Source organism: Nonomuraea sp. B5E05, assembly GCF_039880665.1.
GTDB lineage: Bacteria > Actinomycetota > Actinomycetes > Streptosporangiales > Streptosporangiaceae > Nonomuraea.
The window spans coordinates 54,556-111,235 of record NZ_JBDPMJ010000014.1; the positions used below are offsets into that span (position 1 = coordinate 54,556).

Sequence of the window (56,680 nt, forward strand, 5' to 3'; positions counted from 1 at the left end):
CTCCGCGCACAGGCCCGACACGCGCGCGAAGGCCTGGCGCCGCCCCAGCCGCAGGGTGCCCTGCCCGCTGATCTCCTGCGGCACCCGGCCCGCACCGAGCTCCACCGCCTCCCACACCAGCTCTTCCCGGTCGGGCAGCGGCAGCGGGAATCTCAGCGCGAAGCCGGCCAGCGATCCGGCCGGCCGCAGGTAGATCGAGCCCTGGAACGACGGCAGCGTGCGCAGGAGCCGCGGGCCGGCCGAGATCAGCCCTTCGCTGGCGTCGACGTCGATCCGCGGGAATTCCGGGTCGGCGTAGGAGGCGTCCGGAGTGGACGGCACGGGGAATCACCTCGTCCAGGAAGCTCGGCTAAGAACAGATCTACTCATAAGACGCATTACGCCGCGCAAATGTGACAAGGGTCCGTTGTGGGGCGAGGGCGCGCTCACCCGGGTCACTGTTCCTGGTCGGTGACCCAGACGGCGATCTGCGTGCGGGAGGTGAACCCGAGTTTGGTCAGGATGTGCTCGACGTGTCCCTCGGCGGTGCGCTGCGCGATCACCAGGGTGGCGGCGATCTCCTTGTTGCTCATGCCCTGGGCCACGAGGCGGGCGATCTCCATCTCGCGACGGGTCAGCGGCTGCGCCGGCGCGGCCCTGCCGGGCTGGGCCGCGCCGGCGCGGGGCGCGCTTTCCTGCGGCGCGTGTTCTTCCAGGACGTACGCGAGCGCCTCGTCGTAGGAGAGCCGAGAGCCCCGCCTGACGGCCTCCTCGAAGTCCGCTCCATCGAGCGCCTCGCGGGTGCGTGTCTCGGAGTCGTCGTAGTGGCGCAGGACGTAGACGTATTCGAGCGGCATGACGTCGATCATCCGGCGGACGGTCCGCAGCGCGCCCAGCAGCACGGCGGCCCGCTCGTGCCGTCCCTCGCAGGCGGCGATCCACGCCAGCACCTCCATGTTGAACCTGACCCCGAGCAGGTCGTCGATGGTCCGCTGGAACCGCAGGCTCTCCTTCGCGTACGCCGCCGCCCGCCGGGTGTCGCCGTGGCGGCACGTCTCCACGCCGAGCGCCATGTGCGCGTAGGACCTGACCCAGCGTTCGCCGTGGGTGTCGCAGAGCGCGATGCACTGCTCGCCCGCGGAGAGGGCGCCTGCCGAGTCGCCCCGCAAGGAGCAGGCCAGGCAGGACCAGACGAGGGAGAGCGCGAGCCCCATGGGGTCGTGCACCGCGCGGTGGAGGGCCCTGGCCCTTTCGTAGCAGGTGACGGCGGACCCGGGGTCGCCCCGGTACATGTGGATCATTCCTGAGCAGAGCATCGCGTACGCCTGGGCCGACTCGTCGCCGAGCCTCGCGCCGATCGCCCCGGCCTCGCGCAGCATCGTCTCGGCGGAGTCGACGTCGGCCTGGATGATGGCCAGCCAGGCGCGGGACCACAGGGCCCTGGCGTACACCTCATCCGGTTCGCCGGCCGCGGCCAGCCCTCGGTCCAGCCAGTCGCAGCCCTCGCCCAGGTAGGCGCCGGCCGCCCACTGGTGGAACAGGTCGGCGGCCATGGCCAGCCCGGCCGGGGCCTCCTGGGGGTCGGCGAAGCAGTATTCGAGAGCCTGGCGCAGGTTGGCGTGGTGGGCTCGCAGCTTGGCGGACCAGGCCACCAGCGAGGGCCCGAAGACGTTGGCGCGGTATCCGCCCGCGAGGCCGCGGAAGTAGTCGTGGTGCCGCCGCCGCAGCGCCGCCTCCTGGCCCAGCGCGGTGAGCCGCTCGCGGCCGTACTGCCTGATGGTCTCCAGCAGCCGGTAACGCACGGCCGGCGCCGCGGGGGAGCGGTCGTCGCGGACGAGCACCGACTTGTCGATCAGCCCCGTCACGAGATCGATGACCTCGTCGCGGTCGATGCCGTCGCCGGCGCACACCGCCTCGGCGGCCTCCAGGTCGAGACCGCCGGCGAACACGGAGGCGCGGGCCCACAGCAGTTGTTCCTTCTCGGTGCACAGGCCGTGGCTCCAGTCGATCAGCGCCCGCAGCGTCTGCTGCCGCGGCATCGCCGCCCGCCTTCCGGCGGTGAGCAGCTGGAACCGGTTGTCCAGGCGGGCCATCAGCTGCTCGACGGAGAGCGATCGCAGCCGTACGGCCGCCAGCTCGATCCCGAGCGGGATGCCGTCCAGGTGGCGGCAGATCCGCTCGATGACCTCACGGTTGGACTCGGTGATGGCGAAGCCGGGCAGCACGGCCGTGGCCCTGTCGGCGAACAGCCGCACCGCGTCCGGGTGCGTGGCCAAGGAGCCGGCGCGCGGTCCCGGGAGGTCCGGCTCGGGCAGCGACAACGTCGGCACGGCCAGCACCTGCTCTCCCTCGATGCCCAGCGCCTGCCGGCTGGTGGCGAGAATTCGCAGGCCGGCGATCGAGCGCACCATCGTCTGGGCGATCAGGGCGCATTCGTCCAGGAGGTGCTCGCAGTTGTCGAGGACCATGAGGATCTGCTGGTCCTGCAGCCGCTCGATGAGCGTGTCCATCGGCGGGCGCGAGGACTGGTCCCGGATCTCCAGGGCGCTGATCAGAGCTCTGGGGAGGAACGCCGGGCTCTCCAGCCCGGCCAGCTCGACGAGGAAGACACCGTCGCGGAAGGCCGGCCGGACCTCCGCGGCGACTCGCAGGGCCAGCCGGGACTTGCCGACGCCCCCGACGCCCGTCAGCGTCACCACCCTGGCCGCGCCGAGGACACGCCGGACCTCGGCCACTTCGTGCCGGCGCCCCACGAAACTCGTCACCTCGACCGGCAGCCGTGACACCGCACGCCGCTTGTTGAGGGTCGTCGTCACCACAGTCACCATTGCCTCGAAACCTGCGCCAGCGGATCAGGCTGCCCGAAAAGGACCAGACATAACCACGTTATGTGCCAGCCGATTCAGAGTCTGTCTCCGGCGCGGTGAGATGACGGTTGCCGCGCGCCGGCTTGTCCAGGGTCGCTGCGTTCTCTCCCCCAGCTGGGGGAGGCGGCGCGGCGGGGCCCTTCCTAGCGTGGTGCGGCGTGATGAGAGCTCTCCGGACCGGGCCACCGTGTCGCTGACGCATCCGATCCGGCTCACACGCGACACCACACGTGACACGTTCAGGGGGTCTTCCATGAGATCGAGCACGTACAGGACGCGCCGTGCGTGGCGCCTCGTCCCCGTGGCCGCGCTGGCCCTGGCACTCGTGCCGGCGGCGCAGAGCGGCGCCGCGACGGGCACGCGTGCGGATCTGCAGCGTTCACTTGACGCCATCGTCGAGGCGGGGGCGGTCGGCGCGCAGGCGGAGGTGGTCGACGCGCGGGGCCGGTGGCGCGGCGTCAGCGGCACCGCCGAGCTGGGCGAGCGGCGGCCCGTACCCGCGCGGGGCCGCTTCCGCATCGGCAGCACCACCAAGACGTTCACGGCCACCGTCCTGCTTCAGCTCGTGGCGGAGCGGCGCGTCGGCCTGGACGACCCGATCGAACGGCACCTGCCCCACCTGGTGCCCGGCGGCCGCGGCATCACCGTCCGCCAGCTGCTCAATCACACCTCCGGGCTGCGCGAATACCTGGAGGACACCGACGCGCTGCCTATGAAGGGCGAGGGATTCCTCACCAAGGTGCGCTTCGCCACGTACGAGCCTGAGCGGCTCGTACGCATGGCCGCCGGCCATCCGCCCTATTTCCCGCCCGGGACCGGCTGGCACTACTCCAACACCAACTATGTCCTGGCCGGCCTCATCATCGAGAAGGTCACCGGCCACACCTACGCGGAGGAGGTCGAGCGCCGCATCCTCCGCCCGCTGCGGCTCAGGCACACGTCCGTCCCCGGCACGCGGACGGCGATCCCCGGACCCCACGCCCACGGCTACCTCAAGGTCACCGATCCCGGCGGGGGCGTACGATCCGTCGACGTCACGCGCCTCAACCCGTCCTGGGCCGGAGCGGCCGGTGAGATCATCTCGACCACCGGTGACCTCAACCGCTTCTTCGCCGCCCTGCTCGGTGGAGAGCTGCTCCCGCCCCGGCAGCTGGCGGCCATGAAGACCACCGTCGCGACCGGGAGCCCCGACGGCGGCAGGGACGGTCTGGGCCTGGTGCGGCTGCCTCTGCGGTGCGGGGTGACGGTGTGGGGCAAGGACGGCGGCATCCAGGGCTTCTCCACCCAGTCGCTGCACTCCGAGGACGGGCGGCGGCATGTGTCCCTGTCGGTCACGCACCGCGACTTCTTTGGTGCGGACTACCAGCGGGTGATCGCCGCCCTGCAGCAGGCCGCGACCGCCGCCTTCTGCGGACGGCAGGCGTGAGAACGTCCTGGCGGTACGCGCTGCTGACCATCGCGTGGACGGCTGCGGCGGCACTCGTCCTCATAGCGCCGGGCAACCTCGTCATGCGGCTGGCGTTCGGCAAGTACGACGACCCCGCGCTCGTGCGCCAGGCACTGCTCGCCGGGGCGGGACTGCTCCTGGCCGTGGTCACCGTCCGCTTCAGCACGCGCACCGCGCCGCGCCCGCCCGAGCTCCGCCCCGACGGGACCGTCGGGCCCCCGACCTGGGCCAGGGTCGTGACCTGGGCGGCGGCGGCCGTGCCTGTGCTGGGCTTCTCGGTGCCGCATCTGCTGTGGGGGCTCGGCGTGCCGTTCGGCGTGGCGGCGCAGGCCGGTACGGAACTGGCGGCTCTCGGCGACTCCGCGGTGTTCTGGGTGATGCTCGTCATCGGGCCGCTGGCGGGCGCCCTGCTGACGCTCGGGCTGGTCAGCCGCTGGGGGCGGACCGTGCCGGGATGGGTGCCGCTCTCGGGCCGCCGGCGGGTGCCACGCGTGCTCGCCGTCGTTCCCGCGACCCTCGTCGGCCTGCTGGTCGGCCAGTACGGCGCGATGATGACGACCTGCCTGGCCTTCGGCATCACGCGGACGTGCGCCCCCGGCGGCGACACGCAGATCCTCGACGGCAGCTGGGGGTTCGCAGGGACGTATCCGGTCTTCCTGCTCTGGGGCGGGTTCCTGCTTGCCGCCGCCGTCGGCTACGTCCACACGACCAGCGCTCACGCCGGACGGTGAGCACGGCGACCGGTTCGTCCTCGCGTACGAGTGCCCGACGCGCGGGCGACCGGCCCGAGCCGGTCGCCCGCCGGGCGGCTACCCTCCGGTGCTCTCGCCGAGGGCACGGCCGTGTGTCTCGGGTGCCATGGCCAGGGAGACGACCGCGCCGGCCGAGCTGATGACCCCGACGCGGCGAACAGGGTGATCGCGGCGATGTCGACGACGTACATGACCCGCCGCCCGAACAGGTCCGCCCGGGAGCACGCTCACGGTGGACCTCGCGCCCGTAGCCGGCCTGCACACGGCACCGGTGCTGGACGTCGTCCCCGGCCCGCGCGACGACTGGTTCACCGCGGACGCGCTGCGCCTGCTCACCAGCGTTCCCTACACGGTCACCGCCGAGGCCGATCGCGTCGGCATCCGCCTCAGCGGACCCGCGCTCGGCCGCGCGAGGAACGGGGAGCTGCCGTCTGAGGGCATGGTGACAGGCGCCCTCCAGGTGCCGCCGGCGGGCCAGCCGATCCTCTTCCTGAACGATCATCCGCCCACCGGCGGCTACCCCGTGATCGCCATGGTGACGTCGGCCTGCCTGCCGCTCGCAGCGCAACTGGCCCCGGGCGGCACGGTGCGGTTCCGGAGCGTGCCGCCCCCAGAGATCACTGGAGGACGGCCAGGACACGCCCTGTCCAGCTGAGCCGTCGGTAACACGCGGAGGGGCGCACAATCCCGCCCAGAGAGCTGACACGCTGCGGAGTCTGGTGGACGATACTGGGATTGAACCAGTGACCTCTTCCGTGTCAGGGAAGCGCTCTCCCGCTGAGCTAATCGTCCTCGCGTGGTGAGGTGGTGACGGGATGCGGGTCACCGCCTCGCCTCTCGGCCGCGCCATCGAGCCGGAAGCTCCGAGCGGAAGACGGGATTCGAACCCGCGACCCTCACCTTGGCAAGGTGATGCTCTACCACTGAGCCACTTCCGCGTGTGCCCCGCTCGCGCCGGGCGACGAGAGAACTCTAGCGAATCCCGGCCTGGTCCCCAAACTGAGGAGATCCGCCCAGGTCAGGTGTGGCCGCCGTTGACGGTGAGGCATTGCCCGGTGACGAAGGCGGCACCGTCGGAAGCGAGATAGGACACCGCCGCCGCCACGTCGCCGGGCGTGCCCATCCGGCCCAGCGGCACCTCGGCGCGATAGCCGCTCTCGTCGAGGCCCGCGTGCCGCTCGACCGGGATCCAGCCGGGGGCGACGATGTTGACCGTGACGCCGTACGGGCCGAGCTCGCGGGCCCACGCCAGGGTCATCGCGTGCTGGGCGGCCTTGGCGGCGACGTAGGCGGACATGCCGGGCAGCTTGCGGTCGACGATGTCGGAGCCGATCTGGATGACGCGGCCGCCGCCGCGTTCCTTCATCCCGGGCAGCGCCGCCCGTACGAGCAGCGTGGGGCTCTTGACGAAGAACGTCAGCTGGTCGAGCTGCGACTGCCAGGTGAGGTCCTCGACGGCGACGGAGGGCTGCGGGCCGGTCGCGTTGGCCACCAGCACGTCCACCGGGCCCAGCCGTTCGGCGACGGCGGCCACCAGGCCCGTGACGCCGGCCTCGTCGGTGACGTCGGCGGCGAACGCCTCGGCGGTGCCGCCCGCCTCCCGGACGGCGGAGACGACCTCCTGGGCGCCGGCGCCGTTGGAGTGGTAGTTGACGGCGACGGCCAGGCCGTCGGCGGCGAGCCTGCGCGCGATGACGGCTCCGAGGCCGCGCGACGCGCCGGTGACGAGGGCGACTGACATGGGCCCGACTCTAGCGGCCGGGCTCCTCGTCACCTGAGCCGGAGGCCCGCGGGATGCGGCCCTTCGGTCTCCAGGCGGTACTCCATTCCGGTGATGGCCCGGTTGTCGTCGACCACCACCTCCGACGGAGGCTTCTCGCCGCCCATGATCGCCTCCTGCATCTTCGAGAACCGCTCATGGGCCTCCCGTACGTAGCCGGTGCCCAGGGTGGTGTGGTCGATCTGGGTGGCGAGGAGATCGCGGACATACTGCTTGTTCGGCTCGAACGTCACCGGCGGCGGCAGCGCGGGCGCGAGCACCTGGTCGGGGTCGCGGCCGTCGTGCCGCTTGAACAGCTCGGCCGCCAGCCGCAGGTGCTCCAGCTCCATGTTGAGGTGCAGCTCCCAGATGATCTTCACCTTGGGGTCGGACTCGGTCTCCATGAAGGAGTAGTAGAGGTAGCACTCGTTGTACTCGTGGTTGAGCAGCATCTCCCACCAGCTCTCGCCGGGGTCGACCAGCGACTCGTAGTGGGTGACGTGTTCCTCCTCGACGAGGCCGATCTCCTGGTAGAGCTGCCGGGCGATCGGCTCCATGTACATGGGGCCGACGTTCATGTAGAAGTTCATGGTCTGCTGCTCGGCCGACATGACGGTCAGCGCGTGCAGCCGCGACAGCGGCTCGGTCCTGCGCCGGTCGTAGGGCTCGCGTACGTTGTCGACGGGGTCGCGGTGGTGCAGGTAGGTCGGCCGGCCGGGCATCACCTCGGTGAGCTGGTCGACGATCTTCTCGGCCTTGCGGTGCTCGATCATCTCGTAGAGGTTGGCGTAGCGGTAGAGGTGGTCGAAGTCCTCCAGCACGCCGAACTCGTAGGCCTGCTTCAGATACGCGTCCGGCTCCATCCGGGCCACCCACGCGGTCAGGTCGACGGCCACCTGCTCGTACGCGATCGTCGTCTCCAGCACCGAGGCCGATCCCGGCAGCAACCAGTTGACCGCCTTCTGCTGCTGCGCCTCGATGGAGCGCACACGAGCGAGCTGCCGCCTGATCTCCTGATCCTGGCAGTGCCGGGCCAGGTGGTGGCTGAACATCATCGCCTCCACCTCGATGCCGTTCATGGTGATGATCCGGCACCGCGTGTACGGATCGCAGCGGTCGGCGTCGATGGGCGTGACGTGCAGCTCGCGCCAGTCACGCACCTGCTCGTCCAGCGGGACGCCCCGCTCCTGCAGTGGGTCGAAGGCCATGCCGCAGCGCGTACCCGTGGCCTGACCCGGCAACCTCCGCGTTCGGTCCCCGAACGGCCCGTGTTCGGTAAGTAAGCGCGTGCCCGCCGGGGAGCGGGGGTAGGGGCGCACTCGTGGGTGAACACGATGTCATCGATCTCCTGACGGCCCAGCACGGCCGTATCAGAGACCTGTTCGACGAGGTGGAGAAGGCGCCTCCGGACAAGGTCGAGGAGGCGTTCGACCGGCTGACGCGCATGTTGTGCGTGCACGAGACCGCCGAGGAGGAGATCGTGCACCCGTACGCGCGCAGGAAGCTCGACAACGGCCAGGGCGTGGTGGCCGACCGGCTGCAGGAGGAGAACCGCGCCAAGCGGCTCCTCGTCGAGCTGCACGAGGACGGGGTGGACCACCCGGAATTCTGGGACCGGCTGGCCGAGCTGCGCACGGCCGTGACCGCGCACGCGCGCAGCGAGGAGCGGTACGAGTTCGTCAAGCTGCGGGCGCACACCTCCATGGTCGAGCGGCGGGCCATGGCGGCGGCGGTACGGGCGGCGGAGGCCCTGGCGCCCGTGCGCCCGCACCCCGGCACGGAGTCCGTCGCCAGGAACATGCTGATGGGTACGCCCCTGGCGTTGATGGACCGGGCCCGGGACATGATCGGCAAGGCTCTCGGCAGGCGTTGACGGCACCTTTCGACAGTGGGCGAAATGTCGTCGTACTAGCGTCGCAGGCATGGAGTTCATCGCACGTGACGCCGACGTCGCGCCCGTCGCCTCGCTCATCGCGGATCCGACGAGGGCCGCCATGCTCACGGCGCTGCTCGGCGGGCGCGCGCTGGCGGCGGGGGAACTGGCCAGGGTCTCCGGGGTGAGCGCCGCCACCGCGAGCGCCCATCTGGCCAGGCTGCTCGACGGCGGGCTCGTGGACGTCGTGCGCCAGGGCCGCCACCGCTACTACCGGCTGGCCGGTCACGAGGTGGCCGAGGTGCTGGAGACGCTGGCCAGGATCAGCGGGCGCCCGCCCGTGCGCTCGCTGCGCCAGTCCCGGCAGGCCCGCCTGCTGGAGGAGGCCCGCACCTGCTACGACCACCTGGCAGGGCGGGCGGGCGTGGCCCTGCTGGACCGGCTGAGGGAAGGCGGCTACTACGCCGCGTACGACCTCACGGACGCGGGGGAGCGGCTGCTCGCGGGGCTCGGCGTGGACGTGGCCGGCGCACGCGGGTCCAGGAGGCGTTTCGCCCCTGAATGCCTCGACTGGACCGAGCGCAGGGCACATCTGGGCGGTGCGCTCGGGGCGGCGATCACGGGAGTGCTGCTGGAGCGCGGCTGGTTCCGCCGGGGCGCCGTGCTCAGAGCCGTCGTCCTCACCGAGGAGGGCAGGGAGGGGCTGTCGGCGTTGTTCGCTGGTAAGGAGCTAACATCGGGTACGCCGGTTACCTAGCAGCGAGAGAGACATCATGCGCGACAACGGAGTCGTGAACGTCGGCACCGAGCCCCTGACTTTCCGCGACGTCATCGAGGTGGCCCGCCACGGCGCCCCGGTGCGCCTCACCGACGACGCGGTCGCCGCCATGGCCGCCGCCCGCCAGCGGGTCGACGAGCTGGCCGAGAGCCCGACCCCCGCGTACGGCATCTCGACGGGGTTCGGGGCGCTGGCCACGCGGCACATCGACCCGGCGCTGCGCGCCCAGCTCCAGCGCTCCCTGGTGCGCTCGCACGCGGCCGGCAGCGGGCCCGAGGTCGAGACCGAGGTCGTGCGCGCGCTCATGCTGCTGCGCCTGCACACGCTGGCCACCGGCCACACCGGCATCAGGCCGGTCACGGCGAAGACCCTGGCCGCGCTCATCAGCGCGGGCATCACGCCGGTCGTGCACGAATACGGCAGCCTCGGCTGCTCCGGTGACCTGGCGCCGCTGGCGCACGTCGCGCTCACGCTGATGGGCGAGGGCGTCGTACGCGACGCCTCCGGCGCGCCGCTGCCGGCCGCCGAGGCGCTGAAGCAGGCGAGGATCGACCCCGTCGAGCTGGCCGCGAAGGAGGGCCTGGCGCTCATCAACGGCACCGACGGCATGCTGGGCATGCTGATCCTGGCCATCGACGACCTCACCAGGCTGGTCAGGACCGCCGACGTGAGCGCCGCGATGAGCGTGGAGGCGCTGCTGGGCACCGACCGGGTGTTCGCGCCCGAGCTGCAGGCGCTGCGGCCGCACCCGGGCCAGGCCCTGTCGGCCGCCAACATGACGAAAATTCTGCATGACTCCGGCGTCATGGCGAGCCATCGCGACCCGGAGGCCTGCACCCGCGTCCAGGACGCCTACTCCCTGCGCTGCGCACCCCAGGTCGCCGGCGCCGCCCGCGACACCATCGCGCACGCCGCCACCGTGGCAGGGCGCGAGCTGGCCAGCGCCGTCGACAACCCCGCCGTGCTGGCCGACGGCCGCGTCGAGTCCAACGGCAACTTCCACGGCGCCCCGATCGCGTACGTGCTGGACTTCCTGGCCGTCGTGGCCGCCGACCTGGCCTCCATGTCCGAACGGCGTACCGACCGGTTCCTCGACGTGGCCCGCAACCACGGGCTGCCCGCGTTCCTGGCCCACGATCCCGGCGTCGACTCCGGTCACATGATCGCCCAGTACACCCAGGCCGCCATCGTCTCCGAGCTCAAGCGGCTGGCCGTGCCGGCGAGCGTCGACTCCATCCCCAGCTCGGCCATGCAGGAGGACCACGTCTCCATGGGCTGGTCGGCCGCGCGCAAGCTGCGCAGGTCCGTGGACGGGCTGACCCGCGTGCTGGCCGTCGAGGTGCTCACCGCCGCCCGCGCGCTCGACCTGCGCGCCCCGCTGGAGCCCGCGCCCGCGACGGCGGCCGTGCTCGGCGCGTTGCGCGAGACCGTCCCCGCCCCCGGACCCGACCGGTTCCTCGCGCCGGAGATCGATTCCGCCGTGCGCCTGGTCGCCGACGGGGGCGTGGTGGCCGCCGCCGAGTCGGTGACCGGCCCCCTAGCGTGACGGGAGGGCGACGATCAGGTCCACCTCCAGCAGCAGCCCCGGCATGAACAACTTCGACACCTCGACGGTCGTGCTGGCCGGGGGCGTGCCGGTGATGTACTTCCTGCGCACCCGCCCGTACGCGACGCGGTCGTCCATGTCCGTCAGGTACGTCCTGATGAACACGACGTCGTCGAACGTCGCGCCCTGATCGGCGAGGATGCGGGCCACGACCTGGAACACGTGCTCGGCCTGGGCCGTCATGGAGCCCTCGCCGACGATGTTCCCCCGCTCGTCGAACGCGGCCTGGCCGGAGACGTAGAGCGTGTCGCCGGCGCGGACGGCGTGCGAGTACATGCCGTTCGTGGCCGGGACGGTCGCCAGGTTGAGCGGCACCGCCCGCCGCGCGCCGGATCCGGCCGCGGGGCCCGCGACGTGCTCCACGACGGCGGTCACGTCCCGCTCGCCGAGCCCGGCCGCCCGTGCCTCCTGCAGCCGCGTCCTGGCGGACGCGCTCATCGAGGCACCGTCCCACGCGGCCAGCTCCAGATCCTTGGCGGCGTGGGCCAGGGAGTAACGGGTCTCCCCGGAAGGTATCCGCAGCCGCTCGGCCGCCACGCCCAGCGGGGTGTCCGCCAGCACGTCGACGAGCGCGTCGCGGTCCACGCCGTGCGCCCCGGCGTACGCGAACGTCTCGGCGAGCAGCACCTGGACGGGCACGAGCGCGCTCATGACGGCGATCTTCATGGCCGCGCCCGCCCCCAGCGGACCGAGCTCCCTGACCCGCCCGAACGCCGACAGCACGTCGCGGCACCCCGCCACGTCGCCGCCGGCCAGCACCGTGAGGGTCCCGGACGCGGCGGGGCCCACGCTGCCCAGCACGGGCGCGTCCACCAGCCCCACCTCCGCCGGCAGCAGCGCGCGCAGTTCGCGCACCGCCTCCGGGCCGATCGTCGACATCTCCACCACGGTGGTGCCGGGCCGCAGCCCCGGCAGCGCCGCCGTCACCACCTCCCGCACCGCGGCCGGGTCGCTCAGCATCGTGATGACCAGGCCGGCGCCGTCCACCGCCGCGGCGGCCGTGACACCGTTCCCGCGCCGCCACGTCCGTACCTCGTGCCCGGCCTCGACCAGCCGCCGGGCCATCGGCGCTCCCATGCGCCCCTGTCCGAGAAAAGCAATCATGCGCTCAGTGAACTGGGAGTCGAGGCATTCCACCACCGACTAGATTGCATATCAGCCATGCTTGACACGAATGCCTTTGACGCCGCCACGCTGCGGCTCTTCGACGAGGTCGCGACGAGCGGCTCGTTCACCGCCGCCGCCGAGCTGTTCGGCTACACCCAGTCCGCGGTCTCCCGCCGCGTCGCCGCCCTCGAACGCGCCGCCGGAGGGCCGCTCTTCGAGCGCCTGGCCAGGGGCGTACGCCTGACGCCCGCCGGCGAGGCGCTGCACCGCCACGCCGTCGCCGTGCTCGACCGGCTCCAGCGGGCGGGCGAGGAACTGACCGCCATCCACGCCGGGCGAGGCGGCGTCCTGCGGGTGGGCGCGTTCGCCACGGCCAACGTCGGCCTCGTGCCCGGCACGCTCAGACGGTTCGCCGACCGGCACCCGGGCGTCGATCTGCGGCTGACGGAAGGGCTCAGCGCGCGGCTGGTCGACGGTCTGCACGCCGGGACGCTGGACGTGGCCGTGATCAGCGACTACCCCGCCGGGCTGCCCGCCGGCGTCGCCAGGACGGTGCCGCTGCTGGACGACCGGCTGCTCGTCGCGCTGCCCGGAGACCACCGGCTGGCCGCCGAGCACGACGTCGACCTGCGCGACCTGGCCGGGGAGAGCTGGATCGAGGCGGCCCCGCGCGGGCAGCCCACCCTCCTCGTGACGGCGTGCGCGGCGGCCGGGTTCACGCCGCGCACCGGGCTGCGGGTGGCCGAGTGGTCGGGCAAGTTCGGTTTCGTCGCCGCCGGGCTGGGCGTGACGCTGGTGCCCGAGCTGGCGGCCAGGGCCGTGCCGCGCGACCTGGTGCTGCGGCCGCTGCGGGGCATGGCGCCCGCGCGTAAGGTGTACGCGGCCCTGCCCGGCACCCCGCTGCCCGCCGCGCTGGAGCTCGCCGGGATGCTGGGACAATGGCAGATGTGCACGACGGATACGCCTGCTTAGGCGGCGTGCTCGCGACGGAGTTGCGCGATGTGACCACCGACCTCGCCGCCCTCGACGGCCAGGGCTGGTGGGCCGTCGTCGTCGACTACGAGGGCAAGGCGACGTGCGCCCGGTTCGACCGGGTGCGCCAAGCGCCCCTGCCCGCGCCGGCCCGCCCCTGGCGCGGGCCCCGCCCCGGCGAGTGGCGCAGCTCGCTCGACCGCGCCGCCTACGAGAGCGGCGTGCGGGCGATCCGCGCCGCCATCGAGCAGGGCGAGGTCTACCAGGCCAATCTCTGCCGGATCCTGTCGGCGCCCGCCCCGCCCGGCGCCGACCCGCTCGCGCTGGCCGCCCGCCTGGCGTCCGGCAACCCCGCGCCGCACTCCGCGGTGATCCAGGTGCCCGGGCTGAGCGTGGTGTCGGCCTCGCCCGAGCTCTACCTGTCGCGTGACGGCGACGTCGTCGAGTCCCGGCCCATCAAGGGCACCGGCGTCACCGCGGCCGACCTGCTGGAGAAGGACTACGCCGAGAACGTCATGATCGTCGACCTCGTCCGCAACGACCTCGGCAGGGTCGCCGACGTCGGATCCGTCGAGGTGCCCGCGCTGTGCGCGGTCGAGGAACACCCCGGCCTCGTCCACCTCGTCTCCACCGTCAGGGCCAGGCTGGCCCCGGGGGCGGGGTGGCCCGAGCTGTTCGCCGCGACGTTCCCGCCGGGGTCCGTCACGGGCGCGCCGAAGTCGTCGGCGGTCCGCATCATCAATGAGCTCGAACCAGCCCCCCGGGGCCCGTACTGTGGGGCCGTGGGCTGGGTCGACGCCGACCGGCGCACGGCGGCGCTGGCCGTGGGCATCAGGACGTTCTGGCTCACGGGCGGCGAGATCCGGTTCGGCACGGGCGCGGGCATCACCTGGGGCAGCGACCCCGGGCGCGAATGGTTCGAGACCGAGCTCAAGGCAGCCAGGCTCATCGCACTGGCATCCACAGGAGGAGACTGAAGTGAACATCCCTGTCTGGGTCAACGGGGAGCTGATCGACCCCGCTCAGGCCACCGTGTCGGTGTTCGACCACGGGCTGATGGTGGGCGACGGCGTCTTCGAGACCATCAAGATCGTCAAGGGTGAGTCGTTCGCGCTCACCCGGCACCTCGACCGGCTCACCCTCTCAGCCCAGCGCATGGACCTGCCCGAGCCGGACGTCGAGGCCATCGCCGACGGCATCGGCAAGCTCCTGGCCGCCGCTCCCGCCTGGCCGCTCGGCCGCATCCGCGTCACCTACACCAGCGGCCCCGGGCCGCTCGGCTCCGACCGCGGCGACCAGGGCACCACGTCCGTCGTCATCGTCGGCGAGCAGAAGCCGTTCCCGGCCGCCGCCGACGTCACCGTCGTCCCGTGGCCGCGCAACGAGCGCGGCGCCCTGGCCGGCGTCAAGAGCACGTCCTACGGCGACAACGCCAAGGCCCTGCTCTACGCCAAGCAGCGCGGCGGCGGCGAGGCCGTCTTCGGCAACCTCGCGGGCAACCTCTGCGAGGGCACCGGCTCCAACGTCTTCGTCGTGCGCGACGGCCGCCTGCTCACCCCCACCCTGGAGTCCGGCTGCCTGGCGGGCGTCACCAGGGCGCTGGTGCTCGAATGGTGCGGAGCTGAAGAGGCCGACATCCCGCTGGCGGCCCTCTACGAAGCCGACGAGGCCTTCCTCACCTCCACCACCCGCGACGTGCAGCCGATCAGGCGGGTCGACGACACCGAACTGCCCGTCGCGCCCGGTCCGATCACCACCAAGGCCATGCGGATCTTCGCCGAACGCTCTGCCGCCGACCTCGACCCATGAGCTAGGGTCATGCCTCACAACTGATCGTGTGAGGCATACGTGGCAGTCGATCCGCTCCGCCCGGGGGACCCCGAGGCGGTGGGAGAGTTCCGCATCGTGGGCCGTCTCGGCCAGGGCGGGCAGGGCATCGTCTACCTGGGCGAGTCGCCAGGCTCCGGCCAGGCGGCCGTCAAGGTGATGACCGGCGGGATCGACCGGGCCTTCGCCCGCGAGCTCGCCGCCGCGCGGATGGTCGACGAGTTCTGCACCGCGCGCGTGCTCGTGGCCGACCTCGACCACGACCCTCCCTACGTCGCCGCCGAGTACATCGACGGCACCGCCCTCGCGACCGCCGGGCCGGTGCGGGGCGCCGCGCTGACCCGGCTGGCCATCGGCACCGTCACCGCCCTGGCCGCCATCCACCGGGCCGGCGTGGTGCACAGGGACTTCAAACCCGCCAATGTGCTGCTGGGGCCCGACGGGCCGCGGGTGATCGACTTCGGCATCGCCCGGCTGGTGGACGCCACCGCGACGGCGGGCTCCACCTCGGGGACGCCCCCGTACATGTCGCCCGAGCAGTTGTCCGGTGACACCGTCGGGCCCGCGGCCGACCTGTTCGCGTGGGGCTCGACCATGACGTTCGCGGCGACGGGTGAGCCGCCGTTCGGGCGCGACACGTTCGCGGCGGTGGCGTACCGGATCCTGCACGGCGAGCCCGCCCTCGGCGGCCTGCCCGAGCCGCTGCGCGGGATCGTGGCGCGCTGCCTGGCCAAGGACCCTTCCGCCCGGCCCAGCGCCCGTACGGTGCTGCTGGAACTCCTCGGCGAGCCCCCGGACCCGCCCGGCGCGAGCGCCGCACCCGCACCGGAGAGCCACGTCCCGGACGACCGGGCTGGTGGGGCGGATGTCGCCGGTGGCCAGGCTCGTGGGGCGGGGCCTGGTGGTGATCGGGCTGGTGGTGCGGATCCTGGCGGTGGCCAGGCTCGTGAGGCGGATCCTGCCGGCGGCGAGGGAGGGGCCGGCGCAGCGGAGCGGGAACTGCGGGAGCTCAGCAGGGGAGCGCGGGCGGCTGCGGGCGGAGGGCGAGGCCGGGTGTCGCGGCGGGCGCTGCTGCTCGGGGCGGGCGCGGTCGCGGGCGCGGTGGCCGTGTCGGGAGGCGTGCTGTGGTGGCGCTCAGCTCAGGGCCCGGCATCCGGCGGGCGGGTCGCCGGGCCCGCCACCGCGGGGACCCCGGACGTGAGCGGCTCCGTGACGCCCAGCGCACCCGCGGGCTCGGCGACCCCGGCAGCGCGAAACCGCTCGCCTGGCGCCACCGCGACACCCGAGCGCACGATCGTCCCGCCGCGGCCCGAAGGGCAGGACATCGTGATCGCGATGCAGAGCGCGATCACGGTGCAGCCGATGGCGGACCTGACCTTCGACGGCGCCCTGACGCAGAGCGAGTTCGCCGCGAAGGCGCACGGCCGGATCCGGTTCCACCCCGAGGTGAGCTTCAGCCCGCAGAACTGCGCCTACGCCATGACCGTCACCCCGGCCGGCGAGCCCGCGATGGACGTGACCATGGTGTTGTCCGAGGGCTCCGCCGAGCTGTTCGTCGACGGGAAACCGCAAGGGGAGCGCGAGCCGCGTGGCCAGGACTACCTCGACATGGTCGTCACCATGTCGGGAATCGGCGTCATCCTGGACCTGGTGGGGCGCACGGAGCGGGTGGACGCGGCCGGCCTGCGCTACTCCGGCAGCCTGCCCGCGGAGAAGGCGCCCGGCGCGATCCAGGAGCAGCTCGCGGGCATGGCCGCCTGGAAGACGAGCGAGCTCAAAGGCACCAGGATCAACTGGCAGCTGGAACTGGACCGGCAGAACCGTCCCCGGCTCTTCGTGCTCTCCTGGGTGACCGAGGTGCGCGGCACCGAGCTCGCCTCCACCTACTCCACGACGTTCGGGGGCTGGCGGCAGGGGGAGATCGCCGCGCCCGGCTAGGGATCCGGACGCGCCATGGGATCGCCTCAGGCGCGTCCTGCGGCGATGATGAGGGACATGGAGACAGCCCCGGTGCCGCCGATCTCCACCATGGGTGCCATCGTCACGGTGGAGCGCGTGCTCGCCCGAACCCCCGCCCTAGCCGTCCTGCTGCCGATGATCCAGGCCTTCGACACCGGCTGCCTGCTGAACATCGACGTCGTGGCCCGCAACACCGCGGCGCCGCGCGGCCTGGCGCTGCAGCTCGATTCCGCGTTCTCCGGCGAGGAGAGCACGTCGCTGCACATCACGCTGCGCTATCCGGACGGCGTCGAAGTCGCCTCGGACGCCGACCACCACTGCGCGCCGCCGAGCCTTTCCTGGTTTCCCGGCGGCGTGCGCGGCGACGCGACGTTCACCCTCTACCAGACGCCCCTGTGGCTGCACCCACTGCCGCCGCCGGAGGACTTCGTCCTCACCATGGAGTGGCCGTGGGCCGGCATCGGCCTCGAGACCGTGCGGCTCGACGGCGCCGCCATCGCGGGCGCGGCGGCGCGGTCGAAGCAATGCTGGCCGTCCTGGAGGACCACCGAGCTTCAGTAGGACTTCTGCGTCTGTACGTTGAAGTCGTCCATCTTGACCTGCCTGGCCGGGTCGGTGAGCGGATGGTCGATCCGCAGCACGTCGAGGCCCTGGCGCATGTCGCTGGAGTAGATGTAGCCGTTGTAGTAGTACGCGGACCAGGAGCCCACGGTGCCGCCGGTCTCGTCGGGCCCGCGCTCGAAGAAGCCGATCTCCTTCGGGTTGGCGGAGTCGGTGAAGTCCCAGATCGACACGCCGCCCTGGTACCACGACTGGACCATGACGTCCTTGCCCGGCACCGGGATCAGGGAGCCGTTGTGGGCGACGCAGTTCTCGTCCGGCTGCTGCTCCCTCGGGATCTTGAAGTAGCTGCGCCGCTCCAACTGGCCGTTGATCAGGTCGTAGACGGCGTCCGCGCCCTTCGTGGGAGGGGTGTTCCTGTCGCAGGTGGCCATGGCGCCGCCGCCGAGCTCGTCACCGAACACGATCTTGGTGCCGTCGTTGTTGAACGTCGCCGAGTGCCAGATCTGGAAGTTCTCGGGATCGTTGAGCCGCTGGACGACCTTCGGCTCGACCGGGTTGGAGATGTCGAGGATCACACCGTCGCCGAAGCAGGCGGCCGCGGCCACGTTCTTCTCCGGGTAGGCGGTGATGTCATGGCAGCCGGAGCCGCCCTCGCTGTTGGAGCGCTCCGGGAAGAGGTCCGGCTTCGCCGCCATCTTCGCCGACTGCGGGTCCTGTACCGGGATCTCCACGATCTGGATGAGCTCGTGGGGCGGCTGGCAGGTCTCCGACTCGGGCTCCGGGCCGGGGGAGGAGACGTACACGTACACGGTCTCCCCGGCGGGGACCATCGTGTGCGTGTGGGAGCCGCAGTCGGTCTGGACCGCGCTGACGTATCTAGGGCTCTTCTTGTCGCTGATGTCGAAGATGCGCAGACCTTCCCAGCTGCGGCGGTCATCGCGAGAGTCGCACTCGGGGCCGCTGCGCGGCTCGTCGATCGACAGGATGAGCAGGTCGCCGTAGACGGTGACGTCGTTCTGCTGCGCCGGGCAGGACACCTGGCTGACGATCTGCGGCTTCGTCGGGTCGCTGATGTCGTAGATCGTGAACCCGCCGAAGTTGCCCATGTACGCGTAGTCGCCCTGGAAGGCGAGGTCCGTGTTGAGGTCTTCCGAACCGTCTAACGGGGCGGTCCTCGGAATGTTGGCGACGTGTTCCACGTTGTCGCTCTTCATCACGCCGTCCGCGGTGGTCTTTGCCGGAGCGCCGGTCTCCTGCGACGACCCGGCGGGCGTTTCGGGCATGCCCCCCAGCGGGACTCCGGAGCACGCGGAGACCAGCAGCAGGACCGTACACAGCAACGCTCCGCGCAGCTTGGCAGAGATCAACGCGCATTCCCCTTCAGGTTGTGGCTCAGTATGGAAGCTATGTCAGCAGGTTCGACGCCGCGCACGGTCTTTTTCACGGTTCTGACCATATTGGGCCTCAGTGCCTGCTCGCAGCCGCCTGCCCAACCCTCTGCCGTGGGTACGCAGGCGCCGGTCATCGTGCCGGGCAGCCCAGGAGGCCAGGGACGCACGGCGACACCGGGGGAGCGGCTCGGGCAGACGCCCGCCCCGACCGTGGCCTCCGACGTACGTTTCGCCGAGGCCATGATCCCGCACCATCGCCAGGCTCTGGAAATGACGGCGCTGGTGGACGACCGCACGACCACGCCCACCATCCGCTCGATCGCCCGCGCGATCGACGCCGCCCAGCTGCCGGAGATCAAGGGCATGACCAGCTGGCTCTCCGAGCTGGGCCGCTCCGCGCCGTCGGGACACGACCACGGGGAGGCCGAGGGCTACGGGATGGCGACCGAGCAGCAGCTGAACGCGCTGGGCGCGGCCAAGGGGACCGCCTTCGACCGGTTGTTCCTCCAGTTGATGATCAGACATCACCAGGGGGCGGTGAAGATGGCGGGAGAGCAGCTCGCGACCGGCCGGGATCGGCGCATGCGGCTGCTCGCCAAGGATGTGTACTCGGGTCAGAGCATCGAGATCACCCGCATGAAGCGGGTGCTGGAATCGCTGCCGGCCTAGCTCCGGGTCGGGGGGTGCTCCGGGTCAGGGGAGGCCGGGGGCCGCGTGGTCGCTCCCGGTCGCGAAGCCGCTCTCGGTCACGAGGGCGCTTGCGGTCACGAGGGCCAGAGCATGTTGGTCAGCTCGCTGTCGAGATCCATGAAGTCGGTCTCGCGGCCCGCGGGCACCTTCTCGTACGTGCGGTGGAGGAACTCCGTGAGCGGGGCCAGCGGTACTTCGAAGAGCGCCTGCCCGAACGGTGACGTGAGACTGATGTGCAGCGTGCGCTCGCCGTCGGCACGGGCAGGCCACACCTGCACGTCGCCGTCGCCGACACGTCGCACGATGCCCACGGTCAGCAGTTCGCGAGCAAAGATCCACTCGACCGGCTCGTCGTTCCCTACGTGGAAGGCCATGCGGATGGCGTATGGGTCGTCAGCTGTGTAACTCAACCCGGCGAGCAGGGGGACGGTTGTACGGTCGGGGACCACAAGCCGAAGGCCAAGCTCGGCGGAGACGGTGGTGCTGTTCATCGTCAGCCAAACCTTTTCGTCGTAGGTCCCCTCTACGGGGCTTTCACTGCTCTGACGGACTTCGTCCTGAGCATGACGCAGGGAACGAAGAAACCCGTAGGAAAGATTCCGCTCCTAGGGCCTTCTGTAACGCACATCACAGCTGGACATTTAGGCATCTACCTGGCCAAACGGCATCAATCGGGTCGTATTTGCAAGGGTTTTGCGTGCGGTGGACCGTGTTCCGGAGGCGTCGGTCATGAACGTTTCTTGCGAAATGATCGCGACCGGCGTCTTCCGGAACACGACTGATGGTATGCCACCGACCCGCCATGCCGATGGGCAACCGCCGCGTTTCACCCGAATCCCTACTGCTGCGCCGATCCCGTCCCCCGCCGCCCCCTCCCGCCGCCTGGCCCACCCGCTTCTGATCACATCGCTTCGCCAGCAGGCGCCAGAGTGCGGTATGGTTTTCCCCGTCGGCACCAAGCGGAGCCGGCAGGGCGGGCGATTAGCTCAGCGGGAGAGCGCTTCGTTCACACCGAAGAGGTCACTGGTTCGATCCCAGTATCGCCCACCGAGGTCAAAGGCCACCTCCCAACGCGGGAAGTGGCCTTTTTGATCTTTGCGCAGCAGCAAAGTGCAGCAGTCACTACCGGTCGAGACTGTCCCCCAGGCGCCTGAGAGCGTGGCCGCCTGGGTTGGAGAGCCGGGGGAGGGTTTCTACGCCGCCTCCAAGGCGGCACTGGCCCGTTACTCCGAAGCCCTGCGCCACGAGGTGTGGCATCTGGGCATCCACGTGGCCCTGGTCGAGCGATAACCACGCCTCGGAGGGTGCCCCGTTCTCGCCCGGCAGGCCCAGCCCCGATCTTCAACGTGGACGGACCGGCAGCAGCAGGGGCACGCCACGGACATAGACGACCATGCCTACCACCTCCACCAGGGTCTGGGTGACCACGACCGCAGCGGCGACGGCCAGCGAGTCCGGCAGGGCCAGCGCGAGCGGCAGCACGACCAGGGAGTTGCGGGTGGCGCCGGTGAACACGATCGCCCGCCCGGCCGGCACGTCCAGGCGGAACAGACGGGCGACGGCCAGCCCGGCAGCGGCCATCACGGCCAGAAACAGCACGTAGAACGGCACCACGGCGGCCACCGCTGCCAGGTTGCCATCAAGCTTGGGTAGCTGAGAGGCGACCACCGTGATCAGCGTGGCCGCCATGAGCGGCACCATCGCCGCACCGGCCCCGCCGGCGACCGCGCGCCCGGCCGGGCGGCGGGCCGCCCACGCCTGGGTGAGCCAGGCCAGGGCCAGCGGGATGACGATCAGGACCACGAACGCCTCGACGAACGGCCCCGGCTTGACGATGTGGGTCAGCTCGGCGCCCATGAACGCCACCAGCAGCACCGGCACCGCGACCATCTGAGCGAGCAGCAGCAGCGGGGTAGCGGCCAGCAGCCGCCGGCTGTCGCCCCCCGCCAGCCCGGAGAAGACGATCACGTAGTCGACGCACGGGGTCAGCAGCACCAGCAGCACGCCCAGCCGCACGGACTGCTCGGCCGGCAGAAAGGCGAACATCGCCGCGACCACCAACGGCACCACGGCGAAGTTCACCACCAAAGCGGCCGCCAGGAACCGCCCCGCCCGCAGCGAGCGCACCAGTTCCGCCGCCGGCACCTGCAGGAACGTCACATACAGCAAGGCCGCCAGCACGGGGTTGATCGCATGCTCCAGCACCGGCCCCAGCTCCGGGGCGGCCCATCCCGCCACGGCCCCGGCGGGGATCGCTCCCACGTAGATGGGGACCTGGTGCCGCTCCATCCCCGTCACCGGGCCCGGCACCTGCTGTGCCTGCTGCGTCACCGCTCATCTCCCGCTGTTGTGGTCACATCGCCCGAGGCGACCGGATCGGCAGCACCTGGCCGGTCAGGACCAGGGGTGAGAGCGCTGCCGAGCAGGTCAGCATCCGCAGCCTCTTGCGCCGGCGGCATGGCTGGTGGCCGGGCGTGAGGTGCGGCGGCGGTGCAGCCACCACATGCCCGCGGCGGCGGCGATTTGACCCCGGCCTGCTCGGCCACCTGCCCGCTGCGCAGATACGGCCCGCCCTGCAGCACGATGTCCTGCCTCACGACGGCCGTCCCGCCACAGTGGCCGCGCCGCTGGCGGTATCCGGAGCCTCCCCCGAGCGCCTCACGCGGGCGCCGCCGCGCCGGCGCGTTCGCTCAGCGCGTCCAGCACCTCGACGTGCTCGGCAGGGACCGCCACCTCCAGCACCAGGCTGCCGTCGGCGATGGTCAAGGTGAAGGTGAAAAAGGAGCAGCAGCCGTTCTCCCGCGCAGCCAGCTCGGCGGCCTGGGCGGCGTGGTCCGGGCCGAAGACGAGCTCCAGCCGCAGCAGCGTCGGCTCGGGCCGCGCGACCGCTCGTACCGCGTCAGCGAAAAAGGCGTCGAACTCGGCCACCCGCAGCGGCTGCTCGGCGGTGGGCAGGGTGCACGCTGACGGAGCCCATCCCAGGTCAGGGGCGACGTTCTGGATCATACCTCGACGGTAAACCTGTACCTAGGTACCGAATGCAAGTCCTACGGCAGAAGTTCGTACACCGGCGGCAACAGGGCCGTCGCCGGCCGGCTCAGAGGACAAGAGCCCACCGCGGTGCCCGTCGAGGTGCCCGTCGAGGAGAGCACCAGCCCGGCGGCCGCCACCACCATCGGCACCCGTGCGGCAGCCACCCGACACCGTAATCACTCGCCGCATATCCGCAACTCCGAACTGTAGGCGGCAATGGCATCGCGGAGTCCTAGCGGAAGGGCCCGTCGTACTCTCCCGAGCGACAGGCCCTTCGCCATCTTCGGAGACTTCACTTGCGACCCAGGATCTTCGCCCCGAACCTCACCGAATGACCGACGCCGTTACACGCTCGGCACTTGCCGAACGCCCCCTTGAACGTGGTCGAATGCGATTCTTTCGAGCGGTTGCAGCGCTTACACCGCATGTACGGGTGAAACGCGCATGACGTCATGTAGACGGCAGCAACGATGATGCCTAACGCCAGTAGTGGATGCATGTCGCCAGCGTGCACACACAGTGAAGCCCCTGTCACAGGAATCTCAAGACGAACGCCTCACTTTGGGTATCAGAATTGTCACAGTGCGCTTACCTGGCCCGCGCCGAGGTGCCAAGACAGCGGGAGCGACCGGGTAAGGGGCGTCCAGGCCATCGCGGTCCCAGGCGCATCGACGACCGTCCCGCCGGACTTTCCGCGCGTCACGAGACGCGTACGAGTCGCCCGTACCGGTACAGGCCACTCGTAGCGGTACGGGCGACTCGGCGGTGACCGCCCAGTACGGGATCCCGGTGACGCCCGCGAGCATGCCCTCTGACGACGCCGTCACCAATGCCTGGTCGGCCAGGGAGAAGCGGTCGGAGAGGACATGCTAGAAGCCACGGGGCGAATGAGGGGTTCAGCGTACGCGGAAGGCGCGCTCCACGGTCTGCCTGACCGTGTTACCCGCCGTGTCGCGCGCCGTAAGGCGGAGCGACGCGACCTCTCCCTGTCGCGCAAGGATCGGAACGATCGCCTTCCAGCTGTCCTTGCCGGTGGGCACGACTATGGCCTTGATCCACGACGAGCCGTCGCGCGACACCTCGACATCGATGCGGGACAGTGGCCGGGTCGCCCCGGTCATGCGCTCCAGCCGCAGGGGCAGCACGAGGGCCCCGGGCCTGGTCGCGTTGTCCAGGTCGAGCTCGGGGTAGGCACGCAGCACGAACAGCGGCACGGGACCGGCACCCGACGAGGTGAACGACCACTCCGTCCTGACCTTGGTGGACAGCTCGCTGGCCTCGGGGTGAACCGTGCCGTCCAGGACGAGCTGGAAACGCCCGGGACCGGACTCGACGGGGAAGGTCACCGTACCGGGCAGCTTGTCGGCCGTTCCCACGACCTGGCCGTCACGCAGGAGCGTCGTGGTGCCGCCGCCGTAGTCGCTGCTCACGGTGGAGCGGCCGGGACGGGGCGGGTGCCACAGCGGTATGCGCGTGAGCGTGAACGCCTTGTCGTTCCTGGTCACGGTGGCGTTGCTCGGCAGGGCCGGGCCCACGACGCCCGTGTTCCACCACTCCTTCTCGGTACGGCCGGCCCGGTAGGAGTCGGGCTCGGCGTGCTCGTCGGTCTGGTGGAGACGCCCGGCCGGCATGGTCTCGATGGAGCGCGCCCACGGCACGCCTGGCGTGAAGTACCAGGTCGGCGTGGCCGGCAACGACACGACCGCCTGGCTCCACGAGGGGTAGGACCCGCCGGGGCCGTCGGTGACGGGTCCCGCGCCGAACGCGCCCGTGGCGTCGGCCCGGAGGGTGGCCAGGTGCGCTCGTACGGTGCCCAACTCGCGATCACGTACCCGCAACGCGCCAGGCACGGATCCCTCCCTGCGCAGCAGCAGGTTGTACTGGTAGGGCGTGTCGGTGAACGTGCCGTCCGCGCGCAGGGCCGCCAGCTGGGTGAACGTCTCGAAGCGGAACCCGCGCGCCTTCCCCTCGGTGGGCGACACGCGGAACCGCAGCGGATCGGGGGAGACGTTCCGCGGCAGCGAGAAGCGGTCGAGGGAGAACCGCGCACTCCACTGCCGGCCGTCCTGGCGGTCCTGGATGAAGGTGAAGGTCTCTCCGGCGGTCCTGGCATCGGCGTGGTCGGTCGCCACGTTCAGCAGCCGCGCGTCGCGGGCGTCGAAGACGAGCTCCCGGTCCTCCTTGACCTCCAGGCCGGGGACCGGCACCACGCTCAGCTCGTCATGATGGTCGGGGAACGCGGTCCGCAGCACGGCATAGGCCAGATAGCGGCCCGCGGGCACGCGGACGGGTCCCTCGCTGTCGCCGTGGTTGACGCCGATGCGGATAGGGGCGCCGCCGCTTTCCGGCATGAGCGTCATCGGCATGTAGTCGTCCGGGCGGTCGGGGACCGTACCGAGCTGGTCGATCATCTTCACATGCAGGTCGTAGCTCTCCACCTCGGTGGAGAGGTTGACCAGGGTGGAGATGGTGACGCCGCCGCCCGTCGCGGTGACGCGCCCGGGGAAGGCGCCGGGGCGGGACGACTTCACCTGCGCGGTGACGGTGACCGCCGCGGTGCCGTTCGCGGGGACGGTCACCTGCGTGGCGCCCAGCCTGTACACGCCCTCGGGCGCGTCCAGGGCGAGGTCGAGCGTGACCGGCGCGGTGCCGGAGTTGCGGTAGGTGAGGGTTCGCTCGATGGGTTCGTCCTCGTACGGCCAGCGCAGGTGCCCGAAGGACAGCGTGCCCGCATCGGCGGCGACGTTCTGCTTGACGGCCTTGGCGACGTCCACCCGCCCGGCGCCGTTGTCGGTGAGCGGCCCGCCTGGTTTGACCGAGCCGACCAGGCCCGCCTTGAGCTGCTGCCACGTCCAGTCGGGGTGCTGCTGGGCCAGGATGGCGGCGGCGCCGGCGACGTGCGGGGCGGCCATCGACGTGCCGGAGTACGCGATGTGGCCGGTCGTGCCGGCCCGGGCGGCGGTGATGTCCACGCCGGGGGCGGTCAGGTCGGGCTTGATGGCGAAGTCCGCCACGCGGGGGCCTCGGCTGGAGAAGCTCGCGAGCTCGTCCTCGGAGTCCACCGCGCCCACCGTGAGCGCCGAGTCCGCGCTGCCCGGGCTGCCGAGGGTGCTCGCGCCCGGCCCGTCGTTGCCCGCGGCGATCACGAAGAGCACGCCGCTGTCGGCGGAGATGTGCTCGACGGCCTGCTCCAGCGGGTCGAGTCCGGGCTCGTCCGGGTGGCCGAGGCTCAGGTTGACGATCTTGGCGCCCTGCTGGGCGGCCCATTCCATGCCGGCGATGATGCCGGAGGCGTTGCCGCTGCCGCGGTCGTTCAGCACCTTGCCGCTGATCAGCCGGGCTCCGGGCGCGACCCCCCTGCGCGCGGGCGTCCCCGCGACACCCTGACCGGCGATCGTGGCGGCGACATGGGTGCCGTGGCCGTGCCGGTCCACGGCGTCTGGGCTGTCGGTGAAGTTCTGGGCGGCCTCCACCCGGCCGGCGAGGTCGGGGTGTTCGTCGTCGACGCCGGTGTCCAGAACGGCCACCTTGACGCCCTCGCCGGTGAACCCGGTCTGCCAGGCCTCGGGCGCGCCGATCTGCGGAACGCTGCGGTCGAGCGAGGCCTTGACGGGCGCGTCCAGCCACACCTTCGCCACCGCGCTGTCCTGGTCGAGCTGCGCCCACACGGCTCGCTCGCGCGGAGCGGTGGCCGCCACGGCGTTGATCGAGGCCAGCGTACGGGCGCCGGCCAAGGAGGTCATGGGCGCGGCCCCGTCCCGATACTGCACGATCAGCGGCAGCCCCTTGACCGAGGCGTCATCCAGCCCGGCCGCGATCAGCCGGGGAACCTGGAACAGGCTGCGATCCAGCACACCCCTGGCCACGTCGCCGGCGACGTCCAGCGGGATGAGCGTCCAGTCGTCCTTGGTGCCCTCCGTGACGTACCGGACGTCCTTCCTGCCGGGACCCGCCTCGAAGTCGACACGATCACCGTCCACGGTCACGCGGTCTCCGGTGATCAGCGTCACGCTCTTGGCGGCGGCCGAGTCGGGCGGTGGGGTGTCCGCAGCGGCCGGGGGGACTGCGACCAAGGGGATCGCCAGCGCGACCACCGCGACGAGCGTTCTGGCTAACATCGTCGTTTCCTCCTCATAGGGCATGAGGAGTCAAGCAGGGGAGTAGTTGCACGATCAAGCAAGCTGGGTGGCGCCATCGGTCATGGCGCATGTACGACACGGCGCCCGAGCCCTCGCAGCCGGTCGAATGTCAGCCCAGCCTGACAGGGGACGGGACCCGGCCCTGGCGGGCCGGCGTGCCCTCCTTCTAGCCCAGGACCTCGTACCAGTAGGTGGTGCTGAGGCGGTAGGGGTAGGAGCCGCGGCACATGACCAAGGACGATTGGCGCGGGCCCTGTGCCACACCTCCATAAATGCGGCTGCGGTCGGAGTCGATGTCGCTCTCCTTGTAGCACCAGGTGCTGACCTGGAACTTCCAGGTTGTCGTGCACTTGAGAGCGACCGTGCCGTATTTGCCGGTCTTGTTGGTGGTGGTGGAGCAGGACGCGGCGCCGCTGCTCCGTGCGGTGGCGCCGGCCGGTGCGGCGGTCACGCTGCCGGCCAGGGCGACGGATACGGCGAGGAGTCCAAGGGCGCGGAAACGAGTCATCTGATCTCCAGACGGTGAGGTACCTGATCGGTGTAGTCACCGCCATCGAATCCCAAAGCGCTATAAAAGAGCTATGAGCTCGCTATTCCCCCCACCGGACCTCTGACGGGGGATGCGGGCCCACCAGGCCCGAGTCCGGCCTCGCCTGCGTGGGAGCGCTTCCGCAAGGGCGGATCCCGTCAGCCGGAACAGGAAGCCGCCGCTCGACCGGCGCCCATCAGGAAGTGCCACGGCATTTCCCCTCCGCCGCCTTCGCGCGCCCCAAAGATGCGCAGCCGGAGGGGGACGGCGGGAGTGATCAGCGGGCGGCGAGCGCCGGTTCTCCGCGGACGGATCCGCCATGCGTCACCAGGCAACCCGGGACGCCAGGTGCCTCATGGCCGTGGTTTCGCGGGACACATCCGGTCCGGGCCGAATACGGTGACTTGTTGACGATCGGCCAAGCCCGTAAGCCTTCCGGAGTCACTTCATGCGCACCGCAGCCGCAGTCCTCTCCTTCGTGCTCGCCATCACCCTCCTGCCCGCCCCGCCCGCCACCGCCGCGGTTTCCGCCTCGCCGCTGCCGGGCGGCAAGACCACCTATGTCGTGTCACAAGGTCATCTGAAGGCCGCCTCCCGGCAGAACTGGGTCCGCCTGGGCAGCTACCGCTTCGCCGCCGACGGGACGGTGAGCGCCGCCCTGTACCTGTGGTGGCAACGCCATCCCAAGGCCAGGCAGCGCACCGGCACCGTCCCCGACCCGAGCTGCACCACCAAGGCGGGCGGTGCCGCGTCGCGGCCCCGAGCCTGCGAGGTGCTCACCGCCGGGGGCTTCACCGGCGGCCCGAGCGAGAAGCGCACGGGGACGTACACCGTGGCGGGCGACGTGCTCACGATCCGGTGGAAGATCGCCCAGACGTGGACGGAGCAGTGGTACGTGCGGCGCTCGCCTGACGGCAGGCTGGCCCGCCTGGACCTCAAGCGGAGCACGCTGGCCACGCACGGGTACGCCTACGGCAGCAACGCCGCGCTCGGCACCCGTCGCGCGATGAGCTCGGTCAAGGCGTTCCCCGGCTCGCTCAGGCAGGACCTGACGAGCTGGGCGAGCGGCACGCTCGTGAACTCCGCCGACCAGCCGTTCGGCCACTCCGCCTTCCGCGCCTGCACCGGCACCACCTCGTGCCTGACCTACCTGCAGCCGTCCTCGCGCGGCGCGTGCCAGAAGTCCGGCGGCTGCCCCAAGTACGGAGGCGGAACGCGCCCCGACATCAGCTCCATCCAGTACTACCTGACGATGATCTCCAAGTCCGACCGTCGTGACACCTTGTGGCACTGGTGCACCTGCCTGGCGATGGAGCGCCGTGAGTTCTGCTACACCGGCAACTCCCACGTCAAACCGCTCATGCAGATCATCGACGACAGGGGAGCCTTTCGCGGCTGGGTCGGCGCGGAGGCCTCCTTCTCGACCGGCTCCCGGGCCACGGACATGCTGGCGGTGCTGCGCATCTCCGACTTCCGCTGACCGGTCCGCACCTGAACGCCCGCGTCCGCCGGCGCCTTCATGAAGGAGGTCAGGGTCATCAAGAGGGCGCCCGCCGACTGGCGTGACGTGGCCCTCGACACGGGTCAAGAAGGAGATCGGCTCCTGAGCGTCATCGGGTGCCGCGGACAGGACCGCAGGCGGGGCGCGCCGGTGGCGTGCTGCTAAGGTGCGGCGGATGAGCGGACGTGGAGTTCTTGTCACCGGCGCGTCGCGAGGCATCGGACGCGCGATCGCGGCGGCCTTCGCCGCCCAGGGAGATCGGGTCGCGATCCACCACCGCGACTCCGCGAAGGAGGCGCAGAGCCTGCTCGACGAGGTGCCGGGCCGGGGTCATGTGATCGTCCAGGCCGACCTGGCCGACCCCGACGGCGTGCGGCGCATGACCGACGAGGCGGCGCGCGCCCTCGGCGGCATCGACATCCTGGTCAACAACGCCGGGCTCTTCCTCCACCACCCCATCACCGAGATGTCCTACGAGCAGTGGCAGGACGCCTGGCGGCGGACGCTCGACGTCAACCTGACGGGCGCGGCCAACGCCACCTGGTGCGCGATCCAGCACATGCCCGCCGGAGGCCGGATCGTCAACGTCTCCTCGCGCGGCGCCTTCCGCGGCGAGCCCGACAGCCCGGCCTACGGCGCGAGCAAGGCGGGGCTGAACGCCTTCGGCCAGTCACTGGCCGTCGCGCTCGCCCCGCGGGGCATCGCGGTGGCCTCGGTGGCGCCCGGGTTCGTCGAGACGGACATGACGAACGAGCACCTCAAGGCGCCGCGCGGCGACGCGATCAGGTCGCAGAGCCCGTTCGGGCGGGTGGCGCGGCCGGAGGAGATCGCGACGGCCGTGCTGTACCTCGCGTCGCCGTCCGCCGAGTGGGCCAGCGGCACGGTGCTCGATCTGAACGGCGCCTCATACCTCCGCTGACAAGCCACCCCAAATCCCATGATCTCCGTGAATTAGGCGGTTATTGTGAATTTCTAGGGACACTTCGGAAACTCGCTTCGAGGGGGACGGCGTGGCCAAGGGGTGCTTGTACGCGCTGGCATCCGGCGCGGGATGCGCGACGCTCGTCGTGCTCGGCTTCGTCGCCTACGTCCACCTCGGATCAGGCGTCCTGCTCCTCGCCCTGCTGATGGCGCCCATCGGCCTGTGCGGACTGGTCGTCGCGCACGACGTCATGAACCACCGGGCCGTCAACGCCAACGAGAGGCTGCGGCTCGCCCGCGAGCGTGACCGGGTCCGGCGTACCGTCGACCTCGTCACCGACCCCTCCCTCACCGATGTCGAGCGCCTGGCCGTGATCGACTGCTTCATCCCCAGGCTGGGACGGAACCCGGCGCGGTCGCCGTACCGTGACAGGTTCGTGGCGGTGGACGAGCTGTCCCCGCCGTCACACGCCCTGCTGGAGCGCGCCAGAGCAGCCGTCATGTCCGTCTACACCTCCCAGGTCATGAGGCGGCGGCTGCTGGACGACCTGGCCAACGAGACCCTGTTACCGAGGCAGCTCTGGGAGATCGCCATGCTCCTGCGGGTGCAGACGCGCCTGCAGGAGGAGCAGGACGAGGCCCGCCAGGGACGCGTCACCCCCGAACTGCTGGCCGTGCTCGAACCCCAGCAGGAGGCCCTGCGCCGCTCCGTCGCGTCGGTGACGGCCAGGGTGGAGAGCCTGGAGCGGTACGCCGGGCGGGTCCAGGAGGCCGACGCCGCACTGCGGGCCATGGACGCCCTGGGCAACAACCACAAGTACCGGGCCCTGCTGGCCCACACCGACGACACCGAGGGCCTGCGCGAGCTCGAAGCCCAGGGAGACACGCTGCAGGAGACCCTGAGCAGGAGCGTCCGCGACGCCATCGAAGCGGGCCAGACCCTCCAGATCACGTGAGCCGGCGTTCCAGCAGGTGCGCTCCCCGGCCCGCCAGCAGCGAGCCGCACCACTCGCGCAGATCCGCCGGGTCGGGCCCGCGTACCTCGCCCTCGGCCAGCAGGCCGGCCCAGTCGAGCAGGGACTCGGCCAGCATGAGCGGCACCCCGCGCCGCTCGTGCACCTCGGCCGCCGCCTCGAAATGCTCGGAGGCCCGCCGCGGATCCCCCATGGCGACGCGCAGGTGCGCCAGGTAGTGGTGGCCGCAGTGGTGCGCCACCGTGCCGTGCCCGAAGGTCTCGCCGTCGGCGGCCAGCGCGTCGTACAGCTGCCCTGCGAGCTCGGCCCGCCGCAGCCGGGACGCGGCCACGGCCAGGTTGTCGAGGGCGGGCCGGTAGGCCATGTTCCGTGGCGGCTCGGCGCCCTGGTCGGCCAGGATGCGGTCGAGCAGGGGAGCGGCCTCCTCGTCGCCCAGCTCGCACAGGAAGCGCAGCACCGCGTGCACCGGGTCGACGCGCGGCGCCCGGGCGGCCCGCCGCAGCCGGTCGCCCAGCTCCCACAGCCGCCCCTGCAACCGCCGGATCTCGCCGATCTGCTCGGCGTAGATGGCCACGGCCTCCAGGCGGCGGCCGATCTCCGAGCCGAGCCGCATGGCGGCCTCCGCCTCGGCCTCGGCCAGCGCCAGGTCGCCCTGCATGAGGGTCAGCCCGGCCCTGGAATAGCCGATCACCCAGTTGAGCTGGGGTTGCGCCAGCCGCCGCGCCAGCTCGTCGGCCTGGTCGAGCAGCGTCGCCGCCCTGGCCGCGTCGCCGCTGTCGAGCACCGGGGGTGTGCGCTGCACGTACGCGTGGAACAGCGCGAGGTCGTCGCCCGTCATGCGGGCGGCTTCCAGCATCTCGTCGCCGTCGCGGTGCCGCTGGTGCAGCGGATCGGCGGGGATGATCGTCAGGCTGCGCAGCCCCAGCACGCCGGCCAGCGTGCGCGGGTCGCCGGACTTGCGGGCCAGCGCCACCGCCTCGTCGCTCAGCGCGAAGCGCCGCTCGCCGTCGGGCGCCCAGATCAGCTCCGAGGCGAGCTGGGCCGCCAGCAGCGCCCTGGTGCTGACGTCGGTGGAGTCGACCAGCCGGCGTGCCTCGGTCAGCAGGGCGATGCGCTGCGTGTCGGGCGCCGCCGAGATGGTGGAGAAGCCGCGGTCGCCGCCGAGCGCGGCCATGACGATCAGGTCGTGGCGCTCGCACTCCCTGGCCAGGTCGGCCGCCCGCACCAGGGTCTGCCTGGCCTCCGGGTGGCCCGCCAGCCACATCGCCCTGCCGCACTCCATGAGCAGCTCCGCGCGCCGCTCCCGCGTGGTGCCGGGGAAGTCGCCGAGCAGGTCGAGCACCCGCTGGTACCAGGTGACGGCCTCGCGGTGGGCCAGCCCGGCCAGCGCGTGTTGCGCCGCGCGCACCGCCGCCTCCGCCGCGGCGCGCACCCGGGCGGGGTCGCGGCCGTGCTCGGCGGCGGCCAGCAGATGGGCGGCCACGACGTACGGCCGGGCCTCCATGGCGTCCGGGTCGGTCCGCGACAGCGCGTCGGCCACCCGGCCGTGCAGCAGCCCGGCGCGCGGCGCGGACAGGTTGGCGTAGAGGGCGTTCCTGGTCAGCTCGTGCGTGAAGTGGCAGGAGCCGCCGTCGGACATGCTCACCAGGCCCGCGCCCATCGCCTCCTCGACGGCGGCCACGAACCGCGCCTCGTCGAGGTCGAGCCCGGCCCGCAGCTCGGCCGGTTCCATGCGCTCGCCGACGGCCAGCAGGTTGACCAGGTCACGCGCGTCGGGAGGGAGCTGCGCCATGCGGGCCACGGCCATCCTGGACACCGAGTCGGGCACGGCCAGCGCGTCGAGGTCCTTGCCCGCGGCCAGCTCCCTCACCACCTCGCTGACCAGGAACGCGTTGCCGCCCGTGATCCGGTGCAACTGCTCGGCGTCGCCGCGGGTGCGCAGCCGCGCCAGCGCGTGACCGACCTCGTCGAGGCCGAAGGCGGGGACCGGGATGACGTGGCCTTCCGCGGTCACCTTGTGCAGCTCCGGCATGGCCGACTCGACGGGCAACGGCCGCGACATGGCGAGGACGAGCATGGGCAGGGCGTCGGCGTCCCACATGAGGGCGTTGAGCATCTGCAGCGACTCCAGCGTCGCCCACTGCAGGTCGTCGATCACCAGCAGCACCGGCCGCACGGTGGCCAGGCGTTCGATCAGCGTGCGGGCCGCGGCCATCAGGTGGTAGCGCTCCGAGACGGGCTCGGTGGCGGGCGGCACCTCCAGCGACAGCGGCGGCGCGGCCAGCGACGGCGCGAGCCGGACGAGCTGGCCGCACTGCTGGTCGATCCCGGCCCGCAGCAGCAGCGCGGGTGAGGTGCGGGCCAGCCGTTCGACCGCGCCCGCGATCGGTTCGTACGCCTGCCGCGCCGGATCCGTGCACCGCCCCGCGAGCACCGTGAACTGCCGCTTGAGCGCCCGCCTGGCGACCTCGGAGGCCAGCCGGGTCTTGCCCACCCCCGGCTCGCCCTGCAGGATCACCAGCCCGCTGCCGAACTCGGCAGCCGCCAGCTCGCCGTCCAGCGCCCGCAGTTCCTCCTCCCTGCCGACGAAGGGCAGCACGTGGTTCTCGTCCAGCCAGGGCGCCGGCCCGCCGCTCTGGTGGTGCTCGGCGCTCTGCCAGTGCAGCTCGTACGTGTGCAGCGGCTCCCGCAGCCCCTTGCCGGGCAGCCGGCCCAGGTCCTTGAACTCGTGCCTGGCCCGCCCCTGCGCCAGCCGGCGTACCAGGTCGGTGCAGAGGACCTGGCCGCCCTCGGCCAGCGCGACCAGGCGTGCCGCCTCCACCGTGGGCAGCCCGCTGACGTCGTCGCGCCCCCAGCACACGTCGCCGGCGGCGAGCGCTGCCCGGATGGAGATCTTCTCCGGGGCGCGCTCGTTCTCGTCGGCGACCGCCTGCTCGACCGCGATGATCGCGTCGAGCCCGGCCGTGGCCGAGTCGAACACCGCCATCAGCCCGTCGCCCAGGCTCTTGGTGAACGTCGAGCCGTTGGCGGTCACGACGGACCGCAGCAGCTGGTAGAGCCGGCGGAAGACGACGTTGGCCCGCTCCTCGCCCACCCTGACGCGCAGGGCGGTGGAGCTCACGACGTCGGTGAACAGGATGGTCGCCGTGGTGAGCGCGCCGGGCGCGTGCGGGGGAGTCACGCGCGCGGCCCTTGCGGCGTCCGCCCTTTCAGGGCCCGCACGGGCGCGCGCAACCTGCCCCGGACGTCACGGCGGACCGCCCGGGTCGCCACCGCGGCGCGCGACTGCCCGATCCGCCAGGCGCGGGCCAGCTCTTCGGGGATCCGGAACGCCGCGGTCCCGTCGGAGTGGCGGTCGATCAGCGCGATGACGATGTGCCTGCCGGCCTTGCGCGTCAGCCGGCGGGCCACGCCGTCGACAGGGCCGGCCAGCCAGGAGTGCCGGTGCGCCGACCGCGCCGCCGCGAACACGGCGGTGAACCACCATGCGGGCTTCGGCACCTGGAGCAGCTCGGGCACCCGGTCGGCACGGTGGGCGGCGTCGCGGAAGACCCAGTGCACCAGGCTGCGCGGCAGCTTGCGCCACCCCAGGGGCATGAACTCCTCCATCTCCGCCAGCAGCGTGGCCATCAGCCGGCGGCCCTCCTCGCTGGATTCGTAGAGGCGGCCGAGACGCTCGCTGACCGGCTCGACGTCGGCGAGCGTGAGAGGCCTGTCACGGCAGGCCTCGACGCCCATCAGATGGCCGAAGACGCTCCACGTGTAGAGGTGGGCGGCGCGCTCTTCCTCGGTCAGCACGACGCCCATGCGCTCCAGAGCCTCCCACGTCACCACCGAGAAGTCGAAGATGGTGGCCAGCAGAAGTTCCTGGTTGACCGGGGGCCCGTATCTCGCGGTGTCCCAGTGGTCGGCGTAGCGCTCGTCGACCACGGCGCGCACGAACGAGTGCAGGATGCGCAGCCCGATCGCCGTGGTGTGCCCGGGGCCGCCAGGACGCAGGCTGCCGGTCGCCCTCAGCCCCATCACGTCGATCAGCATCTGCCCCGTCTCGGCCACCCGCCGGGTGAGGCTGTGCGTGGCCAGGTCGGAGACGCCGGCCAGCACCTTGGCGCTCGACACCTCCACGTACGCCATCGGCAGGCACTTGCAGAACAGCGCGGCCGACTGGTAGAGCCCGTAGTCGGCGAACACGGCCTGCCCCCTGGCCAGCAACGCGGCGTCGTCGCCCCAGCCGGGCAGTTCCTTGGCGAAGTCGATGGCGTCGAAGATCTCGGAGGCGGGCGGCTCTCCCGAGGGCGCCCTCGCCTCCCGCTTGGCCTGTCCCAGCTCGGCGACCACGGCCTTGAGCAGCTCCAGCGGGCCGCTCCCCTCGGGCTGGGCCTCGAGATAGTCGGCGACCACCTTGTCGATGTCGGGATCCGCCTGCTGCCTCAGCTGCCGGAACCGTTCCTCCGGCCAGCGCTCGTCCTGTTCCGTCATATGCCCCGTACTCCAGATTCGGTCAGAGGCCGCCCCGTTTGCGCAGGGCGGCGACATCCAGCAGCGTGATGGTCCGGCCTTGGACGGCGATGAGATTGCGCGACACGAGCGACTGCAGCGCCCGGTTGACCGCCGGTCGCGACGCGCCGATCAGCGCTGCCAGGTCGGACTGGGTCAGCCCCGGCATCTCCACCACGCCGTCGGCGTGGCCGTGCTTGTCGGCCAGTTGCAGCAGCAGCTTCGCCAGCCGCCCGCCGAGGTCGAGAAAGGCCAGGTCGGCCGCCTGGTCGGTGAGCCTGCGCACCATGTGGCCGAGCATGCGCAGGAACTCGTCGGCCAGCCCGGGGTGCTCCCGCATGAGTTCCAGCAGCCGCGCCCTGGGCAGCGCGAACACCCACGCCGCCCGCGCGGTCACGATCGACGCCGAGCGCGGCGAGCCGTCCAGCAGCGCCATCTCGCCGAAGGTGTCGCCCCTGCCCAGCATGTTGAGCACGATCTCGTCGCCGTGCTCGGTGGTGAACACCACCTTCACCAGGCCGTCCAGCAGGACGTAGAGGGACTCTCCCGGGTCGCCCTGGTGGAAGATGATCTGCCCCGAGCGGTATCTCCGCGCCAGCCCCGTCTGAGCCGTGCTCCGGATGCCGCTCTCTCCGAGCACGCGGAACAAGGGGATCTCCGCCAGCACGGCGGCGATCGCCTCGGCGTCGTGGGGGAGATGCCCTTTCATGCAAGAACTTTAGGCCGCATTCCGCGCTTGGACAGGGAGCCGCCGCCGGTGCCTGGAATGTGACGAGGAACACAGTCGTACTGTGTCGTCCGGAACAGACCGGACAGATCGCTCGACGCACGGTGGACCTGCCGGACGGGGTTGGCCCCCCGAGTACCCGGACCGGCAGGGAGAAGACAGACATGCACGTGGAGACCATCGAGCGTCCCGGCACGGCCACGGCCGCGCTGGTGTCGGCCGCGCAGGACGGCGACGCGGCGGCGTGGGAGCGGCTGGTCGAGGAGTTCAGCCCCATGCTCAGGGCGCGCATCCGCAGGTTCAGGCTCAGCCACGAGGACGCCCAGGACGTGCTCCAGACCACCTGGCTGCTGGCCTGGCAGAACCTGAAGAGCGTGACCGACGGCCAGCGGATGGCGGGCTGGCTGGCGACCATCGCCTTCCGCGAGTGTCTCAAGCTCACGAGGCGGACGAAGGAGATCTGCACGCCCGACCTCGATTCGCTGGGCAGCACGGACGACGTCGACAGGGAACTGGCCAGGATCTGGCTGGCGGGCACGCTGGCCGAGCTGGTCGAGGAGCTGCCGGCGGCGCAGCGGGTCCTGTTCAGAGCGCTCACGGAAACCTCCGAGCCCCACTACGTGGACGTGGCACGCAGGCTGGGCAGGCCGGTCGGGAGCATCGGGCCCACCCGAGCCCGCTGTTTCGCGAAGCTGCGCGGGCTGCTCCAGGCTCGGGAGATCACCCGCGACTTCCTTGACTGACTCACTTCGTGTCCGGGCCGAGCGGGATCGCCTCCAGGAACGGCTCGAAGTCGAAGTGCTCCATCTCGTACGCGTCGGGATCGGTCTCCGACGGATAGCGGTAGACCTTGCGCGGGCGGCCGAGCCCCGGGTCGCCGGCGAACATGTCGCTGACCGCCTGGGGGACCAGGCCGCGCTTCATCTCCGCCGCCAGGCCCTCGGAGATCTCCTTGGCGAACGGGACGTCGTAGAGCGCGGAGACGTTCTGGTAGACGCGGAAATAGCTGACGATGAAGCGCATCCGGTCGCGGTAGGACACCCAGTCGGTGACGCCCGCCATGGACGCCTCCTGGTCCTCGGTGATGAACTCCTCGGCCAGCTTGCGCACCTTCTCGTTCCGGATCGGCGCCCACACCTCGGCCAGGTCGACGCCGGCGGGCGCGGTGAGCGGCCTGCCGACCTTGACGTCGCTGAGCGGCGTGCGCACCGCGAACATGTGGCGCGTGTAGAGGGAGGACCACGCCGACTCCAGCAGGCGCGTCAGCCACGGCTGGTCCTCGTGCCGCGCGCTGTAGAGGCGGAACCTGGGGAAGGGCCGCCGGGTCACCAGCGAGCGCAACGACCGCCACGACACCCGCGTCAGCCACCTGACGGGCCGGTAGAGCACGAGTTCCAGGGCCTTCTGCGCGCGTGCCTGCTCGTAGGCGGACAACGCGATGTTGGCGCCCAGCACCAGCTCGGCCCGGGCCGCCGGGTCGGTGGACTCCCGGGCCTCCACCAGCAGTTGCGCGGCGTCCTTCAGGTAGCGCTCGTCGGCGTCGGCCAGCAGGTCGGTCAGGAACCGCGGCGGCGTCGGCGTCAGGCCGGACTCGGGGCTCACCCTGAGGTAGCGGTCGGGCGTCTCGTTCCACAGGTTGACCGCGAGGCTGGCGGTCTCCAGGAAGATGGCCCGGTTGGCCAGCGACAGCCCGAGCCGGTAGCTGGGGCCGAGCAGGGTGAGCAGCGCGGCCCTGAACACCCGCATGAACCGCTGCGGCACTCCGAGCCGGCGGCCGACGTCCTCGATGAACGGCGAGCCGGGGCTGAGGTCGAGGCTCTCCCCGACCGCCTTGGACGTCCAGGTGGCGTAGCAGTACCAGTTGGTGGCGTCCCTGCCGAGGTGCGCGGCCAGGTCACCGGCGACGCGGTGGTAGCTGTGGGCGATGACCATCGCTTCGAGCGCCGGGCTCCGGTCCTTGTAGGCCGCGATGCGCAGCACGTCGTCCGCTGTCATCGGAGTGTCGGACATGGGGTCTCCCGTGTTGCTGGTCCCGTCGCCTCGAAGAGCGTGCTCCAGCGGCGTCGGATACGGTCGGCGGCCGGCTCTGCCCCGTGGCCGCCAGCCAGGAGCGTAGGAGCCGCCGCTTGCGACGGGCTTGCAGACGAATCGTCGATCCGCCGCCCCGGACGGCGCTCCCGGGGCGGCGCTCTCAGTCCAGCACCACGATCTTGCTGAGCACGACGTACCCGCCGAGCGCCCCCGCGCTGCCGGCGGCGGTCGCCGTGGTGAGGTTGACCACGAGGTCATAAGTGCCGGCGCTGAGCCGGCCGCGCATCGGGACGGAAGCGGTGTACCGGCCCGAACCAGGGGTGAAGGTCAACTCCATGGGCGGAGAGGGGTGCCGTGACTCACCACCTCCCGGCCGGTCGGTGATGATCTCCAGCTTCCAGCAGCCCGTCAGCCAGTCGACCAGCTCACCGGTGACCTCCCAGCTCACGTCCACGGTCCAGCCCTCGCCCCGCCGCACGACCTTCGTGGGTTGAGCACCCGGATCGACCACCTGACCGTGCAGAGTCCCGGTCAGCTGCTCGGCCGGCACCTTCATCACGTGGAATTCCCCGGTCGCCATGTCGCTCTCCTCTCCGCGGGGCGGTGCCCCGTGCGAAGGTGCAGAGCGCCGGTGATGGCGGGGAAATACGCACCCTTCTGGTGACGAATGACGGGCTTCCGGCCGTCCGTCTAGCGCAGGCGGACCGCGTCGGGGCCCAGCTCGGTGACGTCGCCGACGCCCAGCAGCTGCAGGGTGCGTACGAGCTCGGCGTGCAGCAGGTCGAGCACCCGGCGCACGCCCGGTTCGCCGCCCGCCATCAGCCCGTAGAGGTAGGCGCGGCCGATGAAGCAGGCCTTCGCGCCCAGCCCGACCGCGGCGGCCACATCGGCGCCCGTGCGGACGCCCCCGTCGAGGAAGACCTCGGTGCGGTCGCCGACGGCGGCCACCACCTCGGGCAGCAGCTCCAGCGGCGTGGGGGCGCGGTCGAGCTGCCGCCCGCCGTGGTTGGACACGACGATCCCGTCCACCCCCACCGCGGCCAGCTCCTTGGCGTCGTCGACCCGCTGCACACCCTTGACCAGCAGCTTGCCCCGCCACGCCGACCGGATCCAGCCGAGGTCCCTGATCGTCACCGAGGGGTCGAACATCAGGTTCGTGATCCCCGCAAGGTCGTCGGGCGCGCCGTCCACGGTGGCGAACCTGAGCGGCTCGCTGGTCAGGAAGTCGAACCACCACGCCGGGTGCCGCACCGCCTGGAGCGCGCTCCGCCAGCGCAGGGACGGCGGGACGGTCAGGCCGTGCCGCACATCGCGCAGCCGGGCCCCCGCCACGGGCACGTCCACGGTCACCACCAGCACGTCCATGCCCGCCTCCCGCGCCAGGGACAGGACGTCCAGGTTGCGGGCGCGGTCGCGGACGACGTACAGCTGGAACCAGTTCCACCCGCCGGGGGCCGCGGCGGCCACGTCGCCGGCGCTGGTGGTGCCCATGGTGGACAGCGTGTACGGGACGCCCGCGCGTTCGGCGGCCCGCGCCACCGCCGGCTCGCCCTCGCGGTGCATCATGCGGGTGAAGCCGGTGGGGCCGAGCACGACCGGCATCGCGATCCGCCGCCCCAGGATCTCGACCGCGGTCGGGGCCTCGGCGACGTCGCGCAGCACGCGGGGACTGAACTCCACCCGCTCGAACGCCTCCAGCGCCCTGGCCATCGACCGCTCGCCCTCGGCCGCGCCGTCGACGTAGTCGAACACCATCCGCGGAGCCCGCCGCCTGGCCAGCAGCCGCAGGCCGGCCACGTCGGCGGCGCCCGCGATGCGCTGCGCCGCGGACCAGGGGGGCCGGCCGGGCATGACGGCGCGCAGCTCCCGCCAGCGGGGCAGGCGCCGCGGCTGCTTCGGTGTGGCGTCGATGACCAGGACGTTACCAAACGATCCTGGACGAACCGCGTACGGTGGGATGGTGATCGACGACTGGACCGCGCTCGCGGGCGGCTCGCCCGCGAGCCTCGCCACCGGGGCGGAACTGGTCGCCCGCTGGTCGGAGCCGCACCGCCGCTACCACACCCTCGGCCATCTGGCCGCCGTGCTCGCGGCCGCCCGCCGGCTGGCCGGAGACGCGGACGATCCCGCGGCGGTGCTGCTGGCCGCCTGGTTCCACGACGCCGTCTACGACGGCAGGCCGTTCTGGGACGAGGAGCGCAGCGCCCAGCTCGCGCAGTCGAGGCTGCCCAGGTGCGGCGTGCCCGCCGGCCGCGTCGCCGAGGTGGCCAGGCTGGTACGCCTGACGGCCGCCCACGACACGCTGGCCGACGGCGACCGCGACGGCGCCGTCCTGTGCGACGCCGACCTCGCAGTCCTCGGCGGCCCGGATTACGCCGGCTACGCCGCGGCCGTCCGCGAGGAGTACGCCCACGTGCCCGGCGACCTGTTCGCCGAGGGGCGCTCCGAGGTGCTGCGCCGGCTGCTGGCCGGGCCGTCCCTCTACCGCACGGCGCGGGCGCGCGAGTGGTGGGAGGAGGCCGCCCGTGCCAACCTGGCCGCCGAGCTATCGGCGCTTGCGGCGGCGCAGGCCGGCGGCGACGAGCCGCTGTAGCAGCTCGCGGGAGCTGACAGCCTGGGCGCCCAGCGACACCGCGCGGGCGTGCACGGTCTCCGGCACGTCGTAGTGATCACGGTCGAACGCCCGCTCCGGCACCCCGAGCCGCAGCGCGAAGTCGTGCAGCTCCCGCAGCGAGCTGTCGCTGACCAGGTGCGACCACATGAGGCCGCGCGGCCCCGGCCAGTTGGGCGGGTCGATGAGGACGGTCACGACCCTCAAGAATAGAAGGACGCCGCGGCCCCAGGCCGGGCGGGATCGGACGCGGAGGAGATGGGCCGCCGGGTCAGCGCCGGACGGGCAGGACCAGGGGCCACCATGGGCCGCCGGGTCGGGCCCGCCGCCTCAGCGCCGGACGGGCAGGACCCGGCCGCGCACGGCCAGTTCGCCCAGGTCGGACAGCACGATCTCGGCGCCGTGCACGTGCAGCTCGGCCGCGCCGCCGCCGTCCCTGGCGACCGCGATCACCAGCCCGAAGCCGCCCTTCCTGCCCGCCTCGACGCCGGGAAGCGCCGCCTCGACCACCGCGGCCTTGGCGGCGGGCAGGTCGAGGCGGCGTACGGCCTCGAGGAACAGGGCGGGGTCGGGCTTGCCCGGCAGGTTCATCAGGGCCGCGTCGTTGCCGTCGACCAGCAGGTCGAACAGGTGCGTGACGCCCGCCGCGGCCACCAGCCTGCGGCCGTGCAGGCTGGCCGACACGGCCGCCGTACGCGCTCCCCGCCGCCGCAGCTCGTGCAGCAGCGCGACCGTGGACGGGAAGGCGGCCACGCCGTATTTGTCCACCTGGGCCATGAAGATCTGGTCCTTGGCCAGGCCGAGCCCGTGCACGGTCGGCGCGCCGGGCTCGTCGTCGGGCGCGCCCTCGGGCACCGTGATGCCGCGCGCGGTCAGGAAGGTGCGGATGCCGTCGAGCCGGGGACGCCCGTCGACGTGGCGGAGGTAGTCGTCGCGGACGTCGAAGGGCGCCGAGCGGCCGCGCAGGAAGGCGTCGAACACGTGCTTCCAGGCGGCCGCGTGCCCCCGGGCGGTGTCGGTCACCACGCCGTCGGTGTCGAACACGACGGCGCCGATCATGCCCAGGTCGATGACGGGCTCGTTCGCGCTGCGCTCGTTCACAGTGCGAACGTAACCGCTCTACCAGGCGACGGGTAGCTCTTTCACGCCGTACACGATGGCGAGTTCCCTGAACGGCACCTCGCCCGCCACGCGCAGGCCGGGGAAGCGGCGCAGCAGCGCCGGGAAGGCGATGCGCATCTCCATCTGCGCCAGCGGCGCTCCGATGCAGCGGTGGATGCCGTGGCCGAACGCCATGTGCGAACCCGCGACGTCGCGGCCGGGCCGGACGGCGTCGATGTCGTCGCCCAGGCCGGGGTCGCGGTTGGCGCCGGTCAGCGAGCAGAGCACCATCTCGCCCTTCTTGATCGGCACGCCGTGCAGCTCCATGTCGTCGCGGGCGAAGCGCGGGAAGGCGACCTGCACGACCGTCATGTAGCGCAGCAGCTCCTCGACGACGTCGTTGACGTAGCCGTCGACCTCGCGCACCTTGGCGGCCTGCTCGGGGTTGCGCAGCAGCCAGAGGGTGCCGAGCGCGAGCATGCTCGTGCTGGTGTCGTGGCCACCGGTCAGCAGGCCGTCGGCCATGCTGGCGAGAGTGCGGTCGTCGAGCTCGTCGCCGTGGTCGCGCAGCAACTGCCCGAGCAGCCCCTCGCCCGGCTGCCGGCGCTCCCTGGCCACGAGGTCCGTGAGGTACGCCATCGCGTCGTTGATCGCCTGAAGGGACGCCTCGGGACCGGCGGTGAAGTCGAAGCGGTCCTTGCTGAGCTTCACGAAGTCGGCGCGCTCGTCGTACGGGACGCCGAGCAGCTCGCACACGACGAGGGACGGGATCGGCAGCGCGAACTCCTCGACCAGGTCGACCGGCATGCTCTCGGCGCCCTTGGCCTCGATGCGGTCGAGGGCCTCCTCGACCATGGCCTCGATCCGCGGCTCCAGCCTGCGCAGCCGCCGCACGGTGAACTCGGGCGTCAGGAACTTGCGCAGCCGGGTGTGCTCGGGCGGGTCGCGGAAGCCCAGGCCGCCCGGGTCCTCCTGGTTGGATCCGAGCCCGATGACCCCGGCGAAGTCGTTGCTGAAGCGTTCGTGGTCGCCGAGGACGCCGCGCACGTCCTCCCAGCGGGTGACCAGGTAAACGGTCTGACCGCCGGGGATCTCCATCGGGAAGACGGGGTGCTCGGCCCGGATGCGGCCGAGCTCACCCACGGGATCGAACCCGTCACGCATGAACTGGACGAGAGGGAACTCGTTGTCTGCCATCAATATCCGTCCTGCTGGGATGCATCACACCATGTCGGGATAAACCCCTCCATAGATGGTCCCATCCGGAAAGGCGACTGTTGCCCTACCAAAGGAGGAATTTGTTCTCGACCCGGTGGAGTTCGTCCCCTACCCTACGGCTCCGCCCGCGGACGGGCCCGCTGCTCCCGGCGCTCACCTTATGTGACAGCCGGGTTACCCGATCGTGGGCTGGACGGACCGTCCGGACGATGGCAGGCAGAGGGCCGCCGGGGGTGTCCCCGGTCGCCTCGTACGGGTTTTCCGGAGTCGATCAAGCGTCGGAACTGGGGTGAAAGCTGGGCAAAATGGGGCGGCAGATGCCGTTTGGCGTACAAGATGGCGACATTCTGCGATGATCTCGTCGCATAGAGCCGGAGTTAGAGCCCCCACGGATAGTGACTGATGCCGACATTCGAGGAAATAGCAGCCTTCGTCACAGAGAAGCCGCTCGCCACCGCTGTCATCGCGCTGCTCAGCCTGGCCGGGCTCGCGCTGGCGTTCCTGGTCATCAGGGTCGTCTGGCGTGCGGTCGCCTGGTTGTTCGCCCGATACGTGGCCCGGCGTCCCGTCGAGGACGTGCTGACCATCGTGGCCGCGTCCATCGCCACAGGCGTGTCGGCGCAGGGCATGTGGCGCTTCTCCGGCGACGTGCTGGGGCTCGACGGGCCGCTGCGGCTGCTGCTGTTCGCGTTCATCGAGGTCGCGATCATCACCTCCGCCGTGCGCGCCCGCCGCAACATGCGCGAGAACTTCTCCGCCGGGATCGACGGCATCGCCGTGTGGGCGCTGACCTGCCTGACCGCCGTCCTGTCCAGCATGGACGCGCGCAGCGCGCCCGAGGCGCTGTTCAGGCTGGCCGCCCCGCTGGTGGCCGCCTGGCTGTGGGAGCGCGGCATGGCCATCGAACGCCACCGCATCCGCGGCACCGGCCGCATCAACTGGCGGCTGACGCCCGAGCGGCTGATGGTCAGGATGGGCCTGGCCGAGGTCAGCGACCGTACGGCCAGCGAGGTCGACGCCCACCGCAGGCTGACCCGCGTCGCGCTGGCCGCCAAGCGGGCCAAGGCGTTGCGCGAGGGAGGGGCGTCCGAGCGGAAGATACGCGGCGCGCTGAGCAAGCTCGACAAGGCCATGGACCAGGCCGTCGAGCACACCGGGCTGGCCGTGGACCAGAGCCGCCAGGAGGCCCTGCTGGCCCAGATCGCCGCCCTCTACAACACCTCCGCCCTCATCGACGCCGACCCCCGCGTCCCCTGGGAGCCGCAGGCCGACCACCAGCCAGTGCCCGCCCGCCCCGCCCTGCCGCCCGCGCTGGCCGAACTCGTCGAGGACGAGGACGAGGACGTCGAGGTGCTCGACGCCACCCCGCAGGTGGTCAGCACCGCCGAGCGGGCCGCCCTGATGCGGGCCGCGCGCGGCTTCTGGGATCGGCAGATCGCCAAGGGCATCGTGCCGCGCACCGTCGACATCGCCCAGGAGATCGGCATCTCGCTGGCCACGGCGCGCGAGTATCGTGCTCTCTGGAAGCTGGAGCCGCAGGCACACGCCCTCATCGAGGCTCTGTACCACCAGCACGGCATCGTCGACACGGGCGCCTTCCCCGCGCTGGGGGCCGACGGGAGGGTGCTGACGAAGTCCTGAGGCGTCGTTGGAGGAGCACCGTTGCGGGAGCGCACGCTGGAACGTGTCAGGAAACTCCTGGCCAAGGCCGAACGCACCGACAACGAGCACGAGCGGGCGACCTTCATGGCGGCCGCGTCGGCGCTCATGGCCAGGCACGGCATCGACGCGCTTCCTCCCGCGGGCACCCGCCAGACGCCCGGCGACCGCATCGTCTCCCTGCCCCACCCGTGGGCCAGGGAGAAGGCCCGCCTCGTCAGCCTGGTCGCCCAGGCGGTGCGGTGCCGGCCCCTGCTCATCGGGCGGGGTGAGGGCGGGCAGCGGGTGCACGTGTTCGGGTTCGCCGCCGACCTCGAACGCGCCGACCTGCTGGCCACCTCGCTGCTGCTGCAGATGGCCTCGGGGCTCGCGCGCGTACGGCTCCCCGAGGGGATCACGGCCGTGCGGGCCTACCGGCGGTCGTGGTTGCTCGGGTTCACCGACGAGGTCTACCGGCTGCTGTGTGAGGCCGAGTCCCGCGCCGAGGCCGAGTCCGCCGGCACCGGGACGGCGGTGGTGCTGGCCGACCGCAGGGCCGAGGTGGAGCGGGTGGTGGCGGCCCGCTACCCGGACATCCGGATGAGCGTGCCCAGGACGAGCGGCACCGGCTACCGCGACGGGGTCGCCGCGGGTCGCCACGCGGACATCGGCCGCGCGGCGGTGGCCGGGTTCTCGCCGCGGAGGTGACCTGACCGCGGCCGTTTCAGCGGGTGGGCCTGACCAGGCCGCTGTCGTAGGTCAGCGCGACCGCCTGGGCCCGGCTGGTCAGGCCCAGTTTGGCCATCACGCGGTTGAGATGGGTCTTGATTGTGCCCTCGCTCACCGACAGCCGTTCGGCGATCTCCTTGTTGGACAGGGCGTGCCCCACCAGGCGCAGCACCTCGGTCTCGCGGGCGGTCAGGGCGTGGAGCGGCGCGGCGGGTGCGGCCGGGACGATGAACGCTTCGATCAAACGCCTGGTGACGTTGGGAGCCAGGAGCACGTCGCCCGCGGCGACGGCGTGGATGGCGGAGATGATCCGCTCTGGAGGGGTGTCCTTCAGGAGGAAGCCGCTGGCGCCCAGGCGCAACGCGTTGTAGATGTACTCGTCCAGGTTGAATGTGGTCAGGATGAGTACTTTAGGCGGCGGTCCTTCAGCCGCCACGATGTGTTCCAGGGCGGTGATGCCGTCCATGCCGGGCATGCGGATGTCCATGAGGATCACCTCGGGCCTGAGCTCGGCGGCCATGCGTATGGCTTGTTCACCGTCGGCGGCCTCGCCCACCACGTTCAGCCCTGCGGCCCGCAGCAGTGAGGCTAGGCCGGCTCGGATCAGCACTTGATCGTCCACCACCATGACGTCGACCATCGCCCTGCCTCAGGTCAGTCGGCCCTCCTCAGACGGGAAGAGCGGGAAAGTCGCCAGTACGTCGAACCCTCCCCCCGGAGGCGATCCCGCATGGATCATTCCCCCGTAGAGGGTGACACGTTCCGTCATACCGATCAACCCATGTCCACCGGGTCGAGCGCCGGGCACCGCCCCCGGGCCGTCGTCGGTAACACGCAGGTTCAGCGCGTCGGGCTCGTACGTCAGGCGGATGTCCACGTGCGCGGGCCCGGCGTGTTTGAGGACATTTGTCAGTGACTCCTGGACGATGCGGTAGGCGCACAGATCCAGTCCAGGAGGGAGCGTCCTCGGCTCCCCGTCGACGGTCAAGCGTATGGTGAGCCCGGCCGCGCGCATACGCTGGACCAGAGCGTCGAGGCTGCGCAGTCCGGGCATTGTCGTGTACGGCGTTTCGTCATCATGGTCGGGGGCCTCCGGGCGCAGGATCGACAGCAGACGCCGCACTTCGGCCAGCGCTTCGTGGCTGGCGTCGGCGATGACGCCCAGCGTGGTGTGCGCGGTGGCGGGGTCCGACAGGGCGACGTAACGGCCGAGCCCGGCCTGCACGGAAATGACTGACATGTGGTGGGCGACGACGTCGTGTAATTCGCGGGCTATGCGTACGCGCTCGTAGACGACCGCTCTTCGAGCGGCGGCGTCATGTTCCTCGGCAAGTTGCCTGCCGCGCTCGACCAGTAGTTGCACGACGATTCCCGTGCTGACCGCCCAGACCGCCACGATGATCGACTGGCCTAACGCCGACCACAGCGCCACACCGGGCTGGTTGGCCGAACTGTGCGTCCACTCGGCGATCACCAGCACTGCCCCGACCCCGGTGGCCTTCCGGGAGGCATGCGCGGCCACGGAGTAAAGCGCCACCAGCGGGCCGATGCTGTTGAGCCCCATGTGGTAGCCCAGGAAGTGATACGTCAGCGACGCTCCCACCGAGACGACCAGGACCGTGAACGGGGCTCGCCTGCGCCATGTCAGCGGTGCGTTCACCAGCACGGTCAGTGTCATGGACAGGGGCGTGGGCGGGTGCCCCTTGCCCTGCTCGAGGGTCTCCCATGCCCAGCTGCCGACGACGAGCGCGGTCGCGAGCGTGCCGTCGATCAGCCGGGAGTCCAGCGCGGACAACTGCCGGGCGAGGAGCGCGAGGCTTATGCGCAAGGCTCACCCCGGTGCCGCGACCGAGCAAGGGTCATGGGCCTGGCCTCCGGCGAAGAGATCCTCGTGACGCCACGATGCACTGTTGGGGCAACCGTTGCAACGGTCCCCTTCACAGGGGTCCCGCTCGTGGCCCGGGGGCGCAGGAGCGTGGCCGACGGGAGATCGGCGTGCTCCTTCACCGCGCCACTGGGGTCAAGACAGATTCCAGACGTGCCAGGCGTCGATCTCGACCCGGGCGCTCACCCGCGGTCGCTCGCGGTCGCCGTAGGGCACGCCCATGTAATGACGTGAGATACGGTCGATGTCCTCCAGCCCTTGATCATCTGTCAGGGACACCATGCGCCCTCGAAGACTGATGTGTCGGTACCAGCTGTCGGCATCGAGGACTGTCAGTGAGACCCGGGGGTCGGCACGCAGATAGTCCAGCCGCTTGCGCTGGGCATCCATATTGACCAGGAGCTTTCCGCTCTCCCACAGATACCAGGTGGCCACGGAGACGGGCGCGCCGTCCGGGCGGATCGTGCTGATCACGCAGGGGTTCGGCCGGGTGAGGGCTGAGACGAGGTGCTCGGGCAGAGCCGTGCGAGGCATGAGCGAGGAAGACCTTTCATCGGTGTCGGCGCGGGCGAAGGGCGGTCCACGTCACGGTGTGTACGCCTCGGCTTGGAGCTTGAACAGCGACGCGTAGAGGCCGCCGAGATCCATGAGCTCCGGGTGCGTCCCGCTCTCGGCCAGGCGTCCTCCGGCCAAGACGTAGATCCTGTCCGCCATGAGGACGCTGGTGAGCCGGTGCGTGATCAGGACAATGGCCTGCGGGGCCGCGGGATCGGTCTCGGCGAAGTGGCGGATGGAGTCGAAGAACGCGTGCTCGGCTCGCGGGTCGAGGGCGGAGGTGGGCTCGTCGCAGAGGAGGAGAGGGGCGCGGCGACAGAACCCGCGGGCTGCGGCCACTCGTTGCCACTGTCCCCCGCTGAGCTCGTGGCCCGTCTTGAACCGTGGATCGAGCAGGGTGTCGTACCCTTCAGGCAGTTCCTCGATGGTGCGGTGGATTCCGGCGAGTTCGGCTGCGCCGATGACTGCATCGTCGTCGGTGTCCACCCCGGCGGTGATGTTCTGCCGGGCGGTGAGCGGCCATGGAGTGTGATCTTGAGGGATCATCGCGATCTTCTGCTGTACCGCATCGCGGTCGAGCAAGGCCAGAGGGGCCCCATCCCACAGGACGGTGCCGGAGTCGGGTTCGTACAGACCAGCGATGATCTTCGCCAGCGTGGTCTTGCCCGAGCCGTTCTCGCCGACCAGGGCTATGACCTCGCCCTTTCCGATCTTGAGCGAGATGTCCCTCAGCGCGGCCCTCTCCGCACCGGGGTAGGTGAAGGAAACCTCGTGCAGTTCGACACCGGCGAATTCCGGTGCCGGCAGGCCGAGGCGGTGTTGCGACGTACGGTGTTCGGCTTCCTTGCAGAAATCCAGGTAGTCGGAGAAGTAGAGGCCTTCGTCGTAGACGTCGTTCGCCGCGCCGACCAGCGCGGACAGCGACGACCTGCCCATGCGGATGGCCAGGATCGTTCCCCCTGCGATCGCCAGTGGAACGGCTCCTGCCATGAGGAGCACACCCAGGGCGGCATAGACGAGCGCGGCCACGACGCCGTTCGTCGCCTCTCCCGCGAACCGGGCGAGTGCCTGGCGACGGGCCAGATCGACGTGCGCGTTCTCGGACAGACGGGCGACGTCGTCGTACTGCTCGAGCAGGAAGTCCCGCATGCCGAAGGCGCGGATCTCCGGGGCCGGACGGCGGTCGGCCATGAGATCCGAGAGGATCCATTGCCGTCGCATGCTGGTCGACAGCTTGTAGATGACCTGGTACTGCATGCGAGCTGAGTGGGCTGTCGCCCAGCCGGCCGGCAGCACGCTGACCAGGAGCAGGGGGAGGAGAACCGGGTGAAGGACGGCCAGCGTGCCCGCTGCCGCGGCGATGCCCGCGGCTGACGTGATCAGCCCGACGCCTGCGTCCACCACCAGCGCAGCTCCCCGTGCGCCGCGGCTGCGGGCTCGTTGCATGGCGTCGTAGAAGTCGGCGTCGTCCATCGCGCGGAGGGCGACGGCCGTGGTGAGTTCGAACAGGCGGCGCTCTGCCAGCCGGTCCACTCTCGGCTTGAGCCTGGACTGCGTCCACGCGGCAGTCGATTGCAGGAGCGAACGCGCGGTCAGGGCAGCGGCCACTCCGATCAATGCGGGCATGGCCGCGCGGAGCCTGTCCGGTGCGGGGCCGCCGGTGAGAAGGGCGTCAAGGACACCTGTGGTGGCGAGCAGCCCAACCGCGCCGAGGAGGCCCACGATCACATTGAGCCCGATGGTCGCGGCGATGTCGGCGGGGGAGGCCTTCCACGCCAGCTTGAGGGCCGTCCTCACGAGGGCGGGCAGTCGCCTGACGATCGTGCGGAGCCTTGTCCGGGGCAGGGCCTCCTCGTGGTACCACAGAGAGTGGGGTGCGAGTTCGATCGCGCCGGCGCTCTCCGGTGCTTCATGGTCCTGCGCGTCGTCGACTTCTTCTTCCTGTGGCGTGGCCGCAGCCTGCGAGGGTTCATGTGGCACGTTCGCTGCCTTCCTCTCTCCTCCGCACAAGCCGCTCGCAGTGCTAATCCGACACGCCGGACAGGTAGTCGGCCATGGCCGAGGCCAGATTCAGGCCGGGTGTCTCATCGTCGAGCCAGGCGAACTGGCCGGCGGGGTTCACCTCCAGGAAGTAGTGTTCGCCGGTGCGATCGACCGCGACGTCGATCGCACCGTAGACGAGCTCGAAGGTGTCCATCAGCCGTCTGAGCCGCTTTTCGATCTCGTCGGGGAGCGTGACCTGCGTGTATCGGCTGGTGCCTCGGAAGTTCCGGGAGTCGACGTGCGGCTCGCCATCGTCGTTCCTGTTGTCGACCCGGACGGCGAAGATCTTCTTGCCTATGACGGTGATCCGCAGTTCGTACGCCTTGTCGATCAGCTCCTGGAAAATGCACGGAGAATAGCGCACCCGGGGCAGGATGTCCGGCGGAATGTCGGGCAGGGCAGTGGTGAGCAGCCCTCGTGGCCAGCCGCCGGGCTGATGGAGGAGACCGCTGTTGAGCGCCTTGTAGACGATGGCCCCGCCACATTCGCGGTGAAAAGGGGGGACCTCTTCCGGGTTGTTGGTGATGAGTGTCTTGGGGATTCGCAGCCCTACCTCGCGCGCGATCTTCAGCTGCAGCGGCTTGTAGTGCGCCCGCAGCTCGAATGCCGGAAGATTCATCCATCGTGCGGGAAGCGCGGTGAACACGCCGCCCATGGCATGGGCGCTTTCTTTTACCGCGAATTCCTGGTGAGCCTTCCCCAAGGAAGGGTCGGCGGTGAAGGGCGTCGGCCGGCGATACCAGACAGAGGTGACCTCTTCGAGGCGGAGTGATCGATGACCGTGCGTTGTGTCCACTAGTGTCGAGTGCCAGCCGGAGTCGGTGGACTTGTAGGTCAACGTCGAATTCTGCGGGAAGTAGCTGGTGTCGTAGCGGAAAACCGCCACGTCGCGCTCGCTGAGAATTTTGACCACGCTGTCGGCGGTGACATCGAATTCTTGGGTCAGGACGAGCACGATCGGGTCTGGCATTACTACTGCCACCCATCGTCGACGTTGTTGTCGAATCCCCAGAAGTAGCCACACGTTCCCCTGAAGCAGAACGTCAAGGCGGAACGGATCTGCGTGGAGTCGTGCGAGCTCGACCAGACCTGGGCCTCGGGGTCGTAGTTGTGCCCCGTGATCTCGTCCTCCATCGAGTGGAACTGCGTGATCATGTCCACGTCGATGGTTCCGTCGAGTTCGAAGGCGTAGCCGAAGGGCTTCGAGTCGTCGGACACTCTGGATCTCAGCTCGTCGGCCTCCCGGGTGTCCTTGAGCTCCTCCTCCAGATCGAGGAATGAGCGGGACGCCCCGAAGTTCTCCTTGATCAGCTCGCGGTCGAAGAAGTCGCCGATGGTCGTGGTCGCTGACATGGTGTATTTCCTCTCTGTTGTCCCGCTCATTGTGGGCGGGGAGCGTCGAAGGTGACAGGGAGCGAGGTCAGTCCTCTGGTGGCCCCGTTGTTCGCGTAGACGAGTTCCTCGGCGGGAACGGCCAGGCGCAATGTCGGTACGCGTCCGGCGAACTGCTGGACCATGACCTGCAATTGCATTCTGGCCAGACTTGCGCCCAGACAATGGTGATGGCCGTAACCGAAGGCCATGTGTGGATTGGGTGAGCGGTGAATGTCAAATGCGTCCGGATCGAGAAAGCGACTCTCGTCGCGATTGGCGGAGGCGATGGACGGGACGACCGTCGCCCCCTTGGGGATGGTGCCGGAAGGCAGCGCGACGTCCTCGGTGGCGACTCGAGGCTGTCCGCCCTCACCTGGAATATCCAGCCGGAGCAGTTCTTCCACGGCGGACGGCACCTGGGAGGGGTCGCTGAGCAGGCTGAACTGGTCCGGGTGGCGCAGGAGCGTGCATGCCGCTCTGGCCATCATGGCGACCGCGGTCCCGTGCCCCACTGTGACGATCGCGTAGATCAGGCCGTGCAGTTCCTCTTCGGTGAGTCTGCCTTCCTCCTCGCGCGCGTTCGCCAGGGTGCCGACCAGTCCTCGCACGGATCTGGCCGACCGTGCCTTCATGAGCAACGCGATCACATGTTTGTTGAACTCGCCGGCCTGCTTCATGCGTTCGGCCAGAGTGAGTGAACTGGTGAACATGAAGCTGCCGAAGTGCCTGATGACATCTTCGCGGCCGTGGTCCGGCGTACCGAGAATGTCCAGAAGGAGGTGGGCGGAAAATGGTGCGGCGAATGCCTCGATGAAGTCGGCCGGAGGCGCTGCCATATCGTCGATGAGATCGTTCGCGAGTCGGAGTGCGCGAGGACGAAGTTCTTCTATTCGGGCGGGCGTGAACAATCCGATGACGATGCGCCGCAAGCGCGTATGGTCCGGTGGATCCGTATTCATCAAAGAACCCACCATGCGCAGAGGTGCGCTACGGGCGAGCGCCAATCGAGCGTCCGCATGCCCGAGTTGCAAGGCCTCGACGCTGAAGGAGGGACTGCCAAGCATGGCGCGGACGTCGTCGTAGCGGACGGCCAGTACCACCTCGTCCGTCGTGGGGAAGATCACGCGGCCCAAGGGGTCGTCCATTTGACGCCTCCTGTGCTCTGGCGGAGGAGCACCGAAGGGGCCAGGTTCAAAGGGGAAGTTTCTCGGTCGACTCATGTGAGCTCGTCTCCTCGCTCGGCTGGACGGCTCCGCGGGCGATAGGCAGGCAAGCGCGACAGGCATGCAGCCAGGCCTCGACGTGAACCCGGCTCCTCGAGATCGCTAGCACTGAACGGGTTCGTCGCCGCTGGCCGTCGGACCAGACCGGCCCAGTTCATTCGCGTTGGCTTGCTCGCGAACTGCTACGTTCGTGACGATGAAATCACGGTGGCCTGAGGCCGTAGTCAATCGGAGGGCTGATTTCGGCGGTAAACTTTTGCAGCAGTCGCTGAGCCGTCTCCGACCGGCGGTATAGACGGTGTCAGTCGCCGGGCACGTGTGATGCGTTCGTTGACGGCAGCCGTCCCAGCGCGCCGATGAAATCGTGACGCGCCAGCCACCGCTCCGGCCCCAGGGTCACGGCGCCTGGGGCACTACGCTCCACTGTTCAGCCGAGGGCCGACGAGACCAGGGAGCGGGCCTCCTCCTGGACCTTGGCCAGATGGCCGGCCCCGCGGAAGGACTCGGCGTAGATCTTGTAGACGTCCTCCGTCCCGGAGGGGCGGGCCGCGAACCAGGCGCTCTCGGTCGCCACCTTCACCCCGCCGAGCGCCGCGCCGTTGCCGGGCGCCGACGTCTGCACCGCCGTGATGGGCTCGCCCGCCAGCGACGAGGCCGTCACCTGCTCGGCGGAGAGCTTCCCGAGCACGGCCTTCTCCTCGCGCGTCGCGGGAGCGTCCACGCGGGCGTACGCGGGCTCGCCGAACCGCTCGACCAGCTCCCTGTAGTGGTCGCTCGGCGATCGGCCGGTGACGGCGAGGATCTCGGAGGCCAGCAGCGCCAGGATGAGGCCGTCCTTGTCGGTGGACCAGACGGATCCGTCGCGGCGCAGGAACGACGCCCCCGCGCTCTCCTCGCCGCCGAACCCGAGCGACCCGTCGAGCAGCCCGGGCACGAACCACTTGAAGCCCACCGGGACCTCGTAGAGCCGCCGCCCCAGCGACTGCGCGACGCGGTCGATGACGCCGCTGCTGACCATGGTCTTGCCGACCCCGGCGTCGGCCGGCCAGCCGTCGCGGTGCGTGTAGAGGTAGGAGATGGCGACGGCGAGGTAGTGGTTGGGGTTCATGAGGCCGTCGGAGGTGACGATGCCGTGGCGGTCCGCGTCGGCGTCGTTGCCGGTGGAGATGTCGTACTTCTCGCGGTTGGCGATCAGCGACGCCATCGCGTACGGCGACGAGCAGTCCATCCGGATCTTGCCGTCCCAGTCGAGCGTCATGAACCGCCACGTCGGATCGACCAGCGGGTTGACCACCGTCAGGTCGAGGCGATGCCGCTCGGCGATCTCCTCCCAGTAGGCCACGCTCGCCCCGCCCAGCGGGTCGGCCCCGACCCGCACCCCGGCCGTCCTGATCGCGTCGAGGTCGAGCACGGACGGCAGGTCGTCGACGTACGTCCCGAGGAAGTCGTAACGCTCCGCCATGCCCAGCGCCCTGGAGTAGGGGATCCGCGCCACGCCCTCCATCCCCGCGGCCAGCAGCCGGTTGGCGCGGTCCTGGATCCACTTGGTGGCGTCGGTGTCCGCAGGGCCGCCGTGCGGCGGGTTGTACTTGAAGCCGCCGTCGCCCGGCGGGTTGTGCGACGGCGTGATCACCACGCCGTCGGCGAGCCCCGACGTGCGCCCCCGGTTGTGCCGAAGGACGGCGTGTGACACGGCGGGGGTCGGCGTGTAGCCGTCGCGCGTGTCGATCAGGATCGTGACGTCGTTGGCCGCCAGCACCTCCAGCGCCGACACCCGCGCGGGCTCCGACAGCGCGTGCGTGTCGATGCCGAGGAACAACGGCCCGTCCGTGCCCTGCGCGCGCCGATATTCGCAGATGGCCTGGCTCGTGGCGAGGATGTGGTTTTCGTTGAACGCCGCGTCGAACGCCGAACCCCGGTGCCCCGAGGTGCCGAACGCCACCCGCTGCTCCACCTCGTCGGGGTCGGGGCGGAGCGCGTAGTAGGACGTCACCAGCCGGGCGACGTCGACGAGGTCGGCTGGTCGGGCGGGCTTTCCCGCGCGTTCGTGCGTCATGTTGGCCACTTTACAAATCTGGTCCGGCACGGCGGATGCCCCCCGCCGGGGTGGGGAGATAGATTCGCGTCAGTCACCAGAACGGAGTTCTGTTCTTATGCGATACGGCTTCTTCCTGTCCGAGCGGAACGTGGACGACCCCATCGGCGACCTGCGCGACCAGATCGCCGGCGCGGCCCGGGACGGCTTCACCTCGGCCTGGTTGTCCAACATCTTCGGCCTCGACGCCCTCACCGCCCTGGCCGCCGCCGGCTGCCAGGTGCCCGGCATCGAACTCGGCACCGCCGTCGTGCCGACCTACCCGCGCCACCCGGCCGCGCTCGCCCAGCAGGCCATGACCGTCAACGCCGCGCTCGGCGGGCGTCTCGCCCTCGGCATCGGCCTGTCGCACAAGGTCGTCATCGAGGACATGTACGGCTACAGCTTCGACCGGCCAGGCCGCCACATGAAGGAATACCTCGACATCCTCATCCCGGCGAGCAGGGGAGAGCAGGTCAGGTACGAGGGCGAGACGCTCAAGGCAGACATCCGGCTCAGCACCCCCGGCGCCGGATTCCCCGTGCTGATCGCCGCGCTCGGCCCTCGGATGCTCAGGCTCGCCGGCACCGTGGCCGACGGCACCGTGCTCTGGATGACCGGCCCCAGGACGATCGCCGAGCACATCGCGCCCACCATCAAGGCGGCCGCCGCCGAGGCGGGCCGCGAGCCGCCCAGGATCGTGTGCGCGCTGCCCGTCTGCGTGACCGACGACCCCGCCGCCGCGGTCGCGCGCGCCAACGAGATCTTCGAGACGTACGGGCGGCTCCCGTCCTACCGTGCGATGCTCGACAGGGAGGGCGCGGCCACCCCGGGCGAGGTGGCGATCGTCGGCGACGAGGACACGGTGCTGGCCAGGCTCGCCGAGCTCAAGCAGGCCGGAGTGACCGATTTCGTGGGCTCCGCGTACTCCGGCAGGGAACGTACCCTGAGCCTGCTGATCGGCGCGGCGAAGGGCTGATCAGGAGACATCTCAATAAACTCCGACAAGGTGAAGCGCTTGCTCCTGGGCATAGATGTGTCGAACTGGCAGGGCACCGTCGACTGGGCCGACCACGCGGAAACCGGCGTGTCCTTCGCCTTCGCCAAGGCCACCGAGGGTGGTGACTACGTCGACAAGTGGTTCGCGCGCAACTGGAACGGCATGCGGGAGAGCTGGATCGTCTGCGGCGCGTACCACTTCGCCCGGCCCAAGGGCGACCCCATCGAGCAGGCGCGGCACTTCCTGCGCACCATCGGGCAGGCGGGCGGGCTGCGCCGCGGCGACCTGGTCGCGCTCGACCTGGAGACCAACGACGGTGCGCGCCCCGAGCGGGTCGCCCGCTTCGCGCGCCGCTGGTGCCACCACGTCGAGCGGCACAGCGGCGTGCGGCCGTTCATCTACACCTTCCACGCCTTCGCCAACGGAGGACACTGCGCGGGCCTGGCCGAATATCCGCTGTGGATCGCGAGCCCGGCGAAGCCGCGCGGCCGGCCCGACGTGCCGCGTCCCTGGGCCGACTGGACCATCCACCAGTACTCCAACAGCCCGATCGACCGCAACATCTTCCACGGCACCCGCAAGGAGCTGACGAAGCTGGGGTATCGCCCGCGCCGGCGCTGACCCGCCGCCGCTCCGCCCGGAAGATCGTCCGGGGCGCGGGCACGGTGGCCGGGGACGCCTGTCACCCGCGATAGCATCGGTGAACACCATCGAAGCAGCCTCGGTGCCGGGCATCGGGCGCGATCCCTGAGGAGTCACCGTGTCAGCCGAGCTACGCATCACCCTCGCCGGAGCCGAGCGTGTGGTCGCGGCCGGCACGACGGCCGGGCAGGCCCTCGAGGCCGACGGCCGCACGGTCATCGCGGCCAGGGTCAACGGGGAGGCGCGCGACCTGGCCCACCCCCTGGAGCAGGGTGACGCGGTCGAGCCGATCGAGGTCTCCAGCGAGGAGGGCCGGGCGATCGTCCGCCACTCCACCGCCCACGTCATGGCCCAGGCCGTGCAGGAGCTCTTCCCCGAGGCCAAGCTGGGCATCGGCCCGCCCGTCGACAACGGCTTCTACTACGACTTCGACGTCGAGCAGGCGTTCCACCCCGACGACCTCAAGCGCATCGAGAAGCGCATGCGCGAGATCGTCAAGCAGGGGCAGCTGTTCTCCCGCCGGGCCGTCTCCGACGACGAGGCGCGCGAGGAGCTCGCGGGCGAGCCGTACAAACTGGAGCTGATCGGGCTCAAGGGCGGGGCCGAGGACGAAGAGTCGGTCGAGGTGGGCGCGGGGCAGCTCACCATCTACGACAACCTCGAC

General features: G+C 70.9%; 52 protein-coding genes and 3 tRNA genes (2 of these 55 running past the window's edge). 24 read left to right on the plus strand and 31 right to left on the minus strand.

Going from position 1 to position 56,680, the window contains the following annotated elements:
* Together ABGB01_RS25205 and ABGB01_RS25210 are read right to left on the minus strand one after the other, a co-directional pair.
* On the minus strand, positions 1-321 hold the 5' portion of the coding sequence (locus ABGB01_RS25205; protein WP_347776011.1) for a hypothetical protein. It extends 159 nt beyond the left edge of the window; only the first 321 of its 480 coding nucleotides appear in the window; the start codon lies at positions 319-321; its stop codon lies off the left edge, out of view.
* Between the two features lie 113 nt (positions 322-434).
* The gene (locus ABGB01_RS25210; RefSeq protein ID WP_347776012.1) at positions 435-2,795 is read right to left on the minus strand and encodes a LuxR C-terminal-related transcriptional regulator; all 2,361 of its coding nucleotides are present in this window, start codon (positions 2,793-2,795) and stop codon (positions 435-437) included.
* A 304-nt stretch (positions 2,796-3,099) separates the two neighbouring features.
* Here ABGB01_RS25210 and ABGB01_RS25215 point away from each other — a divergent pair, with 304 nt between their 5' ends.
* From ABGB01_RS25215 to ABGB01_RS25225, 3 genes are all read left to right on the plus strand, one after another.
* The gene (locus tag ABGB01_RS25215) at positions 3,100-4,272 is read left to right on the plus strand and encodes a serine hydrolase domain-containing protein (protein ID WP_347776013.1); all 1,173 of its coding nucleotides are present in this window, start codon (positions 3,100-3,102) and stop codon (positions 4,270-4,272) included.
* Entirely contained in the window at positions 4,269-5,024 is a 756-nt protein-coding gene (locus ABGB01_RS25220) for a hypothetical protein (RefSeq protein ID WP_347776014.1), read from the plus strand. Before ABGB01_RS25215 ends, ABGB01_RS25220 begins: the two co-directional genes overlap by 4 nt.
* 253 nt (positions 5,025-5,277) lie before the next feature.
* On the plus strand, positions 5,278-5,700 hold the full coding sequence (locus tag ABGB01_RS25225) for a biotin-dependent carboxyltransferase family protein (RefSeq protein ID WP_347776015.1): 423 nt from the start codon (positions 5,278-5,280) through the stop codon (positions 5,698-5,700).
* A gap of 62 nt (positions 5,701-5,762) precedes the next feature.
* Here the strand turns inward: ABGB01_RS25225 and ABGB01_RS25230 are convergent.
* From ABGB01_RS25230 to ABGB01_RS25245, 4 genes are all read right to left on the minus strand, one after another.
* Positions 5,763-5,837 (minus strand) — tRNA-Val (locus ABGB01_RS25230).
* 74 nt (positions 5,838-5,911) lie between these two features.
* Positions 5,912-5,983, minus strand: a tRNA-Gly gene (locus tag ABGB01_RS25235).
* 80 nt (positions 5,984-6,063) lie between these two features.
* The gene (locus ABGB01_RS25240) at positions 6,064-6,786 is read right to left on the minus strand and encodes an SDR family oxidoreductase (RefSeq protein WP_347776016.1); all 723 of its coding nucleotides are present in this window, start codon (positions 6,784-6,786) and stop codon (positions 6,064-6,066) included.
* 29 nt (positions 6,787-6,815) lie between these two features.
* The gene (locus ABGB01_RS25245; protein WP_347776017.1) at positions 6,816-8,012 is read right to left on the minus strand and encodes a hypothetical protein; all 1,197 of its coding nucleotides are present in this window, start codon (positions 8,010-8,012) and stop codon (positions 6,816-6,818) included.
* Positions 8,013-8,125: 113 nt separating this feature from the next.
* Here ABGB01_RS25245 and ABGB01_RS25250 point away from each other — a divergent pair, with 113 nt between their 5' ends.
* From ABGB01_RS25250 to hutH, 3 genes are read left to right on the plus strand one after another with little or no spacing between them, the layout of a single operon-like run.
* Positions 8,126-8,677 (plus strand): hemerythrin domain-containing protein, encoded by a 552-nt coding sequence (locus ABGB01_RS25250; RefSeq protein ID WP_347621154.1) that lies wholly within the window; start codon positions 8,126-8,128, stop codon positions 8,675-8,677.
* Between the two features lie 49 nt (positions 8,678-8,726).
* Positions 8,727-9,434 (plus strand): metalloregulator ArsR/SmtB family transcription factor, encoded by a 708-nt coding sequence (locus ABGB01_RS25255; RefSeq protein ID WP_347776018.1) that lies wholly within the window; start codon positions 8,727-8,729, stop codon positions 9,432-9,434.
* Positions 9,435-9,450: 16 nt separating this feature from the next.
* Entirely contained in the window at positions 9,451-11,001 is a 1,551-nt protein-coding gene (gene hutH, locus ABGB01_RS25260; protein ID WP_347776019.1) for a histidine ammonia-lyase, read from the plus strand.
* Here the strand turns inward: hutH and ABGB01_RS25265 are convergent.
* The gene (locus ABGB01_RS25265; protein ID WP_347776020.1) at positions 10,993-12,165 is read right to left on the minus strand and encodes a Rid family hydrolase; all 1,173 of its coding nucleotides are present in this window, start codon (positions 12,163-12,165) and stop codon (positions 10,993-10,995) included. The two genes, hutH and ABGB01_RS25265, sit on opposite strands and share 9 nt — an antisense overlap.
* Before the next feature lie 57 nt (positions 12,166-12,222).
* On the opposite strand from ABGB01_RS25265, the gene ABGB01_RS25270 reads away from it, so the two are divergent.
* Genes ABGB01_RS25270 through ABGB01_RS25290 form a run of 5 tightly spaced genes read left to right on the plus strand, consistent with a single transcriptional unit; the run spans position 12,223 to position 17,487 of the window.
* The gene (locus ABGB01_RS25270; RefSeq protein ID WP_347776021.1) at positions 12,223-13,140 is read left to right on the plus strand and encodes a LysR family transcriptional regulator; all 918 of its coding nucleotides are present in this window, start codon (positions 12,223-12,225) and stop codon (positions 13,138-13,140) included.
* Positions 13,107-14,117, plus strand: a complete 1,011-nt coding sequence (locus ABGB01_RS25275; RefSeq protein WP_347776022.1) for a chorismate-binding protein — start codon at positions 13,107-13,109, stop codon at positions 14,115-14,117. The genes ABGB01_RS25270 and ABGB01_RS25275 overlap by 34 nt, the downstream gene beginning before the upstream one ends.
* Position 14,118: 1 nt before the next feature.
* The gene (locus tag ABGB01_RS25280; protein ID WP_347776023.1) at positions 14,119-14,949 is read left to right on the plus strand and encodes an aminotransferase class IV; all 831 of its coding nucleotides are present in this window, start codon (positions 14,119-14,121) and stop codon (positions 14,947-14,949) included.
* Between the two features lie 39 nt (positions 14,950-14,988).
* Entirely contained in the window at positions 14,989-16,905 is a 1,917-nt protein-coding gene (locus ABGB01_RS25285) for a serine/threonine-protein kinase (protein WP_347776024.1), read from the plus strand.
* Between the two features lie 57 nt (positions 16,906-16,962).
* Positions 16,963-17,487, plus strand: coding sequence for a hypothetical protein (locus ABGB01_RS25290; RefSeq protein WP_347776025.1), 525 nt, complete (start codon positions 16,963-16,965; stop codon positions 17,485-17,487).
* On the opposite strand, the gene ABGB01_RS25295 is transcribed toward ABGB01_RS25290, so the two are convergent.
* Positions 17,481-18,857, minus strand: coding sequence for a hypothetical protein (locus ABGB01_RS25295; RefSeq protein ID WP_347776026.1), 1,377 nt, complete (start codon positions 18,855-18,857; stop codon positions 17,481-17,483). The genes ABGB01_RS25290 and ABGB01_RS25295 overlap by 7 nt on opposite strands.
* Positions 18,858-18,992: 135 nt before the next feature.
* On the opposite strand from ABGB01_RS25295, the gene ABGB01_RS25300 reads away from it, so the two are divergent.
* Positions 18,993-19,550, plus strand: coding sequence for a DUF305 domain-containing protein (locus tag ABGB01_RS25300; RefSeq protein WP_347776027.1), 558 nt, complete (start codon positions 18,993-18,995; stop codon positions 19,548-19,550).
* Positions 19,551-19,645: 95 nt separating this feature from the next.
* Here ABGB01_RS25300 and ABGB01_RS25305 read toward each other — a convergent pair whose 3' ends face one another.
* A complete protein-coding gene (locus ABGB01_RS25305; RefSeq protein WP_132341648.1) occupies positions 19,646-20,062 on the minus strand; it encodes an SsgA family sporulation/cell division regulator in 417 nt (138 codons plus the stop codon).
* A gap of 484 nt (positions 20,063-20,546) precedes the next feature.
* Between ABGB01_RS25305 and ABGB01_RS25310 the strand changes: the two genes are divergently transcribed.
* Together ABGB01_RS25310 and ABGB01_RS25315 are read left to right on the plus strand one after the other, a co-directional pair.
* Positions 20,547-20,618, plus strand: a tRNA-Val gene (locus ABGB01_RS25310).
* 111 nt (positions 20,619-20,729) lie between these two features.
* Positions 20,730-20,861 carry a hypothetical protein gene (locus tag ABGB01_RS25315; RefSeq protein WP_347776028.1) on the plus strand — a complete coding sequence of 44 codons (132 nt, stop codon included), beginning with the start codon at positions 20,730-20,732 and terminating at the stop codon, positions 20,859-20,861.
* Positions 20,862-20,912: 51 nt separating this feature from the next.
* Here the strand turns inward: ABGB01_RS25315 and ABGB01_RS25320 are convergent, their stop codons facing one another.
* From ABGB01_RS25320 to ABGB01_RS25340, 5 genes are all read right to left on the minus strand, one after another.
* Entirely contained in the window at positions 20,913-21,902 is a 990-nt protein-coding gene (locus tag ABGB01_RS25320) for a bile acid:sodium symporter (protein ID WP_347776029.1), read from the minus strand.
* 327 nt (positions 21,903-22,229) lie between these two features.
* Complete coding sequence (locus ABGB01_RS25325; RefSeq protein WP_347776030.1) at positions 22,230-22,577, minus strand: hypothetical protein; 348 nt, start codon at positions 22,575-22,577, stop codon at positions 22,230-22,232.
* A gap of 41 nt (positions 22,578-22,618) precedes the next feature.
* Complete coding sequence (locus tag ABGB01_RS25330) at positions 22,619-22,768, minus strand: hypothetical protein (RefSeq protein ID WP_347776031.1); 150 nt, start codon at positions 22,766-22,768, stop codon at positions 22,619-22,621.
* A 732-nt stretch (positions 22,769-23,500) separates the two neighbouring features.
* Positions 23,501-26,722 (minus strand): S8 family serine peptidase, encoded by a 3,222-nt coding sequence (locus ABGB01_RS25335; RefSeq protein WP_347776032.1) that lies wholly within the window; start codon positions 26,720-26,722, stop codon positions 23,501-23,503.
* A gap of 187 nt (positions 26,723-26,909) precedes the next feature.
* A complete protein-coding gene (locus ABGB01_RS25340) occupies positions 26,910-27,251 on the minus strand; it encodes a hypothetical protein (protein ID WP_347776033.1) in 342 nt (113 codons plus the stop codon).
* Between the two features lie 469 nt (positions 27,252-27,720).
* On the opposite strand from ABGB01_RS25340, the gene ABGB01_RS25345 reads away from it, so the two are divergent.
* The 3 genes from ABGB01_RS25345 to ABGB01_RS25355 all read left to right on the plus strand — a co-directional run bounded on the left by ABGB01_RS25345 (position 27,721) and on the right by ABGB01_RS25355 (position 30,650).
* Positions 27,721-28,752: a hypothetical protein gene (locus tag ABGB01_RS25345; protein WP_347776034.1), complete on the plus strand. Its 1,032-nt coding sequence runs from the start codon at positions 27,721-27,723 to the stop codon at positions 28,750-28,752.
* 196 nt (positions 28,753-28,948) lie between these two features.
* Positions 28,949-29,692, plus strand: a complete 744-nt coding sequence (locus tag ABGB01_RS25350; RefSeq protein ID WP_347776035.1) for an SDR family oxidoreductase — start codon at positions 28,949-28,951, stop codon at positions 29,690-29,692.
* A gap of 91 nt (positions 29,693-29,783) precedes the next feature.
* Entirely contained in the window at positions 29,784-30,650 is an 867-nt protein-coding gene (locus ABGB01_RS25355) for a hypothetical protein (RefSeq protein ID WP_347776036.1), read from the plus strand.
* Here ABGB01_RS25355 and ABGB01_RS25360 read toward each other — a convergent pair.
* Genes ABGB01_RS25360 through ABGB01_RS25370 form a run of 3 tightly spaced genes read right to left on the minus strand, consistent with a single transcriptional unit; the run spans position 30,643 to position 35,874 of the window.
* On the minus strand, positions 30,643-33,849 hold the full coding sequence (locus ABGB01_RS25360; RefSeq protein WP_347776037.1) for an AAA family ATPase: 3,207 nt from the start codon (positions 33,847-33,849) through the stop codon (positions 30,643-30,645). The genes ABGB01_RS25355 and ABGB01_RS25360 overlap by 8 nt on opposite strands.
* Positions 33,846-35,147 (minus strand): oxygenase MpaB family protein, encoded by a 1,302-nt coding sequence (locus tag ABGB01_RS25365; protein ID WP_347776038.1) that lies wholly within the window; start codon positions 35,145-35,147, stop codon positions 33,846-33,848. Before ABGB01_RS25365 ends, ABGB01_RS25360 begins: the two co-directional genes overlap by 4 nt.
* Before the next feature lie 22 nt (positions 35,148-35,169).
* Positions 35,170-35,874, minus strand: coding sequence for a Crp/Fnr family transcriptional regulator (locus ABGB01_RS25370; RefSeq protein ID WP_347776039.1), 705 nt, complete (start codon positions 35,872-35,874; stop codon positions 35,170-35,172).
* A 182-nt stretch (positions 35,875-36,056) separates the two neighbouring features.
* Between ABGB01_RS25370 and ABGB01_RS25375 the strand changes: the two genes are divergently transcribed.
* Positions 36,057-36,635 (plus strand): sigma-70 family RNA polymerase sigma factor, encoded by a 579-nt coding sequence (locus ABGB01_RS25375; protein ID WP_347776040.1) that lies wholly within the window; start codon positions 36,057-36,059, stop codon positions 36,633-36,635.
* A gap of 1 nt (position 36,636) precedes the next feature.
* On the opposite strand, the gene ABGB01_RS25380 is transcribed toward ABGB01_RS25375, so the two are convergent.
* From ABGB01_RS25380 to ABGB01_RS25390, 3 genes are all read right to left on the minus strand, one after another.
* The gene (locus tag ABGB01_RS25380) at positions 36,637-37,902 is read right to left on the minus strand and encodes a hypothetical protein (RefSeq protein WP_347776041.1); all 1,266 of its coding nucleotides are present in this window, start codon (positions 37,900-37,902) and stop codon (positions 36,637-36,639) included.
* A gap of 181 nt (positions 37,903-38,083) precedes the next feature.
* Positions 38,084-38,503: a hypothetical protein gene (locus ABGB01_RS25385; protein WP_347776042.1), complete on the minus strand. Its 420-nt coding sequence runs from the start codon at positions 38,501-38,503 to the stop codon at positions 38,084-38,086.
* 110 nt (positions 38,504-38,613) lie between these two features.
* Positions 38,614-39,774, minus strand: coding sequence for an alpha-hydroxy acid oxidase (locus ABGB01_RS25390; protein WP_347776043.1), 1,161 nt, complete (start codon positions 39,772-39,774; stop codon positions 38,614-38,616).
* Positions 39,775-39,883: 109 nt separating this feature from the next.
* Between ABGB01_RS25390 and ABGB01_RS25395 the strand changes: the two genes are divergently transcribed.
* Positions 39,884-40,516 (plus strand): metal-dependent phosphohydrolase, encoded by a 633-nt coding sequence (locus ABGB01_RS25395; RefSeq protein WP_347776044.1) that lies wholly within the window; start codon positions 39,884-39,886, stop codon positions 40,514-40,516.
* Here the strand turns inward: ABGB01_RS25395 and ABGB01_RS25400 are convergent.
* The 3 genes from ABGB01_RS25400 to ABGB01_RS25410 all read right to left on the minus strand — a co-directional run bounded on the left by ABGB01_RS25400 (position 40,469) and on the right by ABGB01_RS25410 (position 42,832).
* Complete coding sequence (locus ABGB01_RS25400) at positions 40,469-40,732, minus strand: DUF4031 domain-containing protein (RefSeq protein WP_347648953.1); 264 nt, start codon at positions 40,730-40,732, stop codon at positions 40,469-40,471. The genes ABGB01_RS25395 and ABGB01_RS25400 overlap by 48 nt on opposite strands.
* A 132-nt stretch (positions 40,733-40,864) precedes the next feature.
* Positions 40,865-41,635 (minus strand): HAD family hydrolase, encoded by a 771-nt coding sequence (locus ABGB01_RS25405; protein WP_347776045.1) that lies wholly within the window; start codon positions 41,633-41,635, stop codon positions 40,865-40,867.
* 18 nt (positions 41,636-41,653) lie between these two features.
* On the minus strand, positions 41,654-42,832 hold the full coding sequence (locus ABGB01_RS25410; protein ID WP_347776046.1) for a cytochrome P450: 1,179 nt from the start codon (positions 42,830-42,832) through the stop codon (positions 41,654-41,656).
* Positions 42,833-43,255: 423 nt separating this feature from the next.
* Between ABGB01_RS25410 and ABGB01_RS25415 the strand changes: the two genes are divergently transcribed.
* Both ABGB01_RS25415 and ABGB01_RS25420 read left to right on the plus strand, forming a co-directional pair.
* Positions 43,256-44,494 carry a hypothetical protein gene (locus ABGB01_RS25415; protein WP_347776047.1) on the plus strand — a complete coding sequence of 413 codons (1,239 nt, stop codon included), beginning with the start codon at positions 43,256-43,258 and terminating at the stop codon, positions 44,492-44,494.
* 21 nt (positions 44,495-44,515) lie between these two features.
* Positions 44,516-45,199, plus strand: a complete 684-nt coding sequence (locus ABGB01_RS25420; RefSeq protein ID WP_347776048.1) for a DUF2786 domain-containing protein — start codon at positions 44,516-44,518, stop codon at positions 45,197-45,199.
* Between the two features lie 16 nt (positions 45,200-45,215).
* Here ABGB01_RS25420 and ABGB01_RS25425 read toward each other — a convergent pair whose 3' ends face one another.
* The 8 genes from ABGB01_RS25425 to pgm form a co-directional block, all read right to left on the minus strand.
* Positions 45,216-45,860 carry a response regulator transcription factor gene (locus ABGB01_RS25425; RefSeq protein WP_347776049.1) on the minus strand — a complete coding sequence of 215 codons (645 nt, stop codon included), beginning with the start codon at positions 45,858-45,860 and terminating at the stop codon, positions 45,216-45,218.
* Positions 45,861-45,869: 9 nt separating this feature from the next.
* Positions 45,870-47,015 (minus strand): sensor histidine kinase, encoded by a 1,146-nt coding sequence (locus ABGB01_RS25430; protein WP_347776050.1) that lies wholly within the window; start codon positions 47,013-47,015, stop codon positions 45,870-45,872.
* 225 nt (positions 47,016-47,240) lie between these two features.
* On the minus strand, positions 47,241-47,639 hold the full coding sequence (locus tag ABGB01_RS25435) for a PPOX class F420-dependent oxidoreductase (RefSeq protein WP_347776051.1): 399 nt from the start codon (positions 47,637-47,639) through the stop codon (positions 47,241-47,243).
* A 51-nt stretch (positions 47,640-47,690) separates the two neighbouring features.
* Positions 47,691-49,640, minus strand: coding sequence for an ABC transporter ATP-binding protein (locus ABGB01_RS25440; protein WP_347776052.1), 1,950 nt, complete (start codon positions 49,638-49,640; stop codon positions 47,691-47,693).
* Between the two features lie 43 nt (positions 49,641-49,683).
* Positions 49,684-50,673: an MvdC/MvdD family ATP grasp protein gene (locus ABGB01_RS25445; RefSeq protein WP_347776053.1), complete on the minus strand. Its 990-nt coding sequence runs from the start codon at positions 50,671-50,673 to the stop codon at positions 49,684-49,686.
* A 2-nt stretch (positions 50,674-50,675) separates the two neighbouring features.
* Positions 50,676-51,056, minus strand: coding sequence for a hypothetical protein (locus ABGB01_RS25450; protein WP_347776054.1), 381 nt, complete (start codon positions 51,054-51,056; stop codon positions 50,676-50,678).
* Between the two features lie 26 nt (positions 51,057-51,082).
* The gene (locus tag ABGB01_RS25455) at positions 51,083-52,222 is read right to left on the minus strand and encodes a cytochrome P450 (protein WP_347776055.1); all 1,140 of its coding nucleotides are present in this window, start codon (positions 52,220-52,222) and stop codon (positions 51,083-51,085) included.
* Between the two features lie 505 nt (positions 52,223-52,727).
* Positions 52,728-54,356 (minus strand): phosphoglucomutase (alpha-D-glucose-1,6-bisphosphate-dependent), encoded by a 1,629-nt coding sequence (gene pgm / locus ABGB01_RS25460; RefSeq protein WP_347776056.1) that lies wholly within the window; start codon positions 54,354-54,356, stop codon positions 52,728-52,730.
* Positions 54,357-54,453: 97 nt separating this feature from the next.
* On the opposite strand from pgm, the gene ABGB01_RS25465 reads away from it, so the two are divergent.
* From ABGB01_RS25465 to thrS, 3 genes are all read left to right on the plus strand, one after another.
* Positions 54,454-55,353, plus strand: a complete 900-nt coding sequence (locus ABGB01_RS25465) for a TIGR03564 family F420-dependent LLM class oxidoreductase (RefSeq protein WP_347776057.1) — start codon at positions 54,454-54,456, stop codon at positions 55,351-55,353.
* Positions 55,354-55,383: 30 nt separating this feature from the next.
* Complete coding sequence (locus ABGB01_RS25470; protein WP_347776058.1) at positions 55,384-55,995, plus strand: GH25 family lysozyme; 612 nt, start codon at positions 55,384-55,386, stop codon at positions 55,993-55,995.
* A 139-nt stretch (positions 55,996-56,134) separates the two neighbouring features.
* Positions 56,135-56,680 carry the 5' end (the start) of a threonine--tRNA ligase gene (thrS, locus tag ABGB01_RS25475; protein WP_347776059.1) on the plus strand. It continues 1,419 nt past the right edge of the window, so 546 of the gene's 1,965 nt are visible here — the first part of the coding sequence; it begins with the start codon at positions 56,135-56,137; the stop codon falls past the right edge of the window.

Coding starts and splice junctions, on each gene's coding strand:
- ABGB01_RS25345 (WP_347776034.1), top strand. CDS start 27,721: ATGCGCACCGCAGCCGCAGTCCTCTCCTTCGTGCTCGCCATCACCCTC.
- ABGB01_RS25215 (WP_347776013.1), top strand. CDS start 3,100: ATGAGATCGAGCACGTACAGGACGCGCCGTGCGTGGCGCCTCGTCCCC.
- ABGB01_RS25275 (WP_347776022.1), top strand. CDS start 13,107: ATGGCAGATGTGCACGACGGATACGCCTGCTTAGGCGGCGTGCTCGCG.
- ABGB01_RS25465 (WP_347776057.1), top strand. CDS start 54,454: ATGCGATACGGCTTCTTCCTGTCCGAGCGGAACGTGGACGACCCCATC.
- ABGB01_RS25325 (WP_347776030.1), bottom strand. CDS start 22,577: ATGATCCAGAACGTCGCCCCTGACCTGGGATGGGCTCCGTCAGCGTGC.
- ABGB01_RS25265 (WP_347776020.1), bottom strand. CDS start 12,165: ATGATTGCTTTTCTCGGACAGGGGCGCATGGGAGCGCCGATGGCCCGG.
- ABGB01_RS25445 (WP_347776053.1), bottom strand. CDS start 50,673: ATGCCAGACCCGATCGTGCTCGTCCTGACCCAAGAATTCGATGTCACC.
- ABGB01_RS25455 (WP_347776055.1), bottom strand. CDS start 52,222: ATGGACGACCCCTTGGGCCGCGTGATCTTCCCCACGACGGACGAGGTG.
- pgm (WP_347776056.1), bottom strand. CDS start 54,356: ATGACGCACGAACGCGCGGGAAAGCCCGCCCGACCAGCCGACCTCGTC.
- ABGB01_RS25385 (WP_347776042.1), bottom strand. CDS start 38,503: ATGGCGACCGGGGAATTCCACGTGATGAAGGTGCCGGCCGAGCAGCTG.
- ABGB01_RS25290 (WP_347776025.1), top strand. CDS start 16,963: ATGGAGACAGCCCCGGTGCCGCCGATCTCCACCATGGGTGCCATCGTC.
- ABGB01_RS25335 (WP_347776032.1), bottom strand. CDS start 26,722: ATGTTAGCCAGAACGCTCGTCGCGGTGGTCGCGCTGGCGATCCCCTTG.
- ABGB01_RS25255 (WP_347776018.1), top strand. CDS start 8,727: ATGGAGTTCATCGCACGTGACGCCGACGTCGCGCCCGTCGCCTCGCTC.
- ABGB01_RS25450 (WP_347776054.1), bottom strand. CDS start 51,056: ATGTCAGCGACCACGACCATCGGCGACTTCTTCGACCGCGAGCTGATC.
- ABGB01_RS25305 (WP_132341648.1), bottom strand. CDS start 20,062: ATGAACAGCACCACCGTCTCCGCCGAGCTTGGCCTTCGGCTTGTGGTC.
- ABGB01_RS25380 (WP_347776041.1), bottom strand. CDS start 37,902: ATGTCCGACACTCCGATGACAGCGGACGACGTGCTGCGCATCGCGGCC.
- ABGB01_RS25245 (WP_347776017.1), bottom strand. CDS start 8,012: ATGGCCTTCGACCCACTGCAGGAGCGGGGCGTCCCGCTGGACGAGCAG.
- ABGB01_RS25390 (WP_347776043.1), bottom strand. CDS start 39,774: ATGCCCGGCCGGCCCCCCTGGTCCGCGGCGCAGCGCATCGCGGGCGCC.
- ABGB01_RS25365 (WP_347776038.1), bottom strand. CDS start 35,147: ATGACGGAACAGGACGAGCGCTGGCCGGAGGAACGGTTCCGGCAGCTG.
- ABGB01_RS25270 (WP_347776021.1), top strand. CDS start 12,223: ATGCTTGACACGAATGCCTTTGACGCCGCCACGCTGCGGCTCTTCGAC.
- ABGB01_RS25410 (WP_347776046.1), bottom strand. CDS start 42,832: ATGGCAGACAACGAGTTCCCTCTCGTCCAGTTCATGCGTGACGGGTTC.
- ABGB01_RS25435 (WP_347776051.1), bottom strand. CDS start 47,639: ATGCCTCGCACGGCTCTGCCCGAGCACCTCGTCTCAGCCCTCACCCGG.
- ABGB01_RS25240 (WP_347776016.1), bottom strand. CDS start 6,786: ATGTCAGTCGCCCTCGTCACCGGCGCGTCGCGCGGCCTCGGAGCCGTC.
- ABGB01_RS25375 (WP_347776040.1), top strand. CDS start 36,057: ATGCACGTGGAGACCATCGAGCGTCCCGGCACGGCCACGGCCGCGCTG.
- ABGB01_RS25340 (WP_347776033.1), bottom strand. CDS start 27,251: ATGACTCGTTTCCGCGCCCTTGGACTCCTCGCCGTATCCGTCGCCCTG.
- ABGB01_RS25350 (WP_347776035.1), top strand. CDS start 28,949: ATGAGCGGACGTGGAGTTCTTGTCACCGGCGCGTCGCGAGGCATCGGA.
- ABGB01_RS25415 (WP_347776047.1), top strand. CDS start 43,256: ATGCCGACATTCGAGGAAATAGCAGCCTTCGTCACAGAGAAGCCGCTC.
- ABGB01_RS25425 (WP_347776049.1), bottom strand. CDS start 45,860: ATGGTCGACGTCATGGTGGTGGACGATCAAGTGCTGATCCGAGCCGGC.
- hutH (WP_347776019.1), top strand. CDS start 9,451: ATGCGCGACAACGGAGTCGTGAACGTCGGCACCGAGCCCCTGACTTTC.
- ABGB01_RS25370 (WP_347776039.1), bottom strand. CDS start 35,874: ATGAAAGGGCATCTCCCCCACGACGCCGAGGCGATCGCCGCCGTGCTG.